Source organism: Microbacterium schleiferi (genome assembly GCF_020781975.1).
Lineage (GTDB): Bacteria > Actinomycetota > Actinomycetes > Actinomycetales > Microbacteriaceae > Microbacterium.
Genome location: NZ_JAJGNI010000015.1, coordinates 1 through 44,217, shown reverse-complemented (window position 1 = coordinate 44,217; position 44,217 = coordinate 1). Strand labels below are relative to the sequence as shown.

Sequence of the window (44,217 nt, the reverse complement as noted above, 5' to 3'; positions counted from 1 at the left end):
CCGAGCTCTACCTCACCGCCTGACCACCACCCCCCAACAGGAAACAACGAAATGACACCACGCCACGGGACTTGACCACCCGCCGGCGACGCACACTGGCGGTGTGACGCCAGAGCTCGAACAGTGGTTGCGGGAACGTGGCGGAATCGCGCACCGGAGCGACATCCTGCGTGCTGGGTACAGGGTCGCGGCCTTGCGGGGTTCGTACGGGACGGGAGGGCGCGAGTCATCCGTCGTGCGTGGGTGACCCTTCCGGAAGCGGCGCCGGATCTCGTCACGGCGGCCACCGCGGGCGGCCGGCTTTCGTGTCTGTCCCTTGCGCGCAGACGGGGGTGGTGGATGCCGCCCGACATGGATCTGCATCCCCACGTGCATATGGTTCCCGGCTCCGGTTCCGCGCGCCTGCCTGACGGATGGCCAGGACGGCTCCACTGGACGATCCCTCTCTCCCCGCCAGGATGGGGCCTCATGGCGACCGTCGAGGATGCGCTGGCTCACGTCGCTGGATGCGTCCCCCACGACGCTGCTCTCGCCGTGTGGGAGTCCGCGGTTCGTGTGGAGGGGCTTGCGCCGGAGGCGCTCAGGCGCATCCCCTGGACCTCGCGGGCCGCGCGAGACCTGGCCGGGGAGGTTGTCGGGCTCTCTGATTCAGGGCTGGAGACCCTCGTCGTCCTGCCGCTGCGCCGCTGGGGGGTTCCGGTCGTGCAACAGGCGAGGATCGCCGGACGGTTCGTCGACCTTCTGATCGGCGAGAGGCTCGTGCTGCAGATCGACGGGTTCGCCCATCACTCCTCAAGCGCACAGCGCACGAAGGACATCGCGCACGACGCCGAGCTTGTGCTTCGCGGATACACCGTCATGCGCCTGAGCTACGCGCAGATCGTTCACGACTGGCCGGCGGTTGAGCGCAGCATCCGTCGCGCCCTCGCGGCCCGCCTGCACCTCGCATCCTGACCACGCCCGCTACTGCCCGCCGCGCCTGTGCTCGCACGTGCGGACTGCCCCGTTCCGCGCATGTCCCCAAACGCCAAGTTCGCAGGATGCGGCGGCAATCGTGCGGAGTTGGCGTGACTCTGCGAACTTCGCGGTGCCAAGCTCGGCCCCGGTACGGGGTGGTCGAGCCGCGGGCGCGCGCGTAGGGTCGGGGCATGTGCCGGAACATCCATACCCTCCACAACTTCGAGCCCGCCGCGACCTCGGATGAGGTTCACGCTGCAGCCCTCCAGTACGTGCGCAAGATCGCCGGGACGACCAAGCCGTCCAAGGCGAACCAGGATGCCTTCGACCGCGCCGTCCACGAGATCGCCCACGCCACCCAGCACCTGCTCGACGACCTCGTCGCCGTGACGCCGCCGAAAAACCGCGAAGAAGAGGCCGCCAAGGCTCGTGCGCGCGCCGTCGCATCGGGGCGCTACTCGGTCGCTTAGGGCAGCTCGCGGCATCCGTTCGCCCGCTGCCCGCGCGGCCCAAGCTCGCAGAACCGCGCGAAGTTCGCAGGATTCCGGCCTGCGGATGCGGAGGTGGTGCGATTCTGCGCAGTTGGTGTGGCTGCGCGCCCGCCGGACCGCGGGCGCCGGTGCGGGGCTAGCGTAGGGACATGTCACTTCCCCCGCTCGTCGAGCCCGTCGAGGCCCTGACGGATGCCGAACGCGACCGCACGGCGCGTCACCGCAAACTCATCGCCATCGGCGACCTGGGTCAGCGCCGCCTCGCCGCAGCTCGCGTCGCGGTCGTGGGAGCCGGCGGACTCGGGTCATCCGTCATTCTGGCGCTTGCCGCGGCCGGCGTCGGAACGATCGGGATCATCGACGACGACGTCGTGGACCTGACCAATCTGCATCGGCAGATCATCCACTCGGTCGAGACCGTGGGCGAGCCGAAGACGGAAAGTGCCGCGGCTCGTGCACGCGGCCTGGCACCCGACGTGCGTGTGATCGAACATCCGGTGCGCCTGACAGCGGCGAACGCGCGCGAGATCCTGTCTGACTACGACCTCGTGCTGGACGGGTCCGACACCTTCGAGACCCGCGACGTCGTGGATGCCGCAGCCGCAGAGCTCGGGCTGCCGGTCGTGTGGGGGAGCGTACTGGAGTTCTGGTCGCAGGTGACGGTGTTCTGGTCGGAGCCGCCGGCCGGCACCGATCCGGTGCGCCTGAGCGACCTGTTCCCGGCCGGTTCGACCGGACAGGTCGTCACGTGTGAGGACGTCGGGGTGCTCGCATCGGTGTGCATGCAGACCGGCTCGCTGATGGCATCCGAGGCGATCAAGCTCATCGTCGGCGAGGGGCGCCCGCTTCTGGGTCGGATCGCCGTCATCGACGCCCTCGCCGGAACGATGCGAGAACTCCCGGTCCGCTCGGCATCCGCCCTTTCTACGCCCTCCCACGTATGAGTTTCACTCGCACTGTCGCCGAGCATCGCCACGCGATCCTCGCGGCGACCACCGTCCTGACCGCGGTTCGGATGCCGATCACGGATGCCTGGGGTCGCACGACCGCGGAACCTGTTGTCGCAACGCTCGAGATCCCCGCCTTCGACAATTCCGCGATGGATGGCTACGCAGTCCGAGCGGGCGACGGGGGTGGGCGGCGCACCGTCGTCGTGGATATCCCGGCAGGCGTCGCCCCCGGCGCGAGCATCGGCCCCGGGGAAGCGGCCCGGATCATGACGGGAGCGCCGCTTCCGGCCGGAGCCGATGCCATCGTCCCGCACGAACAGACCGCGGAGCCGTTCCGCGATGTCGCCCCCGGGTCGCTCATTCACCTCGACGCGCAGCCGACGCCCGCCGCGCATATTCGTGGTCAAGGCGACGATGTCTCGGTCGGTGATGTCGTGGTTGCCGCGGGGGAGCGACTGGGTGCGTTGCAGCGATCGGCCGCGGCAGCGGCAGGTGCAGCATCCGTTCTCGTTCGACCGGCTCCGCGCGTGGTTGTGATCGCCAGCGGCGACGAGTTGGTAGCTCCCGGCGACCCTGTCGGGCCGGGGCAGATCCCCGAGTCGAACGGGGTGCTGCTGGACGGACTCGTGCGGGGCGCAGATGCTGTCGTCACCGAGCTCATCCGCGTCGGCGATGACCCGGCCGTGTTGCGGCGGGTGCTCGCCAGCGTCGAAGCCCACGCCCCGGATGCGATCGTGCTCACCGGTGGGGCAAGCGTCGGCGCCTACGAGGTGGTGCGGGACGTTCTCGAACCGACCGGCGTGCAGTTCCTCACCGTCGCGATGCAGCCCGGCAAGCCGCAGGGGCACGGCGCCATCGGCGGCATCCCGGTGTTCTGCCTGCCCGGGAACCCCGTGAGCGTCGCTGTGTCGTTCGAGGCCTTCGTGCGCCCGGCGCTGTTGCGGATGCAGGGAAGACGTGATGTGCTGCGCCCCGTCATCCGCCTGGCGGTGTCGGACGGATGGCGAACCCCGCCAGCCCGCGAGCAGTTCATGCCCGTCGCCATCGATCGGTCCGACCCTGCGGCATGGACCGTTCGTCCCGCGACCGCCGGAGGATCTGGCTCCCACCGTGCCGGCGCACTCGCGCTCGCCGAGGCGTGGGCGGTGGTCCCGGCGTCCGTCGAGGAGGTAGCCGCCGGCGACCTCGTCGATGTCATGCTGGTGACATGAGTTTCACGCACCTCGACGAGTCCGGTCACGCCCGCATGGTGGATGTGACCGGCAAGCAGCCGACGGTGCGTGCCGCATCCGCCCGCGCCTTCGTCACGATGGCTCCAGACACCGTCGCTGCGCTGCGTGACGGCAGTGTGCCGAAGGGGGATGTGCTGGCCGTCTCGCGGATCGCCGGAATCCAGGCCGCCAAGCGCACACCCGAGCTGCTTCCGCTCGCGCACGTGATCGGGGTGCACGGCGTCGTCGTGGATCTGCAGATCGAGGACGCCGGGGTGAGCATCACGGCGACGGTGCGCACTGCTGACCGCACCGGGGTCGAGATGGAGGCGCTCACCGCCGTGACCGTCGCCGCGCTCTCGGTGTTCGACATGGTCAAGGGCATCGACCGCACCGTCACGATCACGGATGCCTGCATCACCGCCAAGGAGGGCGGCCGCTCAGGATCGTGGACACGCGAGGAGTGACGCCCGGAAGCGGCCAGGATTCGGCTTCGACGCCGGGCCTACCTGCGCCCGTCGCGGGCTCGCGAGCGCGGCTCGGCGCGATCATCTTGTCGGGAGGCCGAGCATCACGGATGGGCGGGGTCGATAAGACCGCCCTGACGGTAGCGGGGCGGTCACTGCTCAGCCGCACGGTCCAGGCCGCACGGGCTGTGTGCGACGGCACAGTCGTCGTCGTCGGGGCGCCGCCCGTGAACCCTGCGGCGGGGCACGAGCTCGTCGACAGCGAGCCGAACGCAGGATCAATCCCGCTCGAAGCGGCGTCATCGGATGCGGATACGTCTCTCATCCTGCGTTCGGGACCGTCACATCTCGTGGTGATGCGCGAGGAACCGGCAGGAGGCGGGCCGGTAGCGGCGATCGCCGCGGCGATCGGCCGCGTGTACGCCGATGAGGTCCTGCTGCTGGCCGGTGACCTCGCCGCGGGCGATCGCGCCGTGGCGGCCCTTCTCGCGGCGGGCCTCGATGACGCCGCGGGAGCCGACGGGGTCGTGCTCGTGGACCGTGCAGGTCGCCGCCAGTGGCTCTGTGCACGGATTCGGACGCAGGCGCTCGTCGACGCTGCCGCGCGACAGACAGAGCCGGTGGGTGCGCGGATGAGCGACCTGTTCGCCGACCTGCGATGTCGGTATCTGCCGGATACAACTGGGGTGACGACCGACGTCGACACGTGGCAGGATCTCTCCCGTGCCCGGTCTCGAGAGTCAGGAGCCAGCATGAACGACCGCACCCTTCCGCCCGAAGCACTCGATGAGTGGTCCTCGGTGCTGCGTGATCGCTTCGGGTTGGATGCCGAGCAGGTGCCGATCGCGCTCGTGCTCGACCTCGCACGCGATGTCGCGCATGACGTTGCACGCCCCGCCGCGCCTCTGAGCGCCTTCGTCGCGGGGCTGGTTGCCGGCCGTGCAGGCGGCAGCCCCGAGGATACGGCGGCGGCCCTCGCCGAGGTCGTCGCGCTCGCCGGCGCGTGGGCAGAAGGGCGTGCCCCCCACAGCGGCGGGGGCAGAGTCTGATGGCGACGGTTCGTTACTTTGCCGGCGCGGCTGAAGCAGCAGGTGCCGAGGAAGAGATCCGCGGCGAGCAGACGCTGGACGCCCTGCGCGCTGCGGTGGTGACCGACCACGAACATCTCGGATTCGTGCTGCCGCGGTGTGCGGTGCTCGTCAACGGAGAGCGCACGGACGCCGATATGCCGCTGTCGGCATCCGATGTCGTCGACATCTTGCCGCCCTTCGCCGGCGGCTGAGCGCGCCCGAACTTCGCCGGATCTTGGCCGCTGAACCCACAGGTCTCGCGCCGACCCCACACGTTCTTGGGTGCGGAAGGCGTGGGTTCGGCGCGGAGGTTGTGGGTTCGCGGAAGGTGCGGGCCCGCAGCGGACTGGCACGGATGGTGGGGTCAGCCGCCGATCGCGCTCATGGGGCGCTGGGGCTGCAGGAATCCGGGGTCGTCGATGCCGTGGCCTGCGCGCTTGCCCGCGATCGACCGGCGTAGCAGGTCGGCTATGGCGTCGTCATCCGCGGGCGAGCTGCCCTCCGCGCCGCGCAGGAGCGGCAGCAGATCGGACTCCTCGCGGGCGAACAGGCAGTTGCGGATCTGCCCGTCGGCAGTCAACCGCACCCTGTCGCACGCACCGCAGAACGGTGCTGACACCGACGCGATGAGCCCGACCGTGGTCGGTCCGCCATCAACGAGGTAGTCCTGCGACGGCGACGAACCGCGCTCGCCGATCGGCGTGAGCGTGAAGCGCCGCGTGAGCTTGTCGAGGATCTCACCCGCATCGACCATCTCGGAGCGAGACCACGTGTGGCCGGCATCCAGCGGCATCTGCTCGATGAACCGCATTTGAGCCCCGTTGTCGACCGCGAACTGCACCAGGTCGACGATCTCGTCGTCGTTGACGCCGCGCATCGGCACCGCGTTGAGCTTGAGGGGTGCGAAGCCGGCACGGCGGGCGGCACGGATGCCGGACAAGACGTCATCCAGACGGTCGCGGCGCGTCAGCTCAGCGAAGCGGTCGCGGCGCAGCGTGTCGATCGACACGTTCACCCGCGCAAGACCGGCCTCGCGTAGCGGCTCGGCAAGCTCGGGGAGCTTCAGTCCGTTGGTGGTCATCGACACCTCGAGCGGACCCGCGACGCCCTCGATCGCGGCGACACGCCGAACGACGTCCACGATGTCGCGACGCAGCAGCGGCTCCCCGCCGGTCAGTCGAACCTCGACGATCCCGAGGCTTGCGAGCACTCCCGCGACCCGCACGATCTCGTCTGTCGTCAGGATGCTGCTCTTCGCGAGCCACTCGACGCCCTGCTCCGGCATGCAGTAGGTGCAGCGGAGCGAACACCGGTCAGTCAGCGAGATGCGCAGGTCCCGGTGCACCCGGCCGAACCTGTCGACCAACTGCCCGCGCGAGCCGGGCGCCGCCCGCTCGGCGTACGTCGCATCAACGCCGCCGGGGCGAGCGAGCGTCGTCGGCAGGGGCAGGGGAACGGCACTCATGCGTCGAGTCCCACCCAGCTCGCGGTGCCGTCGTGCTCGTGCTGGCGCTTCCAGATCGGTAGGTCGGTCTTGATGCGCTCGATCAGTGCCCGGCACACCTCGAATGCGGGAGCGCGGTGGGCGCTTGAGACCGCGACGACGACGGCGAGATCGCCGACACCGAGCTTTCCGATGCGGTGCGTGACGGCGATGGCGCACTCGGCCTCAGTCTCCGCGAGACATGACGCCGCGATACCGCCCAGGATCCGCTCGGCGTCCGGATGTGACGAGTACTCGAGCAGCGTCACCTCACCGCGTGCGCCCGGATCGTGGTCGCGGACCGTGCCGACGAAGGTCGCAATCCCGCCGGCGGTCGGACCCGACACCGCCGCGATGTGCGCAGCGAGGTCGAGGGGCTCATCGCTGATCCGCGCGATCCGTATGGCGTCTGCCATCAGTGATCCCCGCCCGTGAGCTGGTCCAGAACGTGCGGCAGCAGCGGGAGCAGCGTCTCGAGGCCCTCGGCGGCACCGCGCGTCGACCCGGGCAGATTCGCGATCACGGCGCCTGGCCCGTCGACGACACCGACGATCCCGCGCGAGAGCGCCGCCATCGGCGTGGATGCCGCGCCCTCGCGCCGCAACACCTCGGCAAGGCCCGGAACCTCCCGGTCGATCACGGTCCGGGTCGCTTCGGGGGTGCGATCGCGGGGGCCGACTCCGGTGCCGCCGGTCGTGATGATCACCCGGGCACCGGCATCCAGCCCGCGACGGATGCCGCCGGCAACCGAGTCCTGCCCGTCGGCCACGACGATCGCCGCGTCGCACACGTACCCAGCCTCGCCGAGTCGTCGAACAAGAGCCGGTCCTGTCGCATCCGGACGCTCCCCGGATGCCGCGCGGTCAGATGCCGTCACGACGGCAGCGCGGACCCCTGCCCCGCCCGGGGGCGCAGCAGTGGCGGCATCCGGGGCGGCTGTCACGAGCTCGGCTGTTCCGAACCCCGGCGCTCGAGCCGGATGATGACGGACTTCGAGGTCGGCGTACCCGATCCGTCGGCCGTCGAGTCCAGCGGAACGAGCACGTTCGTCTCGGGGTAGTAGGCGGCGGCGTTTCCGACGGGGGTGTCGTAGTGCACCACCCGGAACTCCTCTGCACGCCGCTCGGTTCCGTCGGTCCACACCGATACGAGGTCGACGATCTCGCCGTCGGCGACGCCCGCGGCTTCGGCATCCGTGCTGTTCACGAGTACGACGCGACGCCCGTCACGGATGCCGCGGTACCGGTCATCCTTGCCGTAGATCGTGGTGTTGTACTGGTCGTGGCTGCGCAGGGTCTGCAGCAGCAGGTGGCCCTCGGGGATCTTCGGATACTCGAGTTCGTTGGCCGTGAAGATCGCCTTACCCGTCACCGTGGTGAAGCGGCGCTCGTCGCGGGGGCCATTCGGGAGGAAGAAGGTGCGGCCCTTTGCGATGCGCGCCTCGTAATCGTCGAACCCGGGAACGACTGCCTCGATGTGCGCGCGCACTGTTGCGTAGTCGGCTTCGATGGCCTTCCAATCGGCCTGCGGAGCGTTCGGCAGGGCGTTGGGCCCTGCGAACAGGCGCTCGGCGATCCGTGCCACGATCGCCACCTCCGACAGCATGTCGTCGGCGGGGGGCTTCAGGCGCCCGCGCGAGGCGTGGACGGCGCCCATCGAGTCCTCGACCGTCACGCGCTGGTCGATTCCGCCGCGATGGTCGCGATCGGTGCGGCCGAGGGTCGGCAGGATGACGGCGCGTGTGCCGGTCACGAGGTGCGAGCGGTTGAGTTTGGTCGAGACCTCGACCGTCAAGCGCAGGTTTCGCATGGCGGCTTCGGTCACGGTGGTGTCGGGGGTGGCCGACACGAAGTTGCCGCCCATGCCCATGAAGAAGTGCGCCTTGCCGTCACGCATGGCCCGGATCGCCTCGACGGTGTCGTAGCCGTGCTTGCGAGGAGCGTCGAACGAGAACTCCGCATCGAGCGCCTTCAGGAACGGCTCGGGCATCTTCTCGTAAATGCCCATGGTTCGATCGCCCTGCACGTTCGAGTGACCGCGCACGGGACAGACGCCGGCGCCTGGGCGACCGACGTTTCCCTGCAGCAGCAGCAGGTTGACGACATCGCGCAGCGTCGCGACCGAATGCTTGTGCTGGGTCAGGCCCATCGCCCAGCACACGATCGTCGCGGGGGACGCGATCACAATATCGCCGATCTCCCGCATCCGTGCTTCGGTGAGCCCCGTCGCGGTCTCGAACTCGCTCCAGGATGCCGCCTGAATGAGGTCTGCGTAGGCGGCGAAGTCGCTCGTGTGCTGCGTCAGGAAGTCGGCATCCAGGATGCCGGGCTCTCCCGCGTCGACGCGACGCTCGTGCTGCTCGAGCAGGTGCTTGGCGAGCGCCTGGAAGAGGGCCTGATCGCCGCCCATCCGGATCTGTACGAACTCATCGGCGATCGGGGTGCCGTCACCGATCACACCACGCGGGATCTGCGGGTTCTTGAACCGCATGAGGCCGGCCTCGGGAAGAGGGTTCACGGCGACGATCGTCGCGCCCTTCATCTTCGCCTTCTCGAGGGCGCTCAGCATGCGCGGGTGGTTGGTGCCGGGGTTTTGCCCCGCGACGATGATGAGGCTGGCGTTGTGGATGTCTTCGATCGACACCGTGCCCTTGCCGATGCCGAGCGTCTGCGACAGCGCGACGCCGCTTGACTCGTGGCACATGTTCGAGCAGTCGGGGAGGTTGTTGGTGCCCAGGCCCCTCACCAGCAGTTGGTAGAGGAAGGCGGCCTCGTTCGAGGTTCGGCCGGAGGTGTAGAAGATCGCCTCATCGGGGCTGTCGAGCCCGCGCAATTCGTCGGCGATCAGGTCGAGCGCTTCGTCCCAGCTGGCAGGACGGTAATGCGTGGCCCCCTCGTCGAGAATCATCGGTTCGACCAGGCGCCCCTGCTGTCCGAGCCAATAGTCGTCGTGCTCGAGAAGATCGGCGATCGAGTGCTTCGCGAAGAAATCAGCAGAGACACGGCGCACGGTGGCCTCCTCGGCCACGGCCTTCGCGCCGTTCTCGCAGAACTCGGCGATGTGACGCTTGTCTTCCTCGGGCCACGCGCAGCCGGGGCAGTCGAACCCGTCCTTCTGGTTCACGCGCAGCAGCGTCCGGGCGCTGCGCACGAGGCCCATCTGCTCGATCGACATCTCAAGGGCGTGCATCACGGCGGGAACGCCGACAGCTTCGGTCGCGGGCGCCGAGACACGGAGCTTCGACTCGTCGATATCTGCGGTGGGGGCGGACTTTGCCATGGTGGATTCTCCGGGTGGACTCTCCGGCGGGAGCGGCTCATCCTCTCCACGCCGCCGGTCGACGTCGACCTGTTCTCCCGAGACTAACGCCGATCCTCGGCATCCGGCCCCGTCGCGCAGGTGCGGGGCACAATGGGAACTGAACGAAGGGGTCGAGATGGCGACAGGGATGACGCGGCACCGCGTGACCCGCGTGCGGTGGAACGACGGCGCGGATGCTGCAACGACCTCAACGCGGGAGGATGTCGTGGCCCGCGAAGAGCCGCTCGAGATCCGGATCGACGGCACGTCGTGGTCGGTGACGATGCGCACTCCCGGCGACGATTTCGACCTCGTGGCCGGCTTCCTGGTTTCGGAGGGCGTGATCGCTGCGCGCGATGAGCTCGCCTCGTTGCGTTACTGCGCCGGATTCGACGAGTTCGGTCGCCGCGAACAGAACACCTACAACGTCATCGACGCAGTGCTGGGCCGGGGCGCGGTTCCCCCGACGGATGCCCACGCGCGCCATTCCACGACGACCTCGGCCTGCGGAATCTGCGGTACCACCTCGATCGAGGCCGTCAGCAAGCAATCACGATTCGATGTGGCCGGCGACGGCATCCGGGTCGATGCCGGCATCCTGGCGCGTCTTCCCGACGTGCTGCGGCAGAGCCAGGCCCTGTTCGATCGGACCGGCGGCGTCCACGCGGCGGGCCTCTTCACCACCGAGGGGGAGTTGTTGTGCCTGCGTGAGGACGTCGGACGCCACAACGCCGTCGACAAGATCGTCGGATGGGCGGTGCGCGAAGACCGACTGCCGCTTTCCGGCACGGTGCTGCAGGTCTCGGGGCGCGCGTCGTTCGAACTCGTCCAGAAGGCGCGGCTCGCCGGCATCCCGGTGCTCGCCGCCGTCAGCGCGCCTTCGTCTCTCGCGGTGGATCTGGCAGCGGCATCCGGGATGACGCTTGTCGGCTTCAGCCGCGGTTCAAGCCTTGCGATCTACACCTGCCCCGAGCGCGTGCTCGTGCCGGCGGTGGCTGAGGTCGTCACGGGCTGAGTCGGCGACTGTGCGGAGCGTCCCGCTGGCAGCCACAGCGCGGCGATCGCGCTGATCACCAGCACAATGCCTCCCACGAACACCGCGGGTCGGGCCGCCTCGACGTAGAGGTCGGGAACCAGTTCCCCGCCGGCGCCGAGGAAGATCGCCGTGAGCACCGCGGTACCGAGGGCGAGTCCGATCTCGCGCACCGTCGAGTTGACCCCGGATGCTTTCGCGTGATCGACGATGCCGAGGGTCGCCAGCAGGGCCGTCGCCGACGGCGCGAACACGAGGCCCATCCCGACGCCGGCGATCACGAAGGGGGCGATCATCGCGGCGTAGGGGGTGTCGAGATCCAGGATGGCGGCGAGCCAGATCAGCGCTGTCGCTTGCATGACGAGCCCCACGACCATCAGGATGCGGGTGCCGATGCGCGGCGCGATCAGGCCTGCGAGCGGCGCGATCACCATCGGCGCCAGGGTCCACGGCGTCGTGCGCACCGCGGCTTCCCAGGGGGAGGCACCCTGCACGACCTGCATGTACTGGATGAGCAGGAAGATCGCGCCGAAGGTGCCGAAACTGAAGCCGAAGCCCGCGATGTTGGTGACGGTGAAGCTGCGGTCACGGAACAGCCGCATCGGAACGAGGGGCGCTGACGTGCGGGCCTGCCAGGCGACGAATCCAGCCAGGAGCGCCATGCCTGCGACAAGCTCCGCGATGACTCCAAACGAGCCCCAGCCATCGTCGTTGCCGCGAACTATCGCGTGGACAAGCAGGACGACGCTCGGTGCGATCATGACGGCGCCGAGGAGGTCGAGTCGCACGCGTGCTCCACGGTCATTGCGCAGCGCCCACAGCGCGAAGGGGATGGCGAGGATCGCGATGGGAACGTTCAGCCAAAAGATCGCCTGCCAGTTCCAGCCCTCCATGATCGCACCGCCGACGAGCGGACCGACGGCGACGCCGAGACCCGAGACGCCACCCCAGATCCCGATCGCGAGCGGACGGCGCTCGGGAGCGACACCGCCCGAGAGCAGCGCGAGCGACAGGGGGAAGATGCCGGCCCCGCCGAGCCCCTGGACGGCGCGAGCGACGATCAACTGCGAAGGATCGGTGCTGAGGGCCGCGAGCACTGACCCGATCCCGAAGACGGCGATTCCGATCGCGAAGACCGTGCGGCGCCCGAATCGGTCGCCGAGGGCGGATGCCAGGAGGATCGCGCCGGCAAAGGCCAGCGTGTAGGCGTTCACGAACCACTGCAGCTCTTCGACGCTCGCGCCGAGGTCGCGGTGGAGCACCGGCAGGGCGTTGGTCATCACGAGGTTGTCGAGCGTGGCCATGAACATCGGAACCGACGCGGCCGCGACCACCAGGCCGAATGCACGATGCCGCGGTGCGGTGAGGTGCGAGGGCGGCGCAGGAGCCGGATCGAGCGTGGTGGTCACGGGATGCCTCCGTTGATGTAATCGGATGATTACTTGGAATGTAGTAATCGACTGATAACATGTCAAGCATGGTTCAGAACGGCACGCAACGACGCATGAGTTCCGACGAGCGCCGCGCCGAAATCCTGCTGGCCGCTCACGCTGTGTTCGGTGCCCGCGGGTACGAAGGAGCCACCACAGACGAGGTAGCTCGCGCCGCCGGCGTGAGTCAGCCGTACGTGGTCAGGTTGTTCGGAACGAAGGAATCGCTGTTCCTTGCCGTATTGCACGACGCTCTCGATCAACTGCTCGACGGATTCCGCGCCGAACTCGACGCCCCCGCCGACGCTCCGGCGCAGGAGCGTATGGGGGCTGTCTATCTTCGGCTTCTCCAGGTGCGGGGACTCCACCAGACCCTCTCGCACGCGTTCCTTCTCGGCGGTCATCCGGTGATCGGACCCGCCGCCCGCCAGGGCTTCGTGAAGGTCTGGCGCTTCCTCCGCGACGAGGCCGGATTCGATGCCGACACCGCCCAATCGTTCCTTGCGGAGGGGATGCTGATCAACACCATGATCGGGTTGCGCCTCATCGACGAGGTCGACGCGGATGCCGGCATCCACGAGCTCTTCGAAACATGCTTCCCGACCACGATGCGCGCCGTCCGCGACGTCGCGCCCCGCGGCAACGAACCGTGGTGATGGCTGTGCGGCGCCTCTTCCGGAGCGGCGAACCCACACCTTTCGCCGCGAACCCACGCGATCCGGCGCGTATCGCGTGTGGGGTGGGACCGAAACGTGTGGGTTCGGCGCGGGGCTGGGATCACGCGCGGTATCGCCACACCCCACCGGTAGGCTGGGGCGCGTGACCATGGAGATCGAGATCGGCCGCGCCAAGCGGGCTCGCCGCGCGTACTCGTTCGACGACATCGCCGTCGTCCCCTCGCGCCGCACCCGCAATCCCGAGGATGTCTCGACTGCCTGGTCGATCGATGCGTTCCAGTTCGACATCCCGGTGCTCGGCGCCCCGATGGATTCGGTTGTGAGCCCGCAGACGGCGATCATGCTCGGTCAGCTCGGCGGACTCGGTGTCCTCGATCTCGAGGGGCTGTGGACCCGGTACGACGACCCCGAGCCGCTGCTGGCTGAGATCGCGTCTCTCGACGAGGCGACGGCAACCTGCCGGATGCAGGAGCTCTACTCCGAGCCGATCAAGCCCGAGCTCATCCGTGAGCGACTGCAGCAGATCCGTGACGCCGGAGTCACGGTGGCCGGTGCTTTGACTCCGCAGCGCACCCAGCAGCTGTACGAAACCGTGGTCGCCGCGGGTGTGGACCTGTTCGTCATCCGTGGCACGACGGTTTCGGCCGAGCACGTCTCGAGCGTCGACGAGCCCCTCAACCTCAAGAAGTTCATCTACGACCTCGACGTGCCTGTCATCGTCGGCGGTGCTGCGACCTACACGGCAGCCCTGCACCTCATGCGCACGGGCGCCGCGGGCGTGCTCGTCGGCTTCGGCGGGGGCGCAGCCTCGACGACGCGCGGGGTTCTCGGCATCCACGCCCCGATGGCCACGGCGGTAGCCGACGTCGCCGGCGCGCGCCGCGACTACCTCGACGAGTCGGGCGGGCGCTACGTCCACGTCATCGCCGATGGCGGTGTGGGAACGTCAGGCGACATCGTCAAGGCTCTCGCGATGGGCGCGGATGCCGTCATGCTCGGCGTCGCTCTCTCGCGGGCAACCGACGCGCCGGGCCGTGGATACCACTGGGGCCCCGAGGCTCACCACTCGAAGCTCCCGCGGGGGCGTCGCGTGAAGGTGGACCAGGTGACGAACCTCGAGTCTGTGCTGTACGGCCCCGCGCCGGTTGCTGACGGAACCGCGAACCTCATCGGGGCACTGAAGAAGTCGATGGCCACGACCGGCTACTCCGACCTCAAGGAGTTCCAGCGCGTCGAGGTCGTCGTCGCGCCGTATACGGGCGGATGACAGACCAGACAGTCTTTCCCCCGACCCTGCGGGAGGTCATGCTCCGACCCCGCTGGATCGGCGTCCTGCTGCTCTCGCTCGTCGTTGCGGGCGTGTTCGCGTGGCTGGGGCAGTGGCAGCTTTCTCGCGCGATCGACACCGATCCGCTTCCGCCTGGAACCACCGAGGAAGTCCAGCCGCTCGCCGAGATCGCCGGGCCCGGCGAGTACCTTCCCGAGCCGCTCGTGGGCCAGCGCGTCGAGGTGACGGGCACGTGGGTTCCCGAGGATTTCCTTGTCGTTTCGTCGCGCTTCAACGACGGCGTCGAAGGCTTCTGGGTCACCGGTCAGCTGCGTATCGCCGACACCGCGACGCCGACATCCGTGGCCGTCGCCGTCGGCTGGGCGCCGACGCTCACCGTCGCCGAATCCGCCGCCGAGGCGCTCGAGCAGACTGCGGTCGCGGGGGAGCCCGTGACGGTCGTCGGTCGGTTGATCTCGGACGAGGGTCCGGTGCCGCCGCCGCGCGGCGAGCCGCCGTTCACGATGACACGGATGTCGCCGGCGGCGCTCCTGTCGCAATGGCACAACACCGCGGGCCTTGACGTCTACCGCAGCTACATCGCCTCGCAGTCTGCGCCGGCGGGCCTTGTGGACATCGCCTCGCCCGCGCCGGATGCCGGGTCCACAGTCAACTGGCTGAACATCTTCTACGCCGCCGAGTGGGTGGTCTTCGCCGGCTTCGCCTTCTATTTCTGGTACCGCCTCGCCAAGGACGCTTGGGAGAAAGAGGTCGAAGAGCTCGAGGATGCCGCGGGCGTGGCATCCTCGCCGGGAAGCGCCGGCGCGACCGGCGACTAGAATGGGCCCATGCCCCGTGAGCCGAAACCGTCGTCTTTCCCGGCCATTCGCGGAGCCTTGACCTTCTACCAGGTCGCCTCGATCATCACCGGTGTCATGCTGCTCCTGCTGCTGGCCGAGATGATCCTCAAGTACTCGCCGCTGCACGTCGAACTGTTCGCGGGTGGCTCCGGTGGTTTCCTCTGGTTCGCGCCGGTGCTGGTCGGCCCCGGATGCGAGTGGTACTCGCTTTTCGTTCCCGGGGGTCTGGGCTGCGACCTCGAGTCGGCGGGCGACGGTGTCAACGTGTCGCTGTCTATCCTCGTCGGCCACGGCTGGTTCTACGTCGTGTACCTCTTCGCGTGCTTCCGCATCTGGAGCCTGATGCGGTGGCGGTTCGGTCGGTTCATCGCCCTCGCGCTGGGCGGAATCGTCCCGTTCCTGTCGTTCTTCATGGAGGCACGGGTCGCCCGTGAGGTCAAGACGTACCTTGCTGCGCGCGAGTCCGATACCACGATCTCGCCGAACACTCCAGCTTGACCCGCCAGAACCCCACAGTGTCCTGACCTTCGCTCCTGGGTTCCAGGGGCGCCGACCGAAAGCATCCGGTGACAGAACAGACCGAGACCTCGCAGCGACCCGTCCTCGTCGTCGACTTCGGCGCGCAGTACGCCCAGCTCATCGCCCGCCGCGTGCGCGAAGCGGGCGTCTACAGCGAACTGGTGCCGCACACCGCTACCGCCGAAGAGATCGCCGCGAAAGACCCGATCGGCATCATCCTGTCGGGTGGACCGTCATCGGTGTACGAGCCCGGCGCGCCGACGCTCGACCCGGCGGTGTTCGACCTGGGCGTTCCGACCCTTGGCATCTGCTACGGATTCCAGGTCATGGCGCAGGCGCTCGGTGGCGTCGTTGCGAACACGGGGCTGCGCGAGTACGGGGCGACTGACGCCAGCATCATCCGTGACGAGAGCGTACTGTTCGATGGCCAGCCCGCGGAGCAGAACGTCTGGATGAGCCATGGTGACCAGGTGTCCGAAGCCCCCGCCGGGTTCGAGGTACTTGCCCGCACCGGTGCCACCCCGGTCGCCGCTTTCGGGAACGACGCTCGCCGCATGTACGGTGTGCAGTGGCATCCCGAGGTCAAGCACTCCGACCACGGGCAGCGCATTATCGAGAACTTCCTGCACAAGGCTGCGGGCCTCCCCGCAGACTGGAACAGCGGTAACGTCATCGCCGAGCAGGTCGATCGGATCCGCGCGCAGGTCGGCTCGGGTCGTGTGCTCTCGGCGCTGTCGGGAGGCGTCGACTCGGCTGTCTCGACGGCCCTCGTTCACAAGGCAGTCGGCGACCAGCTCGTTGCCGTGTTCGTCGACCACGGCCTGCTGCGCAAGGGCGAGCGCGAACAGGTCGAGCAGGATTACGTGGCCTCGACCGGTGTGCGCCTCGTGACCGTCGACGCGCGCGAGACGTTCCTCGAGGCCCTCGCCGGCGTCAGCGATCCCGAAGAGAAGCGCAAGATCATCGGTCGCGAGTTCATCCGTGCGTTCGAGCGCGTCCAGCGCGAACTCGTGGATGAGGCCAAGGCCGACGGCGAACCCATCCGCTTCCTCGTGCAGGGCACCCTCTATCCGGATGTCGTCGAGTCCGGTGGCGGGGCTGGAACCGCCAACATCAAGAGCCACCACAACGTCGGTGGGCTGCCCGAAGACCTCCAGTTCGAGCTCGTCGAGCCCCTTCGCACCCTCTTCAAAGACGAGGTACGCGCCATCGGCCGCGAGCTCGGACTTCCCGAGGTCATCGTCGGTCGCCAGCCCTTTCCGGGGCCCGGTCTTGGCATCCGTATCGTGGGCGAGGTCACCGCTGACCGTCTCGAAATCCTGCGTGATGCCGACGCCATCGCCCGTGAGGAACTGACCAAGGCGGGGCTGGATGCCGAGATCTGGCAGTGCCCCGTTGTGCTCCTTGCCGACGTGCGGTCGGTCGGTGTTCAGGGCGACGGGCGCACGTACGGGCACCCGATCGTGCTGCGCCCCGTCTCGAGCGAAGACGCCATGACCGCGGACTGGACGCGGTTGCCGTACGACGTTCTCTCCCGCATCTCGAACCGCATCACGAATGAGGTGCGCGAGGTGAACCGCGTCGTGCTGGATGTCACCTCCAAGCCCCCGGGGACTATCGAGTGGGAGTGACGCTTGCGGCGTTCCCGCTCGACGGAGGTGCTGTGTGGAACTCGACCGCGGGAGCGGGCGAGTGGGAGTAGCCCCCGGCGGCGGTGTATTGCCGGCGGCGCGGTACCTGATTCTCGCGTCCCGGCTCGTTCCTGACCGCGACGGTGGTTTCACGATTTCGGTGCTCCGGCGGGCCATCGACATGGCCGCGGCAGGCGCTGACGTCACGCTCCTGACCGTCGACCCCGGTGAGACCGCCGACCACGACGCTCATCGAGCCGAGTGGGTGAGCCGGGGCCTCCTGGGAAGCCGGGAGAGGCTTCGAAATCTCTTCGACGATGCACGCTCCAATCCGTCGTGGCTGCGGCGCGCGGCGATTCCGGGGCCGGTGCCGTCATCCCCGTGGCCGACACGGCCGATCGTCGATGACTCGGGCGCGCCGGTGCTCGACCTGCCGGTTGTGAGTGGTGACGCCGCGTGGCACCTGACTGACGCTCCGGTTCGGGTCTACGACAAGGGCGCCGTGATCGGATGGCTGCCGGGGTTCGGCGGTCTTTACCGTGCCTGGGTGAACGTAGTCGCGGCCGAAGCCACCCCAGGCCAATATCGAGTGCCGGTGGTGCTGTGCGAGGCGCGGCAGATCGGGGAGACCCTGGTAACCGCAGGGGATCCGCCGCTGGATGCCGGCATCCGCGTGCTGCACACGACGCACGCCTGCCATGTGCTCTCTCCGTTCCGATGGGACTCGCCGATGGATGCCGCGTGGGAGCGGTGGTTCGAAATCGCCGACCGGTTCGACGGTGTGCTGTGGCTCACGCCCTCACAACGCGACGACGTCGAGCGCCGCTTCGGCGCGCAGCGGCTGCGATCGTTCGTCGTGCCGCATCCTGCGCCGGTCGTGTCGGCGCCGAGCGATCCTGTTTCTGGTCGCATCGTCATCCTGAACTCGCTCATTCCTCGGAAGCGTGTCGATCATGTGCTGCGGGCGCTTCCTGCGGTTCGTGCCGCGGTGCCTGCCGCGCACCTATTCGTGTACGGCGACGGCGCTTCGGGCGCCGAACTGCGCGCTCTCGCGACCGAGCTGGGCGTTGAGGATGCTGTCAAGTGGATCGGCCACGTCGCCGATCCTGAGACGCAGGCGTGGGCATCCGCCGATGCGCTTGTGCTCGCCAGCACGAACGAGGGACAGCCGCTGGTGGTGCTCGAGGCGCTGGCTGCAGGCGTGCCCGTCGTCGCGTACGACATGCCCTACGGGCCCCGCGACACCCTCGCGGACGGGGGCGGGGTGCTCGTCCCCGATGGCGACATTGACGCCCTCGCCGCAGCGCTCATTGACGTGCTCTCGCATAGCGAGCGCCGTGCGGAGCTTTCGGCCTCGGGACGAGCAGCTGCCGCGGCGATGGACGCCGCGGCATCCATGCGTGCACTCGGTACGGCCGTTCGCGCCGCCCTCGCTGATCCCGTCAGCCGTTGACACCCGCCCGCGCCCCGCGGGCACTCGGATGCAGAAGGGCCGCCCGACTCCGAGGAGTGGGGCGGCCCATCAGCGGATCAGTGCGTCAGTTGCTGCCGCGCAGGATCGCGAGGATTCGCAGGATCTCGACGTACAGCCACACGACGGTGACCATGATGCCGAAGGCGCCGAGCCACGCGTACTGGCGCGGGGCGCCGTTGCGCACACCCTGCTGGATCGAGTCGAAGTCGAGCACGAGCGAGTATGCCGCCATGATGACAACCAGGATGCCGATGATGAGGCCCAGCGGGATGCCGAACACGGGCTGGCTGTACAAACCAAAGGGTCCGCCGCTGTCGGGGCCGCTGAACGCGCCGAACATCATCATGATGACGTTCACGAGCGAGAAGACCAGGTATCCGATCATCGCGACCATGAAGACCTTCGTCGCCTTCTTGGATGCACGCACCTTGCCGCTGGCGAAGAGGGCGAGTGTCACGCCGACCACGGCCAGCGTCGCGAGCGAAGCCTGGAGGACGATGCCTTCCCAGATGAACTCGAAGAACGCCGAGATCGCACCGACGAAGAGCCCCTCGAAGGCCGCGTATGCCCAGATGAGCGCGGGGCGGATCTTCTTGCGGGAGGTGAAGATCACGACCATCGCGAGGACGAAACCGCCGAGCGCGCCGATGAGCCACGGGGCCATCGACGGCATGCTGGTCGGCACCGCAGGGTCGACAGTCGCCATCGACCAGATCCAGCCGACAGCCGCGGTCGCCAGCAGGATGGCGAACAGGCCGATCGTCTTGATGACGGTGTCTTCGACCGTCATCCGTCCGGTCTCGATCGCGCCGGCCGACGGGGCCGCGTAGGCACCCTCGAGCTGCGCGTTCACCGCGGCATCCGTCGCCGCTGCCTGGGTGGATGCGTACTGCGTCTGCGCGCCGAAACCGGGCTGGCCGCTCGTCGGGTAAGCGCGGCCCGCGCCTTGCTCCTGGAACGCGGGGTTGTTGAATGCGGGGTTGTTTCCAGCCGCCACGAGTTCACACTCCAAAGTTCGTGAAAAACAGCCGTCTGCTGTTGATCAAGGGTATCGGATGGGTGCGCTCGTATGACCGGCGACCGCTGTGAAGCCGCTATGAACGACTAGCCTGAGCGCGTGAGCAGGCCCCTCATCATCGGCCACCGCGGTGCGCCCGGCTACCGCCCCGAACACACGCGCGGCTCCTATGAGCTGGCGATCGAGATGGGCGTGGATGCCGTGGAACCCGACATCGTCGTCTCGAACGACGGGATCCTCGTCATCCGCCACGAGAACGAACTGTCGACGTCGACCGATGTCGCAGATCATCCGGAGTTCGCGCAGCGCCGCACGACCAAACGCATCGATGGACTCGACCACGTGGGATGGTTCGCCGAGGACTTCACCTGGGACGAGCTTGCGACCCTCCGATGCCGGGAGCGGATTCCCGGCATCCGTCCGGGAAGCGCCTCCTTCGACGACCGGGAGCCTCCGTTGCGTCTTCGTGACCTGCTTGCGCTGCTCGATGACCATCGCGCTCGCGGTCGGGAGGTCATCCCGGTGATCGAGGTCAAGCACGCGTCCTACTTCGAGGAGTGCGGCCACGACATGGCAGCGCTTCTGGACACCGAGCTCGCCTCGACGGGATGGAAGGGTCGTCGGGTCGTGATCGAGTCGTTCGAACTGACGATCCTTCGCCGACTGCGCGAGCGCGGGACGCACGCCGAACTGGTGTTCCTGCTCGAAGCGGGCGGCATCCCCGCCGATCAGCTCACGGACCCGACCTCGCGGAGCTACACCGAATGGATGACGCCCGAGGGATTGGATGTCCTCGCCGCCCATGTCGACGGGATCAGCCCCGACAAGACCGTCATCCTCGCGCCGGATGCCGGGGGTCGCGCGACGGGTCCGGCACCTGTGGTCGCCCGGGCGCACGAGCGGGGGCTGGCTGTCTTCACCTGGACGTGTCGTCCCGAGAACGCGTTCCTCCTGCCCCCGTTCCGTACGGGCGATCTCGCGGACTACGGCGACTGGCGCAGCGAATGGGCAGTGCTCGCGCGGGCGGGTCTTGACGGTGTCTTCGTCGATCATGCCGACCTCGGCGTCGAAGTGTTCGGCACCGAACCGATCGGCGAGGGGGGTTGACACTCCGGGTACGGCGCGGGAGCCTAAACCCACGGTAGCGGCGGCACCGCGGGGTGCCGCGGGGGGTGATTGCGGTGGCCGGGACGCACGCGGATACACTCCGTGTGCAGCCGTGGGCACAGGTGGCGATCGTCCTGATATCCACGGTGACGCTCGTCGCCGGAGTCGTCGTCGATGGGTCCCCGTTGGTTGTTCCCGTAGCGATCTCTCTCGCGGCCCTCATCGGTGGGACCATCGTCGTGTTTTGGGTTGAACGGCGCGAGACCTCCGTCGACACCCGGTGGCTCGCGGTTGTTCCGTTGATCGACATCGTCGCCATCGCCGTCATCGCCGCACCGCTGTCTCACGAACTGCAGCTGGCCAGTGCCCTGGTGATCCTCCCACTGAGCTGGTTGGCGGTCGCCTTCGATCCGGTGTCGATCGTGATCGGTGTGCTCGTGTCGGCATCCGCCCCCGCATCCCACGCGCTGGCGACCGACTCCTGGCCGCAAGAGGCTGTGGACTGGGTTCCGTTCGTGTTGGCACCCATCGTCATGGCGGTGTTCGCGACGTCTGCCTACGTCGTCGGTCGGCAGCTGCGTGAGAACCAGCGTGCGACCGACGCGACGATGGAGCGGCTGCGGGAGGAGTCCCGGGCGCGGGCTGCGGATGTCGCGACGATGACCGCTATCGAGGAGGGGACCGAAGATGCCGTGGCCGTCTTCGACCGTGCCGGTGCGCTCCTGCGGATCAACGCGACGGCACGACGCCTGGCATGGCAGGCGAGGCTCGACTTCCGCCGACCGGGATTGGGTGATCACCGCGTGTTCGCTGCCGATCGCCTCAGCCCCGTGACCTTCCCCGATGAGGCGGTGAAGACCATCATCGATCGGATGTTCACGATCGAACACGTCGCGTGGCTGGGGGCGCCCGGCGATCAGGTCGCGGTGCATTACCGGATGTTCCCGATCGCCACGGAGGGTGAGCTCGTCGGCGCGGCCATCATCGCCCACGACGTCACCGAACTGGTGGAGGGCATCGAGGTGCGCAATCGCTTCCTCGACTCCGTCGGGCACGAGCTGCGAACGCCGCTGACCGTTCTGCTCGGTGAGACCGATCTCGCCCTCATGAGCGATGTCCCTGAGTCGGTCGCGAGCCGCCTCGCGGCGATAGACGCCGCAGCGAGTCGTCTGCTCACGACGGTGGAACACCTGACCGCTGCAGGCCGCGAGTCGGTGGCGATGCTGCGGGACACTGCCGAGGTTGCGATCATCACAGGCGACACCGTCGCCACCCATCGCCCCCTTGCCGACGAGTGCGGTGTCACGCTGCACGTGAGTAATCGGGCTGTCGGCCACTCGCACGTCGACACGCGCGCGTTCCGCGCCATCTTGACGGAGATCCTCGTCCACGCGATTCGGTTCACACCGGCCGGCGGCGAAGTCGTCGTCAGCACCGACGTTCTGGGTGACAGTCGTCCCGTCGTCGAGATCCGCGATACCGGCGTCGGGATGACAGAGACGGAGCGCCGTCGTGCGTTCGAGAGGTTCTACCGATCCGACTATGCGCGTGACAACGCGATACCGGGCGCCGGGGTGGGCCTGTCGATAGCGAAGAAACTCGCCGACCAGGCCGGTATCGGTGTCGAGTTGCTCCCCGCAGTAGGCGGGGGACTCTCGCGCGCCTCGTGCTTCCGCGCGCCACGGCTGACCCGATCACTGCCGCCGCCGAGGAGTCGGATGACGCGTGACGATTCGACGGAGATCCGTGCGCAAGGGGTGAGCTGACATGGATGGTCGCCTGCGGCACGGCGGGGGGGAACGGTTGTTCACCGCCGATGGCCCGCGCGTGCCATCCGACCCCGGGGCACGCATCGTGCTGTCGCTGCGAACCCAGCCCTGGACACAGCTCGCGTTGCTCGCAGCCGCCGTCGGGGTCACGGCAGTCGCACAGATCTACGGCAACGGTGTGCTCACGCCGGCTGCGCTCGCCGGTCTCGGCCTCATCCTTGCCGGGGCGATCGCCAGCGGCATCCTGGCGCGGGTGCAGCCGCAGTCGCATACGGGGTGGATCGCGCTCATCCCTCTCGCGGCGCTCGTCGGTATCCCGCTGATCCGCAACGATGCCCTCGAGGTGGTCGACGGCATCGGCTTCATGATGGTCTTCCCGCTGGTCTGGCTCGGCGCGGGGTTCTCGCTGCCCCCGATCGTCGTCGGCATCCTGCTCGCGGGGGCGATTCCCCTCATGCCTTCAATCAGTGCGGGTCGCGCGCCGGACTCCGCGCCCGAGTGGATCGCGTTCGGGTTGTTCCTCGCGTTCGCTGCGCTCATCGCACTCTCGGCGTTCGGGACCGGTCATCAACTTCGACGCGAGGTCGCCAACCGTGAGGCCGCCCTTGCTTCCTCGGAGGCAGCAGCCGAGGCGAGGGAGCGCCTTTCGGCCATCCTGCAGGCAGTCTCGGAGGCCACCGATAACGCCGTTCTGGTCTTCGGCCCTGATGGGAGCGTCCTCACGGCGAACGACGCCGCCCATCGCCTGGCCCGACTGGCCGGAATCGACTTGACCGGAGAACCCGCGCTGGCCGGTCGAAAGATCTACTCCGCAGACCGCCGGACGCCGCTGTTCCCCTCGCCACAGACCGTGACGGCACTCGCCCGCAGCGGCGAGGTGCGCGGCCGCATCGCGTGGCTCGGCGACACCGACCAGGTCGCGGTGAGCTATTCGGCCAGGCCGATCTTCCGGGGCGGTGAGCCCCTGGGCACGGTCCTCATCGCCCACGACGTCACCGACCTCGTGGAGGCGATCGAGGTGCGCGATCGCTTCCTGGATGCCGTGAACCACGAACTGCGAACCCCGCTGACCGTGCTCATGGGAGAGACGGAACTGGCGCAGACCGAGGAGGTCTCTCCCCGGGTGGCAGCCCGCCTCGAACGGGTGGATTCGGCCGCACAGCGCCTGTTCACCACCGTCGAACATCTGCTCTCGGCGTACCGTACGTCGGTACGCGCGCTCCCGAACACGACGAGCGTCGCCCTGACCGTCGGGGACGTGATCGAGCGCCTTTCGTCCCTCGCCCGTGAGCACGAGGTGACCGTGGCCTTCACCGATCACGGCGTGCAGAACGCGAGCGTGGATGCCCGCAGTCTGGGCGGCATCATCGAGGAGCTTCTGCGAAACGCCGTGCTCCTTTCGCCCCGCGGTGCCACTGTGGCGGTGCACGCCAGCCGCGAGCGGGATCGGCCGATGATCGAGATCACAGACAGTGGTGTCGGCATGAGCGACAGTGAGCGGCGGCGTGCGTTCGACCGGTTCTACCGCACCGACTTCGCCCGTGAGCAGGCGGTGCCGGGGGTGGGGCTCGGTCTCTCGATCGCGCGGAACCTCGCCGATGCGAACGGCATCTCGATCGAACTCGAGCCCGGGCCTTCAGGCGGGACCCGTGCACGCCTCACCCTGCCGCCGGCGAGTCCCGCCGCGGGCGCGCTGGGCTGACGGTTTCCATCGTGCCGTCGGGGTCCGCGAGGCGCTGAAAGCCTCGCGTAGGGTGGCACCATGGATGCCGCCACTGATCCGACCGGAGCTGTAGCGACGGGCATTGTCGCGACCGGTTTGCGTCGCTCGTTCGGCAGGGTCGAGGCGGTCCGCGACGTCTCGTTGCGTGCGCGCGCGGGAGCCGTCACGGGTCTTGTCGGCCCCAACGGCTCGGGCAAGACGACACTGTTCCTCATGCTCGCCTCGCTGCTGACTCCGGACGCCGGCACGATCCGCATCGGTGACGTGGATCCGATCGAGCAGCCCCACGCGGCGCGTGCGCTCCTCGGTTGGATGCCGGACTCCCTGGGCACCTGGGGGGCGCTGTCCGCCCGGGAGACGCTGATCGTCACGGGGCGACTGCACGACCTTCCGAAGGATGCTGCCAGGGCGCGCGCGGACGAGCTTCTCGAGCTCGTCGAACTGACCTCGCTCGCCACCGCGCCGGCTCGCGTGCTCTCACGCGGACAGAAGCAACGTCTCGGGCTTGCGCGCGCGCTCGTGCACGACCCGCGCGTGCTCCTGCTCGACGAACCCGCATCGGGGCTCGACCCTGCTGCCCGCGTCGAGCTCCGGCACCTGCTGCGCCGGTTCGCCGCTGAGGGCCGCACGGTGCTCGTGTCCAGCCATGTGCTCGCAGAGCTCGAGGAGGTCATCGATGATGCGGTGTTCCTTCTCGAGGGCAGCTCCGTGGAGGCTGGCGCGGCGATCGCCGGGCGGCGCACCCGCGACTGGCGAATCCGGGTCCTCGGCCAGCCGACGGATGCCGCCGCCTCGGTTGCCGCGGCGCTCGAATGGTCGGCGGATGCGGTGCGCATCGACCGGTCGGATCTGCTGATCGCGCTCGCGACGGACGAAGACGCCGCCGGGGCGCTGCGCCGACTGGTCGAGCGCGGCATCCCGGTGACCGAGTTCGCACCAGCCGTCGGAGATCTGGAACAGACGTTCCTCGACCTGCGCGGGGGTGAGGGCGCATGAGCGGGTCGCGCCTGTGGACCCTGGTCCGCCTCGATCTGACCCAGCGGGTGCGCAACGTCGCCTGGTACGTGATGCTCGGCGTATTCGCCGCGATCCTGGTCGTCGTGACGGCCCTGTCGTTGCTCTCGTTCTCGTACGCGGGAGGCGCGGGCGCGGGCGCGGGCGTCTACTCCGTTGTGGTCTTCGTCGTGCTGCTGCTGGCGGTCCTCGTCTCGCCCACCCTGTCGGGCAACGCGATCAACGGTGATCGGGATGCCGCGAACCTCGCGCCCGTGCAGGTGACGCTCGCGACGACAGCCGAGATCGTGCTCGCCAAGTTCGTGGCGGCGTGGCTCACGGGACTCTCGTTCGCCGTGATCGCCGTGCCGTTCATGCTCGTCGCCGCAGTCAGCGGCGGCGTCGACCCGCTCGTGGTGTTCGTGTCCCTCGTCGTGTTGATCGTGGAGATCGCGATCATCGCGGCGATCGGTGTGGGCCTCAGCGGGATCCTGGCCCGCCCGTTGTTCTCGGTCGCCGTTACCTATCTGGTGGTCGCGGCCCTCGTCATCGGCACGCCTATCGCGTTCACCCTCGGTGGGGCTGCGGTCCGGACAGAGGTCACCCAGTCCTACCGCAGCTACGTCTACGACGAGTCGGGGATGACCGCGAACCCGCCCGAGTGCGGCCCGTGGGAGACCACCACCTACGAGGTGCCGAGGTTCGACACCGTCTGGTGGATCCTGTCGGCGAATCCGTTCGTCATCCTCGCCGATGCGACACCGGCGCGCTTCGACGCGAGCGGGTACCCGGAAGACCTCTTCGGGAACTTCTCCTACCTCGTGCGCAGCGCTCAGATCCCGCCCGAGTCAGAGCGCGTCTCGTGGGATGACTGCGCCCGGATGCCGCAGCCTCAGCAGCAGCTCACACCCGAGCAGCTCTACAACCAGACGACACCGAGCTGGTTCGTGGGGCTTGCCGTGCAGCTCGTGCTGGCAGCGGCGCTGCTGTGGTGGGGCGGGTCGCGCACCAGAACCCCGTCACGCACGCTGCCGCCCGGCACGCGCATCGCCTGACTCGAACTCCCAGTAGCGTTAGGGAATGAGTTCGGCGGTGCGGCGCAGCATCCTCGCTGTTGTCACGGTCGTCGTGCTGCTCGCCCTGGGTGCCGGCGTTGCTGTTGTCGTGACTGATGCTCTCGGCATCCGTGCCGAACCCGCGGTCCAGATGCAGCCCGAGCCGCCTGCCGGCGCCCCCGCGATGGCGGTCGTCGCGCCGCCGCGGTTCACGTCCGTCGATGCTCCGAACGGCCCCCGCTACGACGCGGCGCTCGATGAACTGCTGGATGCCGTGACCGACGCGCCGCGCCGGGGCGCCGATGCGAGTCTCACGGTGACGGCGGGTGATGACCCGAACGACGAGAGCTATCGCCTCGAGGGTGATGCGTCCGCACTGACCATCGTCGCCGCTGGCGAGGCGGGTGCCGTTCGGGGCATCTACGACGTCGCGGCCCGCATCCGTGCCGGCGAGCCGGCGGTCGTGGACGGGGGAGCCGAGGTGACCTCTCGCCTGCCATTCCGGATGGTCGATCTCGGTGCGGTCGGGGTGATTCCGGATGCCGAGGCCTGGGCTGCCGGAACCGACTACTCGCACGCATCCCGCGCTTTCGAAGACGTCATCCTGCCCGAGGCGCCCTACATCGACGAGGACGCGCTTGCCGAAGCGTATGGCGAGTTCGACGCGTTCTTGCGTCACGTGCTCGCCGACGGCTACAACGCTGTGGCCTTTCCGGGGTTCGTCGAGTATGTGACGTTCGACGGTGTTGACGGCGTGTATGCGGAAGGCGATGATCACCGGGCCCGGGCCCTCGCGCTGCGGGAGGCGTTCACGCCGTTCTGGGATCGGGCCGACGAGCTGGGTATGGACGTTTTCCTGCGCACCGACATGCTCGCTCTCACGAGCCCGCTCGAGCATTACCTCGTGGGCCGGTTCGGTTCGCTCGATACCGCGAATCCCGCGCTGTGGGACGTGTACACGAGCGGGCTCGACGAGTTGTACGCGGCGGCTCGCGCCGTGGACGGCATCCTGATCCGCATCGGCGAAGCCGGCGAGGTCTACGACGTTGCGGGCTGGGACGTGTTCTCGAGGCTGGCGGTGACCGAGGCGCCCCAGGTCCAGGCGATGCTCGCCGCCTTCACGTCGCAGGCCGAGGCATCCGATCGCGAGGTGATCTTCCGGTCGTGGAGCGTCGGGGTCGGCGCCGTCGGCGACATGCACACCAATGTGGAGTCCTACGACGAAGTACTGGCCGGTATCGACTCGCCCGCGCTGATCGTGTCGACGAAGTACACCCTCGGTGACTTCTACAGCTGGCTGCCTCTCAACGACACTCTCGCGCAGGGCGACCAGCGCCGCATCATCGAGTTCCAGAGCAGGCGCGAGTTCGAGAACTTCGGGGCGTTCCCGAACGATCTCGGTCCCGAATACCAGTACGCACTGCAGACTCTCGTGGCCGAGAACCCCCGTATCGAGGGCGTCTGGGTGTGGACCCAGGATGGCGGCCCGTGGCGCGCCGGTCCCATGACGCTGTACCTGAAGACCGGCTTCTGGCAGTTGTACGAACTGAACACGCAGCTTGCCGGTGCCTTGGCGCGGGACCCCGATACCGATGTCGCCGCGATCACAGCAGGATGGGCGCGCGAGTGGTTCAGTGACGATCCCACAACCGTGTCGGCGATCACCGAGGCCATGGCGCTCTCGCGTGAGGCGATCACGCAGGGTCTGTACATTCAGCCGTTCGCTGAGCAGCGGGTGTTCGCCATCGGGCTCGAGCCGCCGCCGATGATGTGGATCTTCGAGTGGGACATCCTCACCGGCGACTCCGCTGTTCTCGATGTCATCTACGAGGTGTCACGGGACCAGATCGATGAGGCGATCGCGGGTGGGGAGCGGGCGGCCGCCGCTGTCGATGAGATGCAGGCGCTGGTCTCGGGCACGGATGCGGCGACGTGGCGTGACTCCGCAATGCGGGACGCGTTCCTGGGAACTCTCGCCTACGAAGCCGACGTCCTGCACCTGCTCTCTTCATACCGGGCGATGATCCTGCATCAGGCGCAGTGGCACGATACCGGGTCGGCAGAGGCCTACGCGGCGTGGCAGGCCGACCGGGACGCGTTCGCTGCCCTCGCCGCTGAACACACGGCGACCTACGCCGGCGACGTGGACTACCCGGCGTACAACCTGACCGCGGCCCAGCTGGGTGTCGAGCGGGCTGATCGTGATCTCACGATGGCGTGGATTGCCCGCATCCTTCTTGCGCTCGCCGTCGCATGGGTCGTGATCGGGATGTTGTCGTCGCGCACGCGACTTGTGCGCCGGCCCGGTGCCGCGGCTGCGCGGGCTGCGTGGCTCGCGGCGACGCGACCATGGCGGGCACGGGAATCGACCCTGGGGATGCTGCCGCTTGACCGGTGGCTGTTGATCATCGTCCCGGGCGGTCTGCTCGTCGCGACCCGCGCTGTGCAGACCTCGCTCTTGTCGTGGACCCACCTGGCCGTCGTGCTCGGAGCCTGGCTGGTGTTCCTGGTCGTCGTGCGCTTGTTCGTGCGGGAGCGTTCGCCGTGGCCGGTGATCGCCGCCGTCGGTGGCGTGCTGGTGTTGCGCAGCATCCTGACCCTCCTCGCGCTTTCGTTCACGGGTCCAGGCGGATACTGGTTCGCCTTCTGGACCGATCCGCTTCGCCGTTCGATCTACATCACGATCGCGTTTGCGCTGTTCGTGTGGTTGTTCGTCGCAGCCGGATGGGCTCTGTCGAGCCAGTTCGGCGCACGTCGGGCTACCGGGATCGTGTTGGCTGGTGTCGGGGCCGGGCTGGCGATTCCCGCTGCCGTTATCGGGCTCGTGGGCCTCGAGTCGGCGCTGACGCTGTGGAATGACGAGATGGGGCTGCTGCCGTGGGGTCTCGCGCGGATCCTCGGCATCACGACCTATCTCGACATCCCGCCCGATACGCCTTGGTTCGCGGCGGGCTTCGGTGCTGTGGTCGCGCTGGTCGGCGTGTTCCTGGCGCTGACCTGGCGGCGTGACGATGTGACGAGCTGACGACAGGCGGCACGTCCCATTGCTCACGGGGCAGCGCTGTAGCGCGATCCCGGCGGTGCTGACGTGCTCGATGCCGTCGCTGGTGGTGCAGCGTGTGCGGGCGCGGATTGCGCTGACCAGGCCTGGTCGGGCGGTGCAGTAGGTGCGGGCGTGGGCGGCGCTAACCCCGCCGCGCCGGGCGGTGCAGTCGGTGCAGGCGGGATGCGCCAGGGCGGACGCTGAGGCGGCGCGGGCGGATCCCACGCCCAGGCCCACGGCGCATTCGTGCGGAGTCTCCGGGGCTGGGTCTCGGTTCCGTCTGGTGATCGGTGCCCGGGTGGCGGGATCAGGATGAAGGGGCCGAGTCCGTCGCGAACTATTCGCCACCCGTTGTTGTGAAGCTGCATGTGATGGAACCGGCACAGCAGGATGCCGCGGTCGATGTCGGTCCTACCGCCGTGTGCAACGTGATCGATGTGGTGCGATTCGCAGTAGGCGGCGGGCACCGGGCATCCGATTCCGGCGCACCCGCCGTCGCGGATCGCGAGCGCCAGCTTCTGCTTCGTGCTGAACAGTCGCTGCTCGCGCCCGAGGTCCAGGGGATTGCCCCGGCTGTCGACCGTCACGTCGATGGAGCCGTGCTGGCAGAGGGTGCGGTCGATGATCGCTCCGGGGAGGGCATCTCCGCCGTCTTCGGTGTGACCTGTCGCGACCATGCGGCCGAGCGGGTCGCGGGGGCCTGACTGGTCCTTGACGATGACCATGCGCACGCCAGGCTGGCGGACACCGAAGACATCGGCGGCGTCGGCTACCGCGCCGGCGCGCAGCACGTCGACGAGAAGGTCGTATTCGAGCTGTTCGTTGGTGCGCGGATCGGCGACGAGGTCCGCAGCGGCGGCGCGCTCGGCATCCGTGACGAACCGCGGCCCGCCGCGCCGGGGTCGCAGAGCCGCAGCGAGCATCGACCGCACGAACAGCGCCATCTCGTCGTCGAACGTGATGTGGCCGTGGTGTTGGCCGTGCTGGTCGATCCACATCCGTAGCGAGCGCTTCTCGTAGCGGGCCTGGAACCGATTCGCCGCACCCGCAGGGTCGAGGATGTCGCGCATCTGCCGTGCTCGGCTTCGCAACTCCTCGACAGATGCGCCGTCGACCGCCTCGTCGACGAGTGTTTCCGCCGCAACTGACCAGGCGAGAGCGGCCGATGTCGGGTCGACGCCCGCGGCTTCGGGTTCCCCGAGTCCGCCGCGGATAGCGTCGTGCTGGGAGGGTGTCAGTCGCCCCTCGAGCAGGGCCGCGCGCAGCGGCGCGTGCCACGGCACGCGCGAAGCAGCGGTGTCGGACGATTCGGTTCCGGAGGGATCTGCGCCGGGCGACGGTGCGCCGTCGTGATCGTGAGCGCCGCTGCTCCCGGCATCCGCCGGCGCGCCTGACGTCTCACCTTCATCGAGCAGGGCGGCCCCGACGCGCAGCTGCCGCAGCGCGTCAGCGCGACTTCCGCCCGTGATCGACTGGATCAGCGCGGCAGGCGACGCGTGCCCCTGGCCCGCGGCCAGTCCCGAATGCCCCTGTTCGCGCCGGGACCTGGTCGCGGCGACGCCGGCGATCACCGACTGGAGGCGCTCGGCATCATTGGCGATCGCCGTGACATGACGCAGCACCTCCAGCACGGAGGCGTCGGACAGCGCCGCTGCGCCGGCGGGCAGGCCCGTGGGCTCGACATCCAGCTCGGCGAACACAGCGAGCAGATCGAGCCGCTCGCGCATTGCCGTGAGGATGTTCATGTCTTCACTACATCACCAACCTCCGACATTGACAGCCCGCGGCCCGCGCACGAAAAGTGCCTGTGGACAGGGATTTGTTTTAGCCTCCTGGGGAGGAGGCGACCTAAAGCATCGGATGCGGCTCGGCGCTCAGATCGGCATCCGGCGGCCTGCGGAAGGGTGTTCCGGCGCATCGCGAGTCGACCTACTCTCGCGACATGTGGTTCGACAGCTGGTCAGATATCGTCCGAGTGCTTCTCGTCGGAATCGCGTCCTACGCGGTCCTCATCGCCTCGATCCGGATCTTGGGCGAACGCACGCTCGCGCAACTCAACGCCTTCGACTTCGTCGTCACCGTCGCGCTCGGATCGACGCTCGCGACGATCCTGCTGACCTCGGACGTCGCGTTCGTCGAGGGGATCGTCGCCCTCTCGCTGCTGCTCCTGCTGCAGGCGGTGGTCGCGTTCGCGACGGCGGTTTCGCGCCGCATCCGCGCCCACGACGTCCGCGCCCACGCTGTTGCGTTCGATCGAAGCGGGGGCTTATGAACGACGGATGACTGATGCGTCGGGGAATGCTGATCGGTGCGGTCGCTGCGGCATCCATCGCGCTGACCGGATGCGCGGGGCAGGCTTTGGGCGCGCCCACGCCGACCGGTTCGGCATCACCTTCGCCTGCCGGAGTCTCCGGCACCGGCCCGACGGGCTTTCCCGGGGTCGACTTCCCCCTTGAGGCCGGTGCCCGCTCGGTCGCTGTCGAGTTCGAGTGCAGCAGTGGCCCTTACACCGTCGAACTCTCCGACTCGATGATGCTCGGGCAGCCGCCCTACTCGGGGAGTGCGCTTCGAGCCCCGTGACGGTGACCTGGCCGGTCACGGAGCGAACCACTGAAACGATGAGTGTCACGGTTAGGACGAGCGTCGACACGCTCACCGTCGTTTCCCGCGCCGGAAAGCCGAGACTCCTCGACGCGACGGCGGGAGTCGAAACTGCTGACGGCCGGATTTGGTCGCTGCCGGAGGAGCGCGGAATTGCGGGGGTTGGGACGTCCTGCCGCGGAGAATCAAGGGGTGCGGGCTGCGATCAACTCTCGTGTCGTTCGGTTCTGATCAGCGGACTCGGTCTGAATCTGCGCGGGTTGTGTCCACATGGTGTCCACCGCAGGGAGCGTCGGCCCCGCATCGGTCATGTCGTTGTCTGGTCCCTCTCCGGTCGACATCCCGGGCTCGCCAAGTTGCTCGGATTCGTCAACATCGCCATGGTGCTCGCAGCATTTGTTCTTGTTCTCGCGGTCGTAGTTCTCGTCACGCCGTGCGTCGACCCACGAAGAAGCGAGAGTTGATCTTTGCTCGGGTTGTGTCGTCGCTGATGGTGATCTTCTTAATCGTTCGGCCGGTGCTGGTGGTGTCCGCCTCTGTGCTCGATGAGAATGTCGTCGAGCAAAGATCGCGGCGCGGGCAGGCGAGCAAATGGGTGAGACATTCCAAGTCGACTGCCCGGCCGCGCCCAGCGCGGCCGCAGGGACCGCATTCACCTGCGCGGCTACCGATGATGCCAGCACTGTATGGACCGTCCACGTCGCGGTCAATGCGGACAGTACCGTCGACTAGGAAGTGCTCCGCTGATTGCGAGCGACCGTCTATCGCGAAGGGGAACTATTGTCGGGTATCTGGGACCGCTGGGGTGCGCTGACGAGCTCGATGATGAGTATCCGCGCGCCTTCGCAGCCTGCTCGGCGCCAAACCGTCCCACCCGATCGTCTGAGGGAGGCGCTCTTCGAGACTGTCGCTGGTGCTTGACGCCCAGGCTCAGTGCTTCGCGCCACTCGCCAGTAGTGCCCCTTATCGTGGTGTAGTTCGCGGTGGCCCGTCCGCTCGTCGTAGACGTGGGCGCGGTCACCGTGTAGTCCCTTCGAGGAATCTCCTACAACCCACTCGAAAGGCATCTTCACGATGACCGCACCTCATATTATCTAGGTGATACGGCGTCGCAGTTCGCGGGCGGTCTGCTCATCAAGGATGAGCTGCGTGATTATTCCCGCGCGAAGAGCCGCCAGTAGAGGGATGACCTTGTTCTCTCCGGCGACGGCGCACACGCGACGCGGTATGCGCGTGAGCTCCGCTGGCGTGGGACCGGTTGCACGTTCGTTCAAGGCAAGGTCTTCGTACGTCCCATCGGCTCGGAGGAACACCGTGCAAACGTCGCCGACCACTCCGGCCGACTCGAGCACACGAATGTCGTCTGGTTCGAGGTACCCCGCCGAGTAGACATGGCTAGGCACCTGGCCAGTCACGGCACCGATCGAGAACAGGGCGATGTCCGCCTGCCGCTGCACCTCGAGCACCCGCGCGATGGAGCGCTCACGCCACATCGCGTGTCGCGTGCTGGCATAGTCGAAGAAGGCAGGCACCGGAAACGACTGCACCCGCGCATCGAACGCCTCACCGAATCGAGAGATCAGGTTGTCCACATAGTCGACGCCCGACGTGCGGTTGTTCGCACCCCCGTTGAGCTGAACGATGACGCTTCCGCGCGTCGGCTTCTTCGTGAGATGCTGCGACACCGCGCCGAGAGTTCTTCCCCACGCGATCCCGAGGATCATGTCTGAATCGAACCAGTCGGTCACCATCTTGGCTGTGGCGGTGGCCACCTGATCCAGACGCTTCTGCATCGATGCGGAGTCGCTGACGGGCACCACATAGGCCTCGACGCCGAATTGCTCCGCGATGAGGTGGGCAACCTCCGGGGCATGTGAGGGGGTCGGGCGCAGCGTCACGCTGACGAGCCCTGACGACCGGGCTTCTTTGAGAAGTCGTGACACGGTCGATCTCGACATGTGCAACCGCTGAGCGATCGTCTCCATTTTGATGTCCTGGAGGTAGTACATCGAGGCCGCCGCCAGGATCATTTCGTCCTTACTCATAACTCTTCTGCACATTCGTGCAGGATCCATGCGCGATTTGGCACCATACGTCCCAAGGCTAATACGCTTCAGGCTGTCCGCGGGAGATTCCGCCGGTCCTCAAGAACGGAACGCCATGCTCGACACTCGCCTCACGAAGGAATCCCGCGACCGCGCCCTCGCGCGTCTATCCGAGAGCTCACGACCGGGGCGAGAGCTCGATGTCCTGGTGATCGGAGGCGGCATCACCGGTGCCGGCATCGCCCTCGATGCGGCGAGTAGGGGTCTCGAGACCGTGGTAGTCGAGGCGCAGGACTGGGGCGCGGGAACATCGTCTCGCTCGAGCAAGCTCGTGCACGGGGGTCTCCGCTACCTGCAGATGCTCGACTTCAAGCTGGTGTTCGAGGCATTAGCCGAGCGCGACCTCCTCCTGACCACCGTGGCCCCTCACCTAGTGCGCCCCGTGCCGTTCCTCTACCCATTGCGCCACCGGGTATGGGAGCGTGCCTTCGTGGGCGCGGGCATCGCCCTCTACGACGTGCTCGCGACCCTCCGACGGGGAAAGCGCGCCCTCCCCTGGCATCGCCACCTCAGCCGTGCCGACCTCGACCGGGTCTTCCCGGACCTCAGCGCGCGGGCGGCCGTCGGGGCGATCGAGTACTGGGACGCGACGGTGGACGACGCGAGATACGTCACGACACTCGTGCGCACCGCGGCGGGGTACGGGGCACAGGCGGCCACGCGCATACAGGTGGTGGAGCTGACCAAGAACGGCGCCGGTGTCGTCGACGGGGCGCTGCTGCGCGACCTCGAGACGGATCGCGTGATCGCCGTCAAGGCGCGCCATGTCATCAGCTCAACCGGTGTCTGGACCGAGCAGTCTCAGGCTCTCGCCGGCGAGACCGGCGGGCTGCGGGTGCTGGCCTCCAAGGGCATACACATCGTCGTCCCCCGCGACCGGATCGAGGGCGACGCGGGTCTGATCCTGCAGACGAAGAAGAGCGTCCTCTTCGTGATCCCGTGGTCGCGGTACTGGGTCATCGGCACGACCGACACCCCCTGGACTGAAGACCTCGTCAATCCCGCCGCACACGCCCGCGACATCAACTACGTGCTCGACGAGGCGAATGCGGTGCTGGAAAAGGCGCTCACACACGACGACATCATCGGCACGTGGGCCGGGCTGCGCCCGCTGCTGCAGCCGGGCACCAAGGACGGCACCGCATCAGAGAAGGTGTCGCGCGAGCACGCGGTCGCCTCGCCCGTCCCGGGGTTGACCGTCATCGCCGGCGGCAAGTTCACCACGTACCGGATCATGGCGCGGGATGCCGTCGACTTCGCCTTAGGCGCCGAAGCGGCCGCCGCGCGACCATCGATCACACAGACCCTCCCGCTCGTGGGCGGGCGCCCTTCGACCGACGGCGCCCCGGGCGCCCTCGCACGCCAGTTCGGCTGGGACGCGGCGATGGTCGATCACCTGCTGCACCGGTACGGCTCCGACATCCGCGACATCGCCGAGATCTGCGACCGCGACGAGACCATGTCCCGCCCGCTTGAGCATGCGCCCGCCTATCTGCGCGCGGAAATCGCGTACGCCGTCAGCCATGAGGGTGCGCTGCACCTGGAGGATGTGATGCACCGTCGCACCCGCATGGTCTACGAGTACGCCGACGAAGCGCTGGCGGCCCTTCCCGAGGTCGCCCGTATCGTCGCCGGCGAATTGGGCTGGTCAGACGCGCGGCGCGACGAGGAGGTCGCGGCGTATACCGCCGTGGCCGACGCGGTCGCCGCTGCGGCGCGCACGAGCGATGACGCTGCGGCCGCGCGCGCCAGGGCGGCCGCCCCCGGAGTCGCCGCCATGTCGCCGCGTCCCTGATCGCCGATCCCCCCATCCCACCCCTCACACGCTTCGATGGAGAGCACCCCGTGACACGATACGTATTGTCGATCGACCAGGGCACGACGAGCACTCGCGCGATCGTGTTCGACCACTCGGCGTCGATCGTGGCCAGTGGACAGCTCGAGCATCTCCAGCACTTCCCCCGGGCGGGATGGGTCGAGCACGACGCCATCGAGATCTGGGACAACGTGCGCGAGGCCGTGGGACTCGCGCTCACCCGCGCGAACCTGACGCACGGCGACATTGCCGCGGTCGGACTCACGAATCAGCGCGAGACCACCATCGTCTGGAACCGCCACACCGGAGTCCCCGTGTGCCGGGCCATCGTCTGGCAGGACACGAGGACGCAGCGGATCGTCGAGGACCTCTCGCGCGAGCACGGGGTCGATCGGTACACGGCGAGCGTCGGCCTGCCGCTGGCGACCTACTTCGCTGGCCCCAAGGTGAAGTGGATCCTGGACAACGTCGTCGGCGCCCGTCAGGCCGCCGACGACGGCGACCTGCTCTTCGGCACGGTGGACACCTGGGTCCTCTGGAACCTCACCGGCGGCGTGGAGGGCGGCATCCATGTCACCGACGTCACCAACGCCTCCCGCACGATGCTGATGAACCTCGACACTCTGGCCTGGGACGAGCAGATCGTGGCGGACATGGGTATCCCGATGTCGATGCTCCCGCAGATCCGGTCCTCGTCTGAGGTTTACGGTGTCGGTCGCGAGCACGGGATGCTCCCCGGAGTCCCGATCGCCGGAGTTCTGGGGGACCAGCAGGCAGCGATGTTCGGTCAGGCCTGCTTCAGCGAGGGCATGGCCAAGAACACCTACGGAACAGGGAACTTCCTGCTGCTGAACACGGGCCCCACGCGCGTGCACTCTGAGAACGGACTGCTCACTACCGTCTGCTACAAGATCGGGGACGCCCCGGCCGTCTACGCGCTCGAGGGATCGATCGCCGTCACAGGCTCCCTCGTGCAATGGCTGCGGGACAACCTCGGCATGTTCTCGGACGCGTCAGAGATCGAGCCGCTGGCCCGTGAGGTCGAAGACAACGGCGGCGCGTACTTCGTGCCGGCGTTCTCCGGACTGTTCGCCCCGTACTGGCGGCCGGATGCCCGTGGTGCTCTGCTCGGGCTCACCCGCTACGTCACGACGCAGCACATCGCCCGTGCGGCCCTGGAGGCCACCGCTTATCAGACGCGCGAGGTAGTCGAGGCGATGAACGCGGATTCGGGCATCGCGCTGGCCGAGCTTCGCGTCGACGGCGGGATGGTGGCCAACGAGCTGCTCATGCAGTTCCAGGCGGATCAGCTCGGTGTAGATGTGCTGCGCCCCGAGATCCTCGAGACCACCGCCCTCGGTGCGGCCTACGCCGCCGGCATTGCTGTCGGATTTTGGGGCGGTCAGGACTCCGTCACCGAGAACTGGGGCGAGGCCCAGCGCTGGAACCCCTCGATGCCGCTGCTCGAGCGCGAGCAGCTCTTCCGCAACTGGAAGAAAGCGGTCACCAAGACCATGGGTTGGGTGGACGGTGACGTGGACACCTGACCCCCGACACTCGCTCAGACCGAAACCCCACCGATACCCACACGAAGGAGTAGGGATCTCATGAAAGCAACCTTCCTGAAAAGGAACCCATTCTGGCTCGCGCTGTCACTGGTGCTAATGCTGATGTCCGCGATCGTCGCATCCGCGGTGCAGACGAACGCCGGAACCGTAGCAGTGAAGGACATGAGATGGGAGACGCCGTCGGGCCAGATGATCAGCGCCCTGCTGTTCAAGCCGGATGCCGCGACCGCTGATTCTCAGGCCCCCGCCATCATCGTGTCGCACGGGTGGTGGAACAACCGCGAGATGCAGGATGCCAACTATGTCGAGCTTGCGCGACGCGGTTACATCGTCGTATCGATCGACATGTATGGGCACGGCAACTCGTCGCCGCTCGTGAACAGCCAGGTCGAGCTCGGCGGCACCGGCATGTACGACGTTGTGAAGCTCGTCGCCGATCTGCCGTACGTCGACCCGGAGATGATCGGCGTGTCCGGACACTCGAACGGCGCGCGGGCCGCGAACTTCTCGGTCGCCCTCGACAATGAGGCGGACGAGCAGCTCATCGACGCGGTCTTCCTCGTCGACAATGACCCTGTCTACACCGATGCCGACGGCGCGTACACGAACATCTACGGCACGCGAGATGTCGGTCTGGTCGCCGCCCAGTATGACGAGTTCTTCTTCCGCAGCTACAGCCCGGAGGGTGTCGCGCTGACGCCGCCGCGTGAGTACATCTCGACCCCCAACGCGCAGTCCTTCCTGAACTTCGGCGTGGACCCGGCTGAGGAAGAATCGCGCTCGGCCGGTGAGTTCTACACCGAGGGCGACGCCGATCGCATCGTCTACACCCCAGCGGAGACGCACCCGTGGGGCACGATCTCGAAGACGACGGTCGGGAGCCAGGTCGAGTTCTGGGAGCGGGTCTTCCCCGCGCCGAACGCGATCGAGCCGAGCGCCCAGATCTGGCAGGTCAAGGAGACGGCGACGGCGTTCGGTCTCATCGGCTTCGGCATCTTCCTGGTTGCCTTCACGCGTGCGCTTCTCGGCACCCGCGCCTTCGCCGGCCTCCGGGTCACCGACCCCGCCCCGCTCGCGGCCACGAGCCGCAAGGGCCTGGCCTGGTTCTGGGGCGGCCTGGTCGTCTCGGCGCTGTTCTCGGGCTGGAGCTACGTCTGGCTGAGCCAGCAGCCTGTGATGCAGGGCATTGCTTTCAATGCCGTGCCGACGATCTTCACCCAGGGCGCCGTGTTCTTCATCGCCACTTGGGCGGCGATCAACGGCGTCGCGGGGCTGATCATCATGACGGTCTCCTACTTCGCGTTCGGCAAGAAGAACAGCGTCGACCTGCGGGCCGCTGGGGTTCTGCCCGGCTGGAGGAAGTTCTTCCACGGCATCGGCCTCGGAGCGGTCGTCGTCGCGGCCGGATTCGGCATCGTCTTCGTGCTCGACTACTTCTTCAAGACCGACTTCCGGTTCTGGGTCGTGGCCGTCAAGGCGTTCGGAGCGGACAAGCTGTGGATCGGCCTGCTCTACGTGCCGTTCTTCCTCGTGTACTTCCTCGCGAACTCGGTGGCAATCAACGGCTTCAACCGGTTCACGCTGCGCGGCAAGGAATGGCTCAATACGCTGGTGCTCGCCCTGGCAAACGCGATCGCACCGATCGTACTCGTGATCGCCCAGTATGCGACGTTCTTCATCACCGGTGAGACCATCCCCGGCTTCGGCGGCATCTTCAGCATCTGGCTGTTCCCGGTCATCCTCATCCTGGCGGTCTCGGCCGTGATCTCGCGCAAAATTTACCGTGCGACGAACAACCCGTATATCGGGGGCTTCATCAACGCCGCCGTCGTGACGATCATTTCGGTCTCCAACACGCTAACCGTCGTGTACTGACCAGTCTCACCGAGTCGGACAGAGGGAGCGCTTCCGCCTTGAGGCGGGGGCGCTTCCCCTGTCGCGTCAAGGGGTCAGGCGAAGCCGGCACTGAACCACTTCGCGATCGCATTCGAAAGCCGGATCACCTGATGACCGCCAGATCAGATCCACCGTTATCGGACGGACCCAGTCGAGCTATCCGTGCGCCGACCAGCTGCCCGACCGTGCTGCGAATTTGGTGCCACGCGGGATGACGGTGTGACGCAGGTTCAGCGCAGGATGCCGCGTTGTCTGGCTGTGGAGACGGCTGCGGTTCGTGAGGTGACGGCGAGTTTCGTGAAGATGTGGGCGAGGTGGGATTTGACGGTGGTCTCGCTGACGAAGAGTTCGGTTGCGATGTCGGTATTGGAGTGGCCGGCCGCGACGAGCTCAAGCACCTGCATCTCGCGACTACTGAGGCTTGCTTCGGGGGCTCGCATGCGGCTCAGAAGCCTTGAGGCGATGACGGGAGCGAGGGCGCTTTCCCCTGCGGCGGCGGCCCGGACGGCTGCGGCGAGTTCGTGGGGTGGGGCGTCTTTGAGGAGGTAGCCGCTGGCGCCGGCTTCGACGGCTCCCAGGATGTCGGCGTCGGAGTCGTAATTGGTGAGTACGAGCACGTAGGGGGCTGCGTCGAGGGCACGGATCCGCCGTGTCGCGTCGGCTCCGGTCATTGCGGCGTGAGCGCCGAACTGGAGATCCATCAGTACGACGTCAGGGTTGCTGTGTTCTGCGGCGGAAACCGCTTCGTCGGGTGTGGCAGCTTCCGCGATGACGTCTATGTCCCCCTCGAGGGCGAAGAGTGCTACCAGTCCGGCGCGGACGATGGGATGGTCATCGGCGATCAGAAGCCGGATCATGCGAACTTCTCCAAAGTGAGCTCGACGGTCAGTTGCGTTCCTCCGCCGGGGTGGGTGTCGATGGTGAGGCTGCCACCGAGTTGTTCGGCGCGTTCGCGAATCGCTTGGAGCCCGAACGAATCTGAGCGCCCGCGCGACCCGATGGTCGCGATGTGGGGGTCGAAGCCTTCACCGTCGTCGGCGATGGTGAACTGAAGTCGCTCGTGATCGGCGGCGAGAGTGATGGTCGCGGTGGTGGCATGCGCGTGCTGGATGGCGTTGGCGATGGCTCCCTGCGCGATTCGCAGGAGCGCCGTCTGGACCTGCATGGGCAGATCGACCGTGTCGGATACACGCACGTTGACGTGGAGTCCTTGCGCTGCCCATTGGGAGTCGGCGAGCCTCCGCAGTGCCCCGCCGAGTCCCCGGTCGTCAAGGTCGGGTGGGGTGAGTTCGCGGATGAACCGGCGTGCATCGGCAAGATTGCCGGCTGCCGTCTCTCGGGCGAGGCGGATGTGTTCGGCGCCAGGGCGATCAGGGTCGGCTCTTTCGGCGGCGTAGAGGAGCATCTGGATGCTGGAGAGGCCCTGCGCGACGGTGTCGTGAATTTCGCGGGCCAGCCGGGCGCGTTCGGCGAGGACTCCGGATTCGTGTTCGGTTGCGGCGAGCTGTCCTCGGGTGGCGAGCAGCTCGCCCATGAGGGTCTCGCGTTGTTGCGCCTCGCGGGCCAGAGCCTGGTAGCCGAGACCGATCAGGAGGGCGACTCCTGCGCCGATTAGTGGCCCGACGACTCCCGCGAGACTCCATCCGTTGTGGATGCCAAGCGCACAGATGGCAGTCACGGTAGCGACGACGATCGCGGCAGCGCCCCACCAGGGGCCGAGGAGATGGAGGTAGAGGAAGAACAGGGGGAACACGAGGTACGCGGCCTCGGGTGTCAGCCACAAAAGGACCACCCACTCGAGCGTGAGCGCCGCCAACCACAGCAGGCGCAGGGCGCGGGCACTCTGACCTGTGGTCCTGGTCTTTACCGCCCCGACCCCGTATGTGGCGATCATCACCAGCGTGAGGACGATCGCGGCGACGCTGCTCTCCGTGGGTGAGATCACCGCGCGGACGATGACCAGAACGGCGAGAGCAGCGAAAAGTACATGCAGCCCGGTGCGCAGACCCACGAATACGGGGGTGAGAGCTGTGTGGGGCATGGACCGAATCCTACGCATCGATAGGGCGACGGCATCGTCCGAAAGGATGACTTCTCCAGCCACCCTTCAGTCGGCAAAGTCTGTGCGGGCGGGCGATGAGATCGCAGGTCAAGAAAGGAAAAGTGGTACGTGTCCCCAGCTCGGGTGACCGGAAAGGAATCTCATGTTCGTCGCGCTCCGCGACCTACGCTTCGCCCGCGGCCGATTCGTCTTGATCGGTTCGGTCGTTGCCCTCATCACCGTTCTCGTCGGGTTCCTCAGCGGCCTGACCGGCGGCCTTGCCACCCAGAACATCTCCGCCGTCCTGTCGATCCCAGCCGATCGGGTCGTCTTCTCTGCGCCCACCACGGACGGCGCGGACGCAAGCTTCTCCGACTCCACCATCACCGAACAGCAGACCACCGACTGGGACACAGCGGCCGGCGTCACCTCGGCAGAACCGATCGGGATCAGCCAGACCCGGGCAGAGGCCGGCGACGCCCGCATCGCGATCGCCATCTTCGGTGTGCAACCCGGATTCAACGCCACCGCCCCCTCCCAGGACGGTCGGGTGAGCCTCTCCGCTCCCGCAGCCAAAGACCTCGCCGTCGCTACCGGAGATGACCTGACAATCGCCGGGACAACGTACACGGTCGAAACGATCGCTGGCGATGCCTGGTACAGCCACACCCCCGTAGTGGAGATGACCCTGTCCGACTGGCAGGCCTACTCGGCAGCCACTGGCAACCCCGATGCTTACGCGACGGTTCTCGCTGTCACCGGTTCCCCGGACTGGGAGACCGTGGACACCGCGACCTCGACCGTCTCCCACACCGTCCTGGGGTCGTTGACCGCGCTCAGCGCGTTCCGCTCCGAGATCGGGTCCCTCCTGTTGATGGTCACCATGCTGTTCGGCATCTCGGGTCTGGTCATCGGCGCGTTCTTCACCGTCTGGACCATGCAACGCAAGGGCGACATCGCCGTGCTCAAAGCACTCGGCGCCAGCACCTCCTCGCTGGTCCGGGACGCGCTGGGTCAGGCGCTGATCGTGCTGCTTCTGGGGATAGGGATCGGGTTGGGTCTGGTCACCCTCTTCGGCACCCTCGCCGGCACAGCCCTGCCGTTCCTCCTGAACCCGTTCACGACACTGCTGCCCGGCGTGATCATGATCACGCTCGGCCTCGCTGGAGCCGCATTCGCGCTCCGCTCCGTGACCTCCGCCGACCCCCTCACCGCCCTCGGGAGCAACCGATGATCCGCCTCGACAACATCACCCTCACCTTTCCCGACGGCGACAATCGCGTCACCGCCGTCAACCAGGTCAGCCTCACCGCTCACCCAGGAACCGTCACCGGCATCACCGGCCCCAGCGGCTCCGGCAAATCCAGCCTCCTCGCCGTGGCGGCGACCCTCATCCGCCCCGACAGCGGGCAGGTCATCATCGACGACATCGACGCCACCCGCCTCACTCCCGGCGAAGCGACTGAGACCCGCCGGGACAAAATCGGCATCGTCTTCCAGCAGTCCAACCTCATCCCGTCCCTGACCGCGCTCGAGCAGCTGTCCGTCATGAACGAGCTCGGCGCACGCCACTCCCGCCGAAACCGTGGCCAGGCGGCCAAACGAGCCGAGACGCTTCTAGACGCGGTCGGACTCGCCGACCACCGAGACAAACGACCCCACCAGCTCTCCGGAGGGCAACGTCAGCGAGTGAACATCGCCCGCGCCCTGATGAACGACCCCAGCGCGCTTCTCGTCGACGAACCCACCAGTGCGCTCGACCAGGAGCGCGGCGCCAGCATCATCGAACTCATCCTGCGCCTCACCGACGAGCTGAACACCTCGACGCTGCTCGTCACCCACGACCTCGTCCACCTTCCCCGGATGCACGGCGTCGTCAACCTCGTCGACGGCACACTCGTCGACACCGTCTCTGCCGCCGCCTAACTACCCGCCGCCCCCAGCAAAGGAATTTTCTTGGACCTTCTGTTCGGCATCCTGCACGTCGCCACCGCGGTCTTCATCATCGGCCCGATCGCCATCATCCCCATGACCGGACTGCGCGCGCTGCGCACCGGAGACGCCGCCCGCGCCACGGCCTCAGCGAAAAGCGTCCTCCTCCTCACCTACCTGTCCGTGCTGGTGGTTGTCACCGGATTCGGTGTGATGGGCATGGCAGACCCGAAATACGACCTCTCCATCACCACCCCGTGGGTTCTGGGCTCCCTCATCCTTTATGTGATCGCCGTTGCCCTCACACTCGGGATCGTCATCCCCACCTACCTGCACCCGGAACGGCGTGAACCGAAGCAGCGCTACATCCGCGCTGCGGCGAGCTCGGGCATCGCAACCATCAGCCTGGTCGCAATAGTCGTCCTCATGGTGTGGAAGCCGTAGCGCCGCATGGACATCGAATCACCGGTACGGATTACTCGTGCCGGCCCCTACCACAGGGCCGGTGGCCGGGCATGATGAACGGGTCAGTTCGAGCGCCGCGAGAGCACCCGTTATAGGGGCCGACACGGGCTGACTAGAACGGTCGATTGATCGAATTGCACCGTAGCGTCAGCGGGGTCTAGCGCCCCGGCCTCGCGCTCGTCGCATGTTCCGTGTAGGGTCGGCCAGCAGCGCCCTGTCTGGCTTGCGCCGGGTGGGTTTCTGCTGGCCGCCCTCCGAACCGGAC

Annotated in this window: 39 protein-coding genes; 29 read left to right on the top strand and 10 right to left on the bottom strand. The window is 67.7% G+C overall.

Annotation, left to right across the window (positions count from 1 at the left end; translation table 11 throughout):
- Positions 1-468 precede the first annotated feature (468 nt).
- The 7 genes from LL236_RS14180 (at position 469) to LL236_RS14150 (ending at position 5,358) form a co-directional block, all read left to right on the top strand.
- Positions 469-954, top strand: a complete 486-nt coding sequence (locus LL236_RS14180) for an endonuclease domain-containing protein (RefSeq protein ID WP_228179477.1) — start codon at positions 469-471, stop codon at positions 952-954.
- 194 nt (positions 955-1,148) lie between these two features.
- Positions 1,149-1,427 (top strand): DUF2277 domain-containing protein, encoded by a 279-nt coding sequence (locus LL236_RS14175; protein WP_228179476.1) that lies wholly within the window; start codon positions 1,149-1,151, stop codon positions 1,425-1,427.
- Positions 1,428-1,597: 170 nt separating this feature from the next.
- Positions 1,598-2,392 (top strand): HesA/MoeB/ThiF family protein, encoded by a 795-nt coding sequence (locus tag LL236_RS14170; RefSeq protein WP_228179475.1) that lies wholly within the window; start codon positions 1,598-1,600, stop codon positions 2,390-2,392.
- The gene (locus tag LL236_RS14165) at positions 2,389-3,609 is read left to right on the top strand and encodes a molybdopterin molybdotransferase MoeA (RefSeq protein WP_228179474.1); all 1,221 of its coding nucleotides are present in this window, start codon (positions 2,389-2,391) and stop codon (positions 3,607-3,609) included. Before LL236_RS14170 ends, LL236_RS14165 begins: the two co-directional genes overlap by 4 nt.
- Complete coding sequence (moaC, locus tag LL236_RS14160) at positions 3,606-4,076, top strand: cyclic pyranopterin monophosphate synthase MoaC (protein WP_228179473.1); 471 nt, start codon at positions 3,606-3,608, stop codon at positions 4,074-4,076. Before LL236_RS14165 ends, moaC begins: the two co-directional genes overlap by 4 nt.
- On the top strand, positions 4,058-5,125 hold the full coding sequence (locus LL236_RS14155) for an NTP transferase domain-containing protein (protein ID WP_308017294.1): 1,068 nt from the start codon (positions 4,058-4,060) through the stop codon (positions 5,123-5,125). The genes moaC and LL236_RS14155 overlap by 19 nt, the downstream gene beginning before the upstream one ends.
- Positions 5,125-5,358: a MoaD/ThiS family protein gene (locus LL236_RS14150; RefSeq protein ID WP_228179472.1), complete on the top strand. Its 234-nt coding sequence runs from the start codon at positions 5,125-5,127 to the stop codon at positions 5,356-5,358. The genes LL236_RS14155 and LL236_RS14150 overlap by 1 nt, the downstream gene beginning before the upstream one ends.
- Positions 5,359-5,510: 152 nt before the next feature.
- Here the strand turns inward: LL236_RS14150 and moaA are convergent, their stop codons facing one another.
- From moaA to LL236_RS14130, 4 genes are read right to left on the bottom strand one after another with little or no spacing between them, the layout of a single operon-like run.
- Entirely contained in the window at positions 5,511-6,611 is a 1,101-nt protein-coding gene (gene moaA / locus LL236_RS14145) for a GTP 3',8-cyclase MoaA (protein ID WP_228179471.1), read from the bottom strand.
- Entirely contained in the window at positions 6,608-7,045 is a 438-nt protein-coding gene (locus LL236_RS14140; RefSeq protein ID WP_228179470.1) for a molybdenum cofactor biosynthesis protein MoaE, read from the bottom strand. Before LL236_RS14140 ends, moaA begins: the two co-directional genes overlap by 4 nt.
- Entirely contained in the window at positions 7,045-7,572 is a 528-nt protein-coding gene (locus LL236_RS14135) for a MogA/MoaB family molybdenum cofactor biosynthesis protein (RefSeq protein WP_228179469.1), read from the bottom strand. Before LL236_RS14135 ends, LL236_RS14140 begins: the two co-directional genes overlap by 1 nt.
- A complete protein-coding gene (locus tag LL236_RS14130) occupies positions 7,569-9,908 on the bottom strand; it encodes an FdhF/YdeP family oxidoreductase (RefSeq protein WP_228179468.1) in 2,340 nt (779 codons plus the stop codon). Before LL236_RS14130 ends, LL236_RS14135 begins: the two co-directional genes overlap by 4 nt.
- Before the next feature lie 157 nt (positions 9,909-10,065).
- Here LL236_RS14130 and fdhD point away from each other — a divergent pair, with 157 nt between their 5' ends.
- Complete coding sequence (fdhD, locus tag LL236_RS14125; RefSeq protein ID WP_228179467.1) at positions 10,066-10,944, top strand: formate dehydrogenase accessory sulfurtransferase FdhD; 879 nt, start codon at positions 10,066-10,068, stop codon at positions 10,942-10,944.
- Here the strand turns inward: fdhD and LL236_RS14120 are convergent.
- On the bottom strand, positions 10,887-12,371 hold the full coding sequence (locus LL236_RS14120; protein ID WP_228179466.1) for a DHA2 family efflux MFS transporter permease subunit: 1,485 nt from the start codon (positions 12,369-12,371) through the stop codon (positions 10,887-10,889). The genes fdhD and LL236_RS14120 overlap by 58 nt on opposite strands.
- 59 nt (positions 12,372-12,430) lie before the next feature.
- Between LL236_RS14120 and LL236_RS14115 the strand changes: the two genes are divergently transcribed.
- The 6 genes from LL236_RS14115 to LL236_RS15085 all read left to right on the top strand — a co-directional run bounded on the left by LL236_RS14115 (position 12,431) and on the right by LL236_RS15085 (position 18,799).
- On the top strand, positions 12,431-13,048 hold the full coding sequence (locus tag LL236_RS14115) for a TetR/AcrR family transcriptional regulator (RefSeq protein WP_228179465.1): 618 nt from the start codon (positions 12,431-12,433) through the stop codon (positions 13,046-13,048).
- A gap of 169 nt (positions 13,049-13,217) precedes the next feature.
- Positions 13,218-14,336, top strand: a complete 1,119-nt coding sequence (locus tag LL236_RS14110) for a GuaB3 family IMP dehydrogenase-related protein (RefSeq protein ID WP_228179478.1) — start codon at positions 13,218-13,220, stop codon at positions 14,334-14,336.
- On the top strand, positions 14,333-15,175 hold the full coding sequence (locus LL236_RS14105; RefSeq protein ID WP_228179464.1) for an SURF1 family protein: 843 nt from the start codon (positions 14,333-14,335) through the stop codon (positions 15,173-15,175). Before LL236_RS14110 ends, LL236_RS14105 begins: the two co-directional genes overlap by 4 nt.
- Positions 15,176-15,184: 9 nt before the next feature.
- Positions 15,185-15,694: a DUF3817 domain-containing protein gene (locus LL236_RS14100; RefSeq protein ID WP_228179463.1), complete on the top strand. Its 510-nt coding sequence runs from the start codon at positions 15,185-15,187 to the stop codon at positions 15,692-15,694.
- 68 nt (positions 15,695-15,762) lie between these two features.
- A complete protein-coding gene (gene guaA, locus LL236_RS14095) occupies positions 15,763-17,346 on the top strand; it encodes a glutamine-hydrolyzing GMP synthase (RefSeq protein ID WP_228179462.1) in 1,584 nt (527 codons plus the stop codon).
- A 61-nt stretch (positions 17,347-17,407) separates the two neighbouring features.
- Positions 17,408-18,799, top strand: coding sequence for a glycosyltransferase family 4 protein (locus LL236_RS15085; protein WP_228179461.1), 1,392 nt, complete (start codon positions 17,408-17,410; stop codon positions 18,797-18,799).
- A gap of 85 nt (positions 18,800-18,884) precedes the next feature.
- Here the strand turns inward: LL236_RS15085 and LL236_RS14085 are convergent, their stop codons facing one another.
- Entirely contained in the window at positions 18,885-19,817 is a 933-nt protein-coding gene (locus LL236_RS14085) for a Bax inhibitor-1/YccA family protein (RefSeq protein WP_228179460.1), read from the bottom strand.
- 120 nt (positions 19,818-19,937) lie between these two features.
- Between LL236_RS14085 and LL236_RS14080 the strand changes: the two genes are divergently transcribed.
- The 6 genes from LL236_RS14080 (at position 19,938) to LL236_RS14055 (ending at position 29,510) form a co-directional block, all read left to right on the top strand.
- Positions 19,938-20,945 carry a glycerophosphodiester phosphodiesterase family protein gene (locus LL236_RS14080; RefSeq protein ID WP_228179459.1) on the top strand — a complete coding sequence of 336 codons (1,008 nt, stop codon included), beginning with the start codon at positions 19,938-19,940 and terminating at the stop codon, positions 20,943-20,945.
- Between the two features lie 104 nt (positions 20,946-21,049).
- Positions 21,050-22,711: a sensor histidine kinase gene (locus tag LL236_RS15080; RefSeq protein ID WP_228179458.1), complete on the top strand. Its 1,662-nt coding sequence runs from the start codon at positions 21,050-21,052 to the stop codon at positions 22,709-22,711.
- A gap of 1 nt (position 22,712) precedes the next feature.
- Positions 22,713-24,416 (top strand): sensor histidine kinase, encoded by a 1,704-nt coding sequence (locus tag LL236_RS14070; RefSeq protein ID WP_228179457.1) that lies wholly within the window; start codon positions 22,713-22,715, stop codon positions 24,414-24,416.
- A 60-nt stretch (positions 24,417-24,476) separates the two neighbouring features.
- Positions 24,477-25,433, top strand: a complete 957-nt coding sequence (locus LL236_RS14065; RefSeq protein ID WP_228179456.1) for an ABC transporter ATP-binding protein — start codon at positions 24,477-24,479, stop codon at positions 25,431-25,433.
- A complete protein-coding gene (locus LL236_RS14060) occupies positions 25,430-26,485 on the top strand; it encodes an ABC transporter permease (RefSeq protein ID WP_228179455.1) in 1,056 nt (351 codons plus the stop codon). Before LL236_RS14065 ends, LL236_RS14060 begins: the two co-directional genes overlap by 4 nt.
- A gap of 25 nt (positions 26,486-26,510) precedes the next feature.
- Positions 26,511-29,510, top strand: a complete 3,000-nt coding sequence (locus LL236_RS14055) for a hypothetical protein (RefSeq protein WP_228179454.1) — start codon at positions 26,511-26,513, stop codon at positions 29,508-29,510.
- A gap of 23 nt (positions 29,511-29,533) precedes the next feature.
- On the opposite strand, the gene LL236_RS14050 is transcribed toward LL236_RS14055, so the two are convergent.
- Positions 29,534-31,273, bottom strand: coding sequence for an HNH endonuclease signature motif containing protein (locus LL236_RS14050; protein WP_228179453.1), 1,740 nt, complete (start codon positions 31,271-31,273; stop codon positions 29,534-29,536).
- Between the two features lie 197 nt (positions 31,274-31,470).
- Between LL236_RS14050 and LL236_RS14045 the strand changes: the two genes are divergently transcribed.
- From LL236_RS14045 to LL236_RS15155, 3 genes are all read left to right on the top strand, one after another.
- The gene (locus LL236_RS14045) at positions 31,471-31,800 is read left to right on the top strand and encodes a hypothetical protein (RefSeq protein WP_228179452.1); all 330 of its coding nucleotides are present in this window, start codon (positions 31,471-31,473) and stop codon (positions 31,798-31,800) included.
- Between the two features lie 14 nt (positions 31,801-31,814).
- The gene (locus LL236_RS14040) at positions 31,815-32,108 is read left to right on the top strand and encodes a hypothetical protein (protein ID WP_228179451.1); all 294 of its coding nucleotides are present in this window, start codon (positions 31,815-31,817) and stop codon (positions 32,106-32,108) included.
- A 612-nt stretch (positions 32,109-32,720) separates the two neighbouring features.
- Positions 32,721-32,861, top strand: coding sequence for a hypothetical protein (locus LL236_RS15155; protein ID WP_374198038.1), 141 nt, complete (start codon positions 32,721-32,723; stop codon positions 32,859-32,861).
- Positions 32,862-33,223: 362 nt separating this feature from the next.
- Here the strand turns inward: LL236_RS15155 and LL236_RS14035 are convergent, their stop codons facing one another.
- A complete protein-coding gene (locus tag LL236_RS14035; protein ID WP_228179450.1) occupies positions 33,224-34,174 on the bottom strand; it encodes a sugar-binding transcriptional regulator in 951 nt (316 codons plus the stop codon).
- Between the two features lie 115 nt (positions 34,175-34,289).
- Here LL236_RS14035 and LL236_RS14030 point away from each other — a divergent pair, with 115 nt between their 5' ends.
- From LL236_RS14030 to LL236_RS14020, 3 genes are read left to right on the top strand one after another with little or no spacing between them, the layout of a single operon-like run.
- The gene (locus tag LL236_RS14030; RefSeq protein WP_228179449.1) at positions 34,290-36,029 is read left to right on the top strand and encodes a glycerol-3-phosphate dehydrogenase/oxidase; all 1,740 of its coding nucleotides are present in this window, start codon (positions 34,290-34,292) and stop codon (positions 36,027-36,029) included.
- Positions 36,030-36,079: 50 nt separating this feature from the next.
- Positions 36,080-37,597, top strand: a complete 1,518-nt coding sequence (gene glpK, locus LL236_RS14025; protein WP_228179448.1) for a glycerol kinase GlpK — start codon at positions 36,080-36,082, stop codon at positions 37,595-37,597.
- Between the two features lie 60 nt (positions 37,598-37,657).
- Entirely contained in the window at positions 37,658-39,493 is a 1,836-nt protein-coding gene (locus LL236_RS14020) for an alpha/beta hydrolase family protein (protein ID WP_228179447.1), read from the top strand.
- 251 nt (positions 39,494-39,744) lie between these two features.
- On the opposite strand, the gene LL236_RS14015 is transcribed toward LL236_RS14020, so the two are convergent.
- Positions 39,745-40,371, bottom strand: a complete 627-nt coding sequence (locus LL236_RS14015; RefSeq protein ID WP_228179446.1) for a response regulator — start codon at positions 40,369-40,371, stop codon at positions 39,745-39,747.
- Entirely contained in the window at positions 40,368-41,555 is a 1,188-nt protein-coding gene (locus LL236_RS14010; RefSeq protein WP_204962894.1) for a sensor histidine kinase, read from the bottom strand. Before LL236_RS14010 ends, LL236_RS14015 begins: the two co-directional genes overlap by 4 nt.
- Positions 41,556-41,718: 163 nt before the next feature.
- Here LL236_RS14010 and LL236_RS14005 point away from each other — a divergent pair, with 163 nt between their 5' ends.
- Genes LL236_RS14005 through LL236_RS13995 form a run of 3 tightly spaced genes read left to right on the top strand, consistent with a single transcriptional unit; the run spans position 41,719 to position 43,931 of the window.
- A complete protein-coding gene (locus LL236_RS14005) occupies positions 41,719-42,789 on the top strand; it encodes an ABC transporter permease (RefSeq protein ID WP_228179445.1) in 1,071 nt (356 codons plus the stop codon).
- Positions 42,786-43,481: an ABC transporter ATP-binding protein gene (locus LL236_RS14000; protein ID WP_204962896.1), complete on the top strand. Its 696-nt coding sequence runs from the start codon at positions 42,786-42,788 to the stop codon at positions 43,479-43,481. The genes LL236_RS14005 and LL236_RS14000 overlap by 4 nt, the downstream gene beginning before the upstream one ends.
- Before the next feature lie 30 nt (positions 43,482-43,511).
- Positions 43,512-43,931 carry a DUF2269 family protein gene (locus LL236_RS13995; RefSeq protein WP_228179444.1) on the top strand — a complete coding sequence of 140 codons (420 nt, stop codon included), beginning with the start codon at positions 43,512-43,514 and terminating at the stop codon, positions 43,929-43,931.
- Positions 43,932-44,217 lie beyond the last annotated feature (286 nt).

What these genes read in the sequence shown, in the direction of transcription:
- LL236_RS14110 (WP_228179478.1), top strand. Translation starts at nt 13,218, where the DNA reads ATGGAGATCGAGATCGGCCGCGCCAAGCGGGCTCGCCGCGCGTACTCG.
- fdhD (WP_228179467.1), top strand. Translation starts at nt 10,066, where the DNA reads ATGGCGACAGGGATGACGCGGCACCGCGTGACCCGCGTGCGGTGGAAC.
- moaC (WP_228179473.1), top strand. Translation starts at nt 3,606, where the DNA reads ATGAGTTTCACGCACCTCGACGAGTCCGGTCACGCCCGCATGGTGGAT.
- moaA (WP_228179471.1), bottom strand. Translation starts at nt 6,611, where the DNA reads ATGAGTGCCGTTCCCCTGCCCCTGCCGACGACGCTCGCTCGCCCCGGC.
- LL236_RS14065 (WP_228179456.1), top strand. Translation starts at nt 24,477, where the DNA reads ATGGATGCCGCCACTGATCCGACCGGAGCTGTAGCGACGGGCATTGTC.
- LL236_RS14100 (WP_228179463.1), top strand. Translation starts at nt 15,185, where the DNA reads ATGCCCCGTGAGCCGAAACCGTCGTCTTTCCCGGCCATTCGCGGAGCC.
- LL236_RS14130 (WP_228179468.1), bottom strand. Translation starts at nt 9,908, where the DNA reads ATGGCAAAGTCCGCCCCCACCGCAGATATCGACGAGTCGAAGCTCCGT.
- LL236_RS14040 (WP_228179451.1), top strand. Translation starts at nt 31,815, where the DNA reads ATGCGTCGGGGAATGCTGATCGGTGCGGTCGCTGCGGCATCCATCGCG.
- LL236_RS14060 (WP_228179455.1), top strand. Translation starts at nt 25,430, where the DNA reads ATGAGCGGGTCGCGCCTGTGGACCCTGGTCCGCCTCGATCTGACCCAG.
- LL236_RS14035 (WP_228179450.1), bottom strand. Translation starts at nt 34,174, where the DNA reads ATGAGTAAGGACGAAATGATCCTGGCGGCGGCCTCGATGTACTACCTC.
- LL236_RS14180 (WP_228179477.1), top strand. Translation starts at nt 469, where the DNA reads ATGGCGACCGTCGAGGATGCGCTGGCTCACGTCGCTGGATGCGTCCCC.
- LL236_RS14030 (WP_228179449.1), top strand. Translation starts at nt 34,290, where the DNA reads ATGCTCGACACTCGCCTCACGAAGGAATCCCGCGACCGCGCCCTCGCG.
- LL236_RS14150 (WP_228179472.1), top strand. Translation starts at nt 5,125, where the DNA reads ATGGCGACGGTTCGTTACTTTGCCGGCGCGGCTGAAGCAGCAGGTGCC.
- LL236_RS14020 (WP_228179447.1), top strand. Translation starts at nt 37,658, where the DNA reads ATGAAAGCAACCTTCCTGAAAAGGAACCCATTCTGGCTCGCGCTGTCA.
- LL236_RS14000 (WP_204962896.1), top strand. Translation starts at nt 42,786, where the DNA reads ATGATCCGCCTCGACAACATCACCCTCACCTTTCCCGACGGCGACAAT.
- LL236_RS14050 (WP_228179453.1), bottom strand. Translation starts at nt 31,273, where the DNA reads ATGAACATCCTCACGGCAATGCGCGAGCGGCTCGATCTGCTCGCTGTG.
- LL236_RS15155 (WP_374198038.1), top strand. Translation starts at nt 32,721, where the DNA reads ATGGGTGAGACATTCCAAGTCGACTGCCCGGCCGCGCCCAGCGCGGCC.
- LL236_RS14165 (WP_228179474.1), top strand. Translation starts at nt 2,389, where the DNA reads ATGAGTTTCACTCGCACTGTCGCCGAGCATCGCCACGCGATCCTCGCG.
- LL236_RS14115 (WP_228179465.1), top strand. Translation starts at nt 12,431, where the DNA reads ATGTCAAGCATGGTTCAGAACGGCACGCAACGACGCATGAGTTCCGAC.
- LL236_RS14140 (WP_228179470.1), bottom strand. Translation starts at nt 7,045, where the DNA reads ATGGCAGACGCCATACGGATCGCGCGGATCAGCGATGAGCCCCTCGAC.
- LL236_RS14055 (WP_228179454.1), top strand. Translation starts at nt 26,511, where the DNA reads ATGAGTTCGGCGGTGCGGCGCAGCATCCTCGCTGTTGTCACGGTCGTC.
- LL236_RS14005 (WP_228179445.1), top strand. Translation starts at nt 41,719, where the DNA reads ATGTTCGTCGCGCTCCGCGACCTACGCTTCGCCCGCGGCCGATTCGTC.
- LL236_RS14070 (WP_228179457.1), top strand. Translation starts at nt 22,713, where the DNA reads ATGGATGGTCGCCTGCGGCACGGCGGGGGGGAACGGTTGTTCACCGCC.
- LL236_RS14175 (WP_228179476.1), top strand. Translation starts at nt 1,149, where the DNA reads ATGTGCCGGAACATCCATACCCTCCACAACTTCGAGCCCGCCGCGACC.
- LL236_RS14010 (WP_204962894.1), bottom strand. Translation starts at nt 41,555, where the DNA reads ATGCCCCACACAGCTCTCACCCCCGTATTCGTGGGTCTGCGCACCGGG.
- LL236_RS14045 (WP_228179452.1), top strand. Translation starts at nt 31,471, where the DNA reads ATGTGGTTCGACAGCTGGTCAGATATCGTCCGAGTGCTTCTCGTCGGA.
- LL236_RS14015 (WP_228179446.1), bottom strand. Translation starts at nt 40,371, where the DNA reads ATGATCCGGCTTCTGATCGCCGATGACCATCCCATCGTCCGCGCCGGA.
- LL236_RS14105 (WP_228179464.1), top strand. Translation starts at nt 14,333, where the DNA reads ATGACAGACCAGACAGTCTTTCCCCCGACCCTGCGGGAGGTCATGCTC.
- LL236_RS14170 (WP_228179475.1), top strand. Translation starts at nt 1,598, where the DNA reads ATGTCACTTCCCCCGCTCGTCGAGCCCGTCGAGGCCCTGACGGATGCC.